The 57,671-nt window shown below is 46.1% G+C and carries 54 protein-coding genes, 1 rRNA gene, 1 riboswitch and 1 other annotated feature (1 of these 57 running past the window's edge); of the genes, 26 read left to right on the top strand and 29 right to left on the bottom strand.

Annotated features, from left to right (window positions below; genetic code table 11):
* The 4 genes from BLS23_RS12475 to BLS23_RS12460 all read left to right on the top strand — a co-directional run.
* Positions 1 to 469, top strand: partial view of an RNA polymerase sigma factor gene (locus BLS23_RS12475; RefSeq protein ID WP_089652882.1) — the 3' portion only. 53 nt of this gene lie to the left of the window's left edge; 469 of the gene's 522 nt are visible here — the last part of the coding sequence; its start codon lies off the left edge, out of view; the stop codon is at positions 467 to 469.
* Positions 470 to 565: 96 nt separating this feature from the next.
* Positions 566 to 949 carry a hypothetical protein gene (locus BLS23_RS12470; RefSeq protein WP_089652881.1) on the top strand — a complete coding sequence of 128 codons (384 nt, stop codon included), beginning with the start codon at positions 566 to 568 and terminating at the stop codon, positions 947 to 949.
* A 24-nt stretch (positions 950 to 973) separates the two neighbouring features.
* On the top strand, positions 974 to 1,726 hold the full coding sequence (locus BLS23_RS12465; protein WP_089652880.1) for a sulfite exporter TauE/SafE family protein: 753 nt from the start codon (positions 974 to 976) through the stop codon (positions 1,724 to 1,726).
* Between the two features lie 132 nt (positions 1,727 to 1,858).
* Positions 1,859 to 2,239 (top strand): VOC family protein, encoded by a 381-nt coding sequence (locus BLS23_RS12460; RefSeq protein WP_089652942.1) that lies wholly within the window; start codon positions 1,859 to 1,861, stop codon positions 2,237 to 2,239.
* Between the two features lie 65 nt (positions 2,240 to 2,304).
* Here BLS23_RS12460 and BLS23_RS12455 read toward each other — a convergent pair whose 3' ends face one another.
* The 6 genes from BLS23_RS12455 to BLS23_RS12430 all read right to left on the bottom strand — a co-directional run bounded on the left by BLS23_RS12455 (position 2,305) and on the right by BLS23_RS12430 (position 10,016).
* Positions 2,305 to 2,778, bottom strand: coding sequence for a PCYCGC motif-containing (lipo)protein (locus tag BLS23_RS12455; protein ID WP_089652879.1), 474 nt, complete (start codon positions 2,776 to 2,778; stop codon positions 2,305 to 2,307).
* 95 nt (positions 2,779 to 2,873) lie between these two features.
* Positions 2,874 to 4,508, bottom strand: a complete 1,635-nt coding sequence (locus BLS23_RS12450) for a thiamine pyrophosphate-binding protein (RefSeq protein ID WP_089652878.1) — start codon at positions 4,506 to 4,508, stop codon at positions 2,874 to 2,876.
* Between the two features lie 4 nt (positions 4,509 to 4,512).
* Entirely contained in the window at positions 4,513 to 7,308 is a 2,796-nt protein-coding gene (locus tag BLS23_RS12445) for an EAL domain-containing protein (RefSeq protein ID WP_089652877.1), read from the bottom strand.
* 129 nt (positions 7,309 to 7,437) lie between these two features.
* Positions 7,438 to 8,616, bottom strand: coding sequence for a chromate efflux transporter (gene chrA / locus BLS23_RS12440; protein WP_089652876.1), 1,179 nt, complete (start codon positions 8,614 to 8,616; stop codon positions 7,438 to 7,440).
* Complete coding sequence (locus tag BLS23_RS12435) at positions 8,609 to 8,932, bottom strand: PadR family transcriptional regulator (protein WP_244157193.1); 324 nt, start codon at positions 8,930 to 8,932, stop codon at positions 8,609 to 8,611. The genes chrA and BLS23_RS12435 overlap by 8 nt, the downstream gene beginning before the upstream one ends.
* A 106-nt stretch (positions 8,933 to 9,038) precedes the next feature.
* Positions 9,039 to 10,016 carry an ABC transporter substrate-binding protein gene (locus BLS23_RS12430; RefSeq protein WP_089652874.1) on the bottom strand — a complete coding sequence of 326 codons (978 nt, stop codon included), beginning with the start codon at positions 10,014 to 10,016 and terminating at the stop codon, positions 9,039 to 9,041.
* A gap of 191 nt (positions 10,017 to 10,207) precedes the next feature.
* Between BLS23_RS12430 and BLS23_RS12425 the strand changes: the two genes are divergently transcribed.
* From BLS23_RS12425 to BLS23_RS12415, 3 genes are read left to right on the top strand one after another with little or no spacing between them, the layout of a single operon-like run.
* Positions 10,208 to 11,167: a FecCD family ABC transporter permease gene (locus BLS23_RS12425; RefSeq protein ID WP_089652941.1), complete on the top strand. Its 960-nt coding sequence runs from the start codon at positions 10,208 to 10,210 to the stop codon at positions 11,165 to 11,167.
* Entirely contained in the window at positions 11,164 to 12,168 is a 1,005-nt protein-coding gene (locus BLS23_RS12420; RefSeq protein WP_089652873.1) for a FecCD family ABC transporter permease, read from the top strand. Before BLS23_RS12425 ends, BLS23_RS12420 begins: the two co-directional genes overlap by 4 nt.
* Positions 12,169 to 12,186: 18 nt before the next feature.
* On the top strand, positions 12,187 to 13,164 hold the full coding sequence (locus tag BLS23_RS12415; RefSeq protein ID WP_089652872.1) for an NAD(P)/FAD-dependent oxidoreductase: 978 nt from the start codon (positions 12,187 to 12,189) through the stop codon (positions 13,162 to 13,164).
* Between the two features lie 251 nt (positions 13,165 to 13,415).
* Here BLS23_RS12415 and metH read toward each other — a convergent pair whose 3' ends face one another.
* The 11 genes from metH to BLS23_RS12360 all read right to left on the bottom strand — a co-directional run bounded on the left by metH (position 13,416) and on the right by BLS23_RS12360 (position 28,275).
* On the bottom strand, positions 13,416 to 16,871 hold the full coding sequence (metH, locus tag BLS23_RS12410) for a methionine synthase (protein ID WP_089652871.1): 3,456 nt from the start codon (positions 16,869 to 16,871) through the stop codon (positions 13,416 to 13,418).
* Positions 16,852 to 18,711, bottom strand: coding sequence for a bifunctional homocysteine S-methyltransferase/methylenetetrahydrofolate reductase (locus BLS23_RS12405; RefSeq protein ID WP_089652870.1), 1,860 nt, complete (start codon positions 18,709 to 18,711; stop codon positions 16,852 to 16,854). The genes metH and BLS23_RS12405 overlap by 20 nt, the downstream gene beginning before the upstream one ends.
* A 3-nt stretch (positions 18,712 to 18,714) precedes the next feature.
* Complete coding sequence (gene metC, locus BLS23_RS12400) at positions 18,715 to 19,893, bottom strand: cystathionine beta-lyase (RefSeq protein ID WP_089652869.1); 1,179 nt, start codon at positions 19,891 to 19,893, stop codon at positions 18,715 to 18,717.
* The gene (locus BLS23_RS12395) at positions 19,890 to 21,008 is read right to left on the bottom strand and encodes a methionine biosynthesis PLP-dependent protein (protein WP_089652868.1); all 1,119 of its coding nucleotides are present in this window, start codon (positions 21,006 to 21,008) and stop codon (positions 19,890 to 19,892) included. Before BLS23_RS12395 ends, metC begins: the two co-directional genes overlap by 4 nt.
* A 690-nt stretch (positions 21,009 to 21,698) precedes the next feature.
* Positions 21,699 to 21,809: riboswitch (SAM riboswitch) on the bottom strand.
* A 126-nt stretch (positions 21,810 to 21,935) separates the two neighbouring features.
* Positions 21,936 to 22,325, bottom strand: coding sequence for a hypothetical protein (locus tag BLS23_RS12390; protein WP_089652867.1), 390 nt, complete (start codon positions 22,323 to 22,325; stop codon positions 21,936 to 21,938).
* Positions 22,326 to 22,380: 55 nt separating this feature from the next.
* Positions 22,381 to 22,713 carry a hypothetical protein gene (locus tag BLS23_RS12385; RefSeq protein ID WP_089652866.1) on the bottom strand — a complete coding sequence of 111 codons (333 nt, stop codon included), beginning with the start codon at positions 22,711 to 22,713 and terminating at the stop codon, positions 22,381 to 22,383.
* 83 nt (positions 22,714 to 22,796) lie between these two features.
* The gene (locus tag BLS23_RS12380; RefSeq protein WP_089652865.1) at positions 22,797 to 23,243 is read right to left on the bottom strand and encodes a DUF4385 domain-containing protein; all 447 of its coding nucleotides are present in this window, start codon (positions 23,241 to 23,243) and stop codon (positions 22,797 to 22,799) included.
* Complete coding sequence (gene glsA / locus BLS23_RS12375) at positions 23,233 to 24,201, bottom strand: glutaminase A (protein ID WP_089652864.1); 969 nt, start codon at positions 24,199 to 24,201, stop codon at positions 23,233 to 23,235. The genes BLS23_RS12380 and glsA overlap by 11 nt, the downstream gene beginning before the upstream one ends.
* A gap of 841 nt (positions 24,202 to 25,042) precedes the next feature.
* A complete protein-coding gene (locus BLS23_RS12370) occupies positions 25,043 to 26,068 on the bottom strand; it encodes a cytochrome d ubiquinol oxidase subunit II (RefSeq protein ID WP_089652863.1) in 1,026 nt (341 codons plus the stop codon).
* Between the two features lie 32 nt (positions 26,069 to 26,100).
* A complete protein-coding gene (locus BLS23_RS12365) occupies positions 26,101 to 27,432 on the bottom strand; it encodes a cytochrome ubiquinol oxidase subunit I (RefSeq protein ID WP_089652862.1) in 1,332 nt (443 codons plus the stop codon).
* A gap of 66 nt (positions 27,433 to 27,498) precedes the next feature.
* The gene (locus tag BLS23_RS12360) at positions 27,499 to 28,275 is read right to left on the bottom strand and encodes a class I SAM-dependent methyltransferase (protein ID WP_089652861.1); all 777 of its coding nucleotides are present in this window, start codon (positions 28,273 to 28,275) and stop codon (positions 27,499 to 27,501) included.
* Between the two features lie 818 nt (positions 28,276 to 29,093).
* Positions 29,094 to 29,321 (top strand) — a binding site (T-box leader).
* A gap of 97 nt (positions 29,322 to 29,418) precedes the next feature.
* On the opposite strand from BLS23_RS12360, the gene ileS reads away from it, so the two are divergent.
* A complete protein-coding gene (gene ileS / locus BLS23_RS12355) occupies positions 29,419 to 32,508 on the top strand; it encodes an isoleucine--tRNA ligase (RefSeq protein ID WP_089652860.1) in 3,090 nt (1,029 codons plus the stop codon).
* Positions 32,509 to 32,633: 125 nt separating this feature from the next.
* The gene (locus tag BLS23_RS12350; protein WP_089652859.1) at positions 32,634 to 33,248 is read left to right on the top strand and encodes a PH domain-containing protein; all 615 of its coding nucleotides are present in this window, start codon (positions 32,634 to 32,636) and stop codon (positions 33,246 to 33,248) included.
* Positions 33,249 to 33,289: 41 nt separating this feature from the next.
* Here the strand turns inward: BLS23_RS12350 and BLS23_RS12345 are convergent, their stop codons facing one another.
* The 5 genes from BLS23_RS12345 to nadB form a co-directional block, all read right to left on the bottom strand.
* Positions 33,290 to 33,769, bottom strand: a complete 480-nt coding sequence (locus tag BLS23_RS12345; protein ID WP_089652858.1) for a hypothetical protein — start codon at positions 33,767 to 33,769, stop codon at positions 33,290 to 33,292.
* Positions 33,770 to 33,888: 119 nt separating this feature from the next.
* The gene (locus BLS23_RS12340; protein WP_089652857.1) at positions 33,889 to 34,071 is read right to left on the bottom strand and encodes an H-type small acid-soluble spore protein; all 183 of its coding nucleotides are present in this window, start codon (positions 34,069 to 34,071) and stop codon (positions 33,889 to 33,891) included.
* A 192-nt stretch (positions 34,072 to 34,263) separates the two neighbouring features.
* The gene (gene nadA / locus BLS23_RS12335; RefSeq protein WP_089652856.1) at positions 34,264 to 35,364 is read right to left on the bottom strand and encodes a quinolinate synthase NadA; all 1,101 of its coding nucleotides are present in this window, start codon (positions 35,362 to 35,364) and stop codon (positions 34,264 to 34,266) included.
* Positions 35,361 to 36,212: a carboxylating nicotinate-nucleotide diphosphorylase gene (nadC, locus tag BLS23_RS12330; RefSeq protein WP_089652855.1), complete on the bottom strand. Its 852-nt coding sequence runs from the start codon at positions 36,210 to 36,212 to the stop codon at positions 35,361 to 35,363. Before nadC ends, nadA begins: the two co-directional genes overlap by 4 nt.
* On the bottom strand, positions 36,193 to 37,758 hold the full coding sequence (nadB, locus tag BLS23_RS12325) for an L-aspartate oxidase (protein ID WP_167356083.1): 1,566 nt from the start codon (positions 37,756 to 37,758) through the stop codon (positions 36,193 to 36,195). The genes nadC and nadB overlap by 20 nt, the downstream gene beginning before the upstream one ends.
* Before the next feature lie 97 nt (positions 37,759 to 37,855).
* Between nadB and BLS23_RS12320 the strand changes: the two genes are divergently transcribed.
* Together BLS23_RS12320 and mscL are read left to right on the top strand one after the other, a co-directional pair.
* Positions 37,856 to 38,971, top strand: coding sequence for an IscS subfamily cysteine desulfurase (locus BLS23_RS12320; RefSeq protein ID WP_089652854.1), 1,116 nt, complete (start codon positions 37,856 to 37,858; stop codon positions 38,969 to 38,971).
* Between the two features lie 213 nt (positions 38,972 to 39,184).
* Positions 39,185 to 39,676: a large conductance mechanosensitive channel protein MscL gene (gene mscL / locus BLS23_RS12315; protein WP_089652853.1), complete on the top strand. Its 492-nt coding sequence runs from the start codon at positions 39,185 to 39,187 to the stop codon at positions 39,674 to 39,676.
* A 43-nt stretch (positions 39,677 to 39,719) separates the two neighbouring features.
* On the opposite strand, the gene BLS23_RS21775 is transcribed toward mscL, so the two are convergent.
* Together BLS23_RS21775 and BLS23_RS12310 are read right to left on the bottom strand one after the other, a co-directional pair.
* Positions 39,720 to 39,866 carry a hypothetical protein gene (locus BLS23_RS21775; protein ID WP_167356082.1) on the bottom strand — a complete coding sequence of 49 codons (147 nt, stop codon included), beginning with the start codon at positions 39,864 to 39,866 and terminating at the stop codon, positions 39,720 to 39,722.
* A 100-nt stretch (positions 39,867 to 39,966) separates the two neighbouring features.
* Complete coding sequence (locus tag BLS23_RS12310) at positions 39,967 to 40,248, bottom strand: hypothetical protein (protein ID WP_089652852.1); 282 nt, start codon at positions 40,246 to 40,248, stop codon at positions 39,967 to 39,969.
* Between the two features lie 109 nt (positions 40,249 to 40,357).
* Here BLS23_RS12310 and BLS23_RS12305 point away from each other — a divergent pair, with 109 nt between their 5' ends.
* The 3 genes from BLS23_RS12305 to BLS23_RS12295 all read left to right on the top strand — a co-directional run bounded on the left by BLS23_RS12305 (position 40,358) and on the right by BLS23_RS12295 (position 42,344).
* Positions 40,358 to 40,591, top strand: a complete 234-nt coding sequence (locus BLS23_RS12305; protein ID WP_089652851.1) for a hypothetical protein — start codon at positions 40,358 to 40,360, stop codon at positions 40,589 to 40,591.
* Positions 40,588 to 41,040: a GNAT family N-acetyltransferase gene (locus tag BLS23_RS12300; protein ID WP_089652850.1), complete on the top strand. Its 453-nt coding sequence runs from the start codon at positions 40,588 to 40,590 to the stop codon at positions 41,038 to 41,040. The genes BLS23_RS12305 and BLS23_RS12300 overlap by 4 nt, the downstream gene beginning before the upstream one ends.
* Positions 41,041 to 41,153: 113 nt before the next feature.
* Positions 41,154 to 42,344 carry an MFS transporter gene (locus BLS23_RS12295; RefSeq protein ID WP_089652939.1) on the top strand — a complete coding sequence of 397 codons (1,191 nt, stop codon included), beginning with the start codon at positions 41,154 to 41,156 and terminating at the stop codon, positions 42,342 to 42,344.
* Between the two features lie 35 nt (positions 42,345 to 42,379).
* Here BLS23_RS12295 and BLS23_RS12290 read toward each other — a convergent pair whose 3' ends face one another.
* A complete protein-coding gene (locus tag BLS23_RS12290; RefSeq protein ID WP_244157196.1) occupies positions 42,380 to 42,811 on the bottom strand; it encodes a BrxA/BrxB family bacilliredoxin in 432 nt (143 codons plus the stop codon).
* Positions 42,812 to 42,820: 9 nt separating this feature from the next.
* The gene (locus tag BLS23_RS12285; protein WP_089652938.1) at positions 42,821 to 43,963 is read right to left on the bottom strand and encodes a conserved virulence factor C family protein; all 1,143 of its coding nucleotides are present in this window, start codon (positions 43,961 to 43,963) and stop codon (positions 42,821 to 42,823) included.
* Positions 43,964 to 44,579: 616 nt separating this feature from the next.
* Between BLS23_RS12285 and BLS23_RS12280 the strand changes: the two genes are divergently transcribed.
* The 4 genes from BLS23_RS12280 (at position 44,580) to BLS23_RS12265 (ending at position 48,603) form a co-directional block, all read left to right on the top strand.
* On the top strand, positions 44,580 to 45,500 hold the full coding sequence (locus BLS23_RS12280; protein ID WP_089652848.1) for an ABC transporter ATP-binding protein: 921 nt from the start codon (positions 44,580 to 44,582) through the stop codon (positions 45,498 to 45,500).
* On the top strand, positions 45,493 to 46,449 hold the full coding sequence (locus BLS23_RS12275; protein ID WP_089652847.1) for an ABC transporter permease: 957 nt from the start codon (positions 45,493 to 45,495) through the stop codon (positions 46,447 to 46,449). Before BLS23_RS12280 ends, BLS23_RS12275 begins: the two co-directional genes overlap by 8 nt.
* 17 nt (positions 46,450 to 46,466) lie before the next feature.
* Complete coding sequence (locus tag BLS23_RS12270; protein WP_089652846.1) at positions 46,467 to 46,919, top strand: DUF4064 domain-containing protein; 453 nt, start codon at positions 46,467 to 46,469, stop codon at positions 46,917 to 46,919.
* Between the two features lie 199 nt (positions 46,920 to 47,118).
* Complete coding sequence (locus BLS23_RS12265) at positions 47,119 to 48,603, top strand: HD-GYP domain-containing protein (protein ID WP_089652845.1); 1,485 nt, start codon at positions 47,119 to 47,121, stop codon at positions 48,601 to 48,603.
* Between the two features lie 37 nt (positions 48,604 to 48,640).
* On the opposite strand, the gene BLS23_RS21770 is transcribed toward BLS23_RS12265, so the two are convergent.
* Positions 48,641 to 48,814, bottom strand: a complete 174-nt coding sequence (locus BLS23_RS21770) for a hypothetical protein (protein ID WP_167356081.1) — start codon at positions 48,812 to 48,814, stop codon at positions 48,641 to 48,643.
* Between the two features lie 112 nt (positions 48,815 to 48,926).
* On the opposite strand from BLS23_RS21770, the gene BLS23_RS12260 reads away from it, so the two are divergent.
* Both BLS23_RS12260 and BLS23_RS12255 read left to right on the top strand, forming a co-directional pair.
* Complete coding sequence (locus tag BLS23_RS12260; RefSeq protein ID WP_089652844.1) at positions 48,927 to 49,835, top strand: formate/nitrite transporter family protein; 909 nt, start codon at positions 48,927 to 48,929, stop codon at positions 49,833 to 49,835.
* On the top strand, positions 49,835 to 50,527 hold the full coding sequence (locus BLS23_RS12255; RefSeq protein ID WP_089652937.1) for a Type 1 glutamine amidotransferase-like domain-containing protein: 693 nt from the start codon (positions 49,835 to 49,837) through the stop codon (positions 50,525 to 50,527). Before BLS23_RS12260 ends, BLS23_RS12255 begins: the two co-directional genes overlap by 1 nt.
* A 120-nt stretch (positions 50,528 to 50,647) precedes the next feature.
* Here the strand turns inward: BLS23_RS12255 and BLS23_RS12250 are convergent, their stop codons facing one another.
* Positions 50,648 to 51,118, bottom strand: a complete 471-nt coding sequence (locus BLS23_RS12250; RefSeq protein WP_089652843.1) for a DinB family protein — start codon at positions 51,116 to 51,118, stop codon at positions 50,648 to 50,650.
* Between the two features lie 227 nt (positions 51,119 to 51,345).
* Here BLS23_RS12250 and BLS23_RS12245 point away from each other — a divergent pair, with 227 nt between their 5' ends.
* Positions 51,346 to 52,113, top strand: a complete 768-nt coding sequence (locus BLS23_RS12245; protein ID WP_089652842.1) for a MerR family transcriptional regulator — start codon at positions 51,346 to 51,348, stop codon at positions 52,111 to 52,113.
* Positions 52,114 to 52,288: 175 nt separating this feature from the next.
* On the opposite strand, the gene BLS23_RS12240 is transcribed toward BLS23_RS12245, so the two are convergent.
* Positions 52,289 to 53,347: a class I SAM-dependent methyltransferase gene (locus BLS23_RS12240; protein ID WP_089652841.1), complete on the bottom strand. Its 1,059-nt coding sequence runs from the start codon at positions 53,345 to 53,347 to the stop codon at positions 52,289 to 52,291.
* A 389-nt stretch (positions 53,348 to 53,736) separates the two neighbouring features.
* Here BLS23_RS12240 and BLS23_RS12235 point away from each other — a divergent pair, with 389 nt between their 5' ends.
* The 5 genes from BLS23_RS12235 to BLS23_RS12220 all read left to right on the top strand — a co-directional run.
* Positions 53,737 to 54,507 (top strand): LysM peptidoglycan-binding and 3D domain-containing protein, encoded by a 771-nt coding sequence (locus BLS23_RS12235; protein WP_089652936.1) that lies wholly within the window; start codon positions 53,737 to 53,739, stop codon positions 54,505 to 54,507.
* Positions 54,508 to 54,844: 337 nt separating this feature from the next.
* On the top strand, positions 54,845 to 55,000 hold the full coding sequence (locus BLS23_RS21765) for a hypothetical protein (RefSeq protein WP_167356080.1): 156 nt from the start codon (positions 54,845 to 54,847) through the stop codon (positions 54,998 to 55,000).
* Positions 55,001 to 55,189: 189 nt separating this feature from the next.
* Entirely contained in the window at positions 55,190 to 55,990 is an 801-nt protein-coding gene (locus tag BLS23_RS12230; RefSeq protein WP_089652840.1) for an SDR family NAD(P)-dependent oxidoreductase, read from the top strand.
* A gap of 21 nt (positions 55,991 to 56,011) precedes the next feature.
* Complete coding sequence (locus tag BLS23_RS12225) at positions 56,012 to 57,031, top strand: thiazole biosynthesis adenylyltransferase ThiF (RefSeq protein WP_089652839.1); 1,020 nt, start codon at positions 56,012 to 56,014, stop codon at positions 57,029 to 57,031.
* A 537-nt stretch (positions 57,032 to 57,568) separates the two neighbouring features.
* Positions 57,569 to 57,671: ribosomal RNA gene (locus BLS23_RS12220) — 16S ribosomal RNA — on the top strand; the annotation flags it as partial.

Genomic DNA, 57,671 nt, shown 5'->3' with positions numbered 1-57,671 from the left:
TTTAAAAGTGACAAAGAACCCTAGTTCAGCCGAGGATATCCTTCAAGAAACCTTTATAAAAGCGTACAATAAACTCGATGAAGTCCGTGAAGAAGGGAAGGTGGGAGCATGGCTTTCCACCATCGCCCACCGGAAAGCGATTGACCTTCTGCGCAAAGAAAAGAAGGCGGTCCTTTTGCCGATAGAGGAAATGCCGGTACCTCAACCTTTCTACGAGAATGCTGCATCTGATGTCGAACATATATGTGAATGCCGTCATCTTGAAGAAGATATCAAGAAGCGGATCAGCACATTGTCCCCTAAGCTTCGTGCGGTGTTTCAATTAAGTTACGATAAACAACTGCAAGAAAAGGAAATCGCCCAAACGCTTCATATCACACAAGCGGCCGTTAAATCACGCCTTCACCGGGCAAGGCAGGCCATGAAAGGGAAACTGGGAGAAGTAATACACCATTACTCTACGGCATAGTTCAAAAGCAGGACCTCAAATCGGAGGTTCTGCTTTTTTTAACGGTGGATGTTATATTTTTTTGTATGAGGAGATAGAAAGAAGGAGGTGAATGATTTGAGAAATACGTATCTTTGGTGTTTGATCATTTTACTGTTCATATTAACGGGGTGTACAAATAAACAACAGTCCCTGCCATTACCTGAGAGGGAAGGGGACATCCACTTTCAGGCCTTTGTGGAGGAAGTGCCGACTGAAGGAGAGTCGGATCCAGAATATGAACGGATGTATGATCTTGTAGCCAAAATGCAAGGGAATGAAGCGATCGATCTTACTCAGGTGGACGTTCAAGTGAAAAAAGAAGCCCCTATACAAGCGCATGGAGAAGAAATTGTTCGTTTCCCGACCTATTTCATTTTAAATCGAGAAGGAATTGTGTTGAAGACGACGAACTTGGATGAAGTAGCAGAATATATAGATCGTGCAGGCGCACCAGATTAAATTAAATAGAAAGGAGGGGAGATCGTGACCATTCTATCTTTTCTCGCTATTTTAGGGGTAGGGATTGGAGCAGGCTTTATTAACGTCATCGCAGGTGGAGGGTCTCTTTTAACACTGCCTATACTCATTTTCTTCGGGCTGCCTTCCGCCGTAGCCAATGGTACCAACCGAATTGCGTTGATGGCACAGAATATTGTCGCTATCGCCTCTTATCGTAAAGACGGCTATTTTGATGGCAAATTCAGTCTCCTATTAGCTATACCGGCTCTCATCGGTTCGATCGTTGGTGCACAAATTGCGGTGAATATCCCGGATGATCTATTCAATCGTATTCTATCCATTGTCATGATTGTGGTTTTAGTGATCATGATATGGAAACCTCACAAAAACCTGTCCGCGGCAAGCGGCCAGAACTCCCGGATGAAAAAGATAGGTTTGGTTCTTATCTTCTTTTTTATAGGCATCTATGGAGGGTTCATCCAAGCAGGTGTAGGCTTTGTGATCATAGCAGCGCTGACCTTAGTGACTGGCATGTCTTTAGTGAAGATTAATAGCATCAAAGTTTTTGTCGTTGCCGTTTATACATTGTCGGCCTTGGTGGTTTTCGTCGTCAATGATCAAATTCATTGGGGGTATGGAATTACGCTGGCCATCGGTACGAGCCTCGGTGCTTTTTTAGGCAGCAAATTTGCGGTCAAGCATGGGGACAAGTGGATCCAAAGGTTCCTTATCGTCGCCGTCATTGCCATGGCGATCAGGCTATTCTTCTTTACATAAAACCGGTCTGCTAAAAGTTTTTCTGCAAAATGGCAAGATTGCGGGAGACATCGTTTAGAGGCTTCTATAATAAGAGGGATTCCCACTCCAACTAGCGAATAGTTAAGTATCACTGTCAGGGAGTGAAGAATGGTGCTTAGTAAAGTAGGTCAAATTATGTTGTATGTGAACGACCAGGATGAAGCCGTAAATTTTTGGACAGAGAAATTAGGGTTCGTAGTAATTTCTGAAGAAAATAACGGGGAAGGAATGAGATGGATTGAGGTTGCTCCAGACGAGGGAGTGGAAACAACCATTGTTCTTCACAATAAAGAAGTGGTTGCAAAAATGTCTCCAGACCTCAACCTTGATCCACCTTCCTTAATGTTTTTCACGGATCATTTTGAGCAGCTTCATCGTGATTTGTTAAACAGAAAAGTGACCGTAGGAGAAATTGTTCATATGCCGACGGGCAGGGTATTTAACTTTGCAGACAATGAAGATCAGTATTTTGCTGTTATGGAAAATAAGTAATATGGGATTTTAAATGAATCATAGAGGAATTGAAAAAAGACCAGAGTATTCTGGTCTTTTTTAGATTATAAAGCTGGTGTTGGTGTTGGTTCAGCGTAGCCGTTTTCGTACGTAGAATCAATCTTTTCGCGAATCTCTTTTATTGATTTACCATCCTGATAATCGATGATCGATTGGGCGGCAATCTCCATACAAACGCCGCATTTTGTGCCGTGATCGTCCCAAACGATGCTGCCATCTTCATTGGTTTTGTTTACAAAGCAGTCATAATTGTCCCGATGCCCTACACTCTCGCCGCATCCGCAGTAGCAAGGGATGTTCTCCAGCAATTCTTTACTCTGGGCGGCAGCCATATAGATGTCGTGCATTTCCTGCGGTTTTTCATCCATGAATGATGGAAGTGTCGTCACAGATGCTGTCTCTTCTCTAATGTCGCCATTGACGTGTTCGATATGGGCTTCCTCTTCGGATTCGGAAGAGCACCCGGCAAGGGCGGTACCGATCAAAAGCGTAAGGATAAGGAATAATGATTTTTTCATAAAAAGGCACACCCTCTTCATATTGATAGTTTTATCATAAAGAGGGTGGCATGAAGTTTCAATGCTTTTCCATAAAGTTCGTTCATCAGTCACATTTATTTTCCGAACGAAGATAGGAATTTCACGCGGTCGCCCATAGGAGGGACGTTATCATCAACGAGAGATACCTCTAAGACAGCTGGACCTTCTGCGTTTAGAATGGCTGATAAGTTCTCATCATTGAGATCTTCCATGGATTCAATACGCGCATTTGGCACGCCGAGGGATGCAGCCATCTGGGAGATATTTACTTCTTCCTGTCCAAAGCGCTCATGTGCGCGTTTGTATTGAAGCGTATGCCCATGATGGACCATGCCGAGTCTGGAGTTATTCATGACGATAAATAAAACAGGGATGTCGTATTCTTTCGCTGTCAGAAGTTCCATGCCGTGCATGAAGAAACAGCCGTCCCCCGTAATGCTTACGGTTGGACGTTCTGGGTCAGCAAGTTTTGCTCCAATGGCACTTCCGATTCCGCTTCCCATCGCTCCGAAGTGGACATTGATATCAAAGGAATCTTCACTTTTCACACCCATGTAGTGGACGACGTAAGCCATAAATTCACCGATGTCGATTGTGAAACGAGTATCGGCAGGAAGCTTTTCCTGCAAGGACCATAAGACGTTTTGTGAGTTGAACTCTTCGGTCACATCTGGAACGGCAGAATCCTTAGCCGGGAAGGGTGCCCGTTTAACACCTAACCCGTTCAATGCTGTGATTAAAGAGGAAACCGTTACATCGATGTCTCCATGAAGCGGATGGTCCACGGGATATTTCCTGTTGAAAACGGTCGCGTCATAATCGACTTGAATAAGTGTCCGGTTCTTCGTAATATTTGGGTTCCAATTGTTTGTGGCTGTTTCCCCAAGACTTGAGCCAAGCACAAGTACGGTTTCTTCACTTCCATGATTGATCAGGTCAGAAGCTTCTTCATGTCCGGCAAAACCGAAGATTCCTCTCTTCAAAGGGTGATGGTCGGGAATGAACCCTTTGGCTTGAGGACTTGTGACAATCGGCCAGTTCAATGTTTCGGCAAGTTCAAGAACATCATCTACTGCCCCACGAATCCCTTGTCCTACGAATAGGAAGCCACTTTCACTTGATGCGAGCATTTTGGCTGTTTCTAAGACCACCTCATCCGTTGGAAGCAATGGCGTTCGTTGGGGGAACGTCGGAATGGCTGGTTCCAGAATGTCTGTCAATTGAACATCAATCGGCATGGCGATGTGGACGGGACCGGGGACTCCTGTCATAGCGATCTCCACGGCTTTGTGAATTTCGGGAAGCAGGTCTTCTGCACGGTCGACTCTCTGACTGTATTTCGTGACAGAGTGGTAGAGCGGGTCGGCATGTAACTCTTGAGAAGCGTTCAAACCGACAGTGTCTACAGGAACCGCTCCTGTTAAAAATAGTACAGGGAGGTGTTCACGCATGGCATTCGCTGCCCCTGTCACAAGGTTTGTTCCTCCAGGGCCGCTGCTTCCAATACATACACCGAGGGAGTCCGAATACTTTGCATAAGCAGCTGCCATATAAGACGCGGCCCCTTCATGTTTGGTAACAATTGGTGTGATCGAAGGAGTATCGTAAAGTTCATCAAAGAAAGCATTCACAGATCCTGCCGGTATTCCGAAAATATAAGATACCTCACCAGCAACCAAGTAATCCAACACAGCACGAACAGATTTCATAGCCTTATCCCCTTTTTATGAATGATTTTAAAAAATGATCTTCAAATGTTTCCGCTTGTAACGGATGACTGTAATAAAACCCCTGGATCCAATGACAACCGTGCTCTGCAAGGAAAGCGGCCTGATCTGCTCGTTCAACCCCTTCTGCGATCACGTTGAGCTGCAGGCTGTCAGCAAGGGTGATGATGGTTTTTGTAATTGCCGCATTGTTCCGATTTGTTGTGACGTCGTTAATAAAGGATTTGTCGATTTTTAAAGTATCGACAGGGAAATCTTTTAAATAGCCAAGGGAAGAATACCCCGTACCAAAATCGTCAATGGAAATTTGGACACCGAGTTCTTTCAATCGCCCGATTGTTTTTAATGTGTGATTCGTATTATGGATGATTAAATTCTCCGTTAGTTCAAGTTCAAGGTGCTTAGCGGGGAGGCCGGTTTCTTCTAATATGTCAGCCACCGTAAGCACAAGGTTCTGTTGATTGAATTGTTGAGGAGATAAATTAGCGGATACGGTCAAGTCTGTATATCCAGAGGACACCCATTTATTCATTTGCTGACACGCTGCTCGTATGACCCATTCTCCAAGGTTTGTAATGAGACCGGTTTCCTCTGCGAGAGGAATGAAATGGCCGGGAGGTAGAGTGCCAAGCTGTGGATGATTCCACCGGATCAGTGATTCCATACCAATGAGCTTTTCTGTACGTACATCGAATTTAGGCTGGTAATACAGTTCAAATTCATCATTTCTTTGTAATGCCTTGAAAAGATCATTCTCAAGCTGGATTTGTTCGAACGTGCGACTCTCAATTTCCGGTGAAAACAGCTGATATTGATTGCCAGACAGGTCTTTCGCTTTGTACATAGCGACATCCGCATGTTTAATCAACGTCTCGACGGTATCCCCGTTTTCTGGGAAAAGACTGATGCCGATACTTGTTTTGATGGAAATCTCCTGATCCCCGATTACAAAAGAATCATTGAAGGCTTCAAGGATCCTTTTCGCACATTTCACGGCTCCTTCTTCCCGGTCAATCGTCGGCAGGAGGATGATGAACTCGTCTCCGCCTTGTCTCGAGACAGTCGCTCCGTTAGGCACAGCTTTTTGCAGGCGCTCTGCCACATTCAGCAAGACCTTGTCTCCAAAACTATGTCCAAAGGTATCATTGATTTTCTTAAATCGATCAAGATCGAGGAAAAGAATAGCTAAAGGTTTATCCGTCAGTTCTGCATATTGAAGGGCCTGGTTCAGTCTGTCTTGGAACAGCACCCGGTTTGGCACGTTTGTAACACTGTCATAATAAGCATGGTATTTTATTTTTTCTTCCATTTGCTTCCTCGAAGTTACATCTTTGAAAGTGACAACATACCCGATGGTGAGATTGTTTTCTAGTTTAGGAGTGATGACATACTCCACGGGGAAGTTCTCCCCGGACTTTTTATAAAAGAAATGATCCTTGTCCGTATGGTCAACTTTTTGCTCGTAATGTTCCAAAAACGTTTGTTGATCATCAAAGATTTGAGAATAAGGAGCACCTATGATCTCCTTTTCATTCTCATAACCTAATAATTGTGTTGCTGAAGGGTTAGCGAAGGTGATATGGCCATCCAAATCGATTCCGAAAATACCTTCTCCTGCTGAATTCAAAATAAGGTCCTTATCACGGCTGATCTGAGTCAGTTCAGAAATGGCTTCTTCAAGCTCGTCATTCTTCTGAATCAGTTCTGAGGTACGGTCTTGAATGATCATTTCCTGTTTCTCCATATACAACAGGTTGAAAAGGACAGGGGCTGTTGTATCCACGATCGATTCAGCCAATTGGCAGGCAGAGTCAGTGTAAACATGTCCGGGTTCTTTAAGGTTCACGACCGCAATCGCACCAAGCACTTCACCGAGGGAGACGAGGGGGATCATATATAAGCCTTTCATCCCGAACCGTTCGCATATTTCCTTATTCGTCCGAGGGTCCTCAAAAACGTCCGGGATCAGAATGGATGTCTTTGTATGGGTGACTTCCTGGAATATCGGATCCTCTCTATGGTTGAACTGAGCTTTCTGATGGGTTTCTTTCCAGTCTTCTTCTGTCCACTCACTTTCTTTACTAAGACTCGCAGGCTTCAGCTTGTGTTCTGCAATGGGGTCTATGAAATGGGCGCCGATATTCGGATTGTCCAGGACTTCTCCAAGATAATAGAAGCATTTGTCCAGCGCTTCTTGTAAAGAGGAACATAAGGAAAGATCACGTGTGACATTGAGCAGCAGTTGTTTTTCGCTGATCAATTTCTCTTTACGTGTCAGGTTGTTTGCATTTCTGATCGCTACAGCGGCCATGTTGACGTAAGCTTTCACGGATTCGATTTCCGATTCTGTCAAATTCATCGGTGTCCCATAATCAAATAAAAACACGAGGCCGTAGAGTTCATCTTCATATGAAATCGGGGCGACGAGCAGAGAATTGATTTTAAACGCCTGAATGGCCCGTTGATCGGGACGGTCATCTTTGGATGTATCCGGTATGTAAATGGTTTTTCTTGTTTCGATGACCTCTTTAGCGAGGAGGTCATATTCCGGGTCCACGATGTGCATATCAAGGGTCATTCCATTGATCAAGGCCGGTTTTCCGACATAGCCTTGATAGGTACCATCCTCACGAGGCAGGTAAATGCCGACAGAATCGCACCGCATGATTTCTTCAGATATGGCTGTGACCACGTGTTCTAATACATCGCGTAAATCATGCTCGGTATTGATGAGCTGTGTGATTTGAGCGAGACGAGAATATCTAGTTTGTTCTTCAGCCATTGAAAAACCTCCATAGTTGTCATATTTTGATAAAGTTCGACTATTATAACGAACTTCCTGCATTTGAAGCGTAACTTTTACAAAAAAACAAAGAAACAGGCACAAAAGGGGACTTTTGCGCCTGTTTTCTTACAATAAATTCAAAATAGCGCCGGCACCGACACCAATCAATACGATCGCCCAGGCTGGGACTTTGAAGAAGTGTAAAAGAGCGAAAAGAATGGCAGCAAGTGCAAAGTCTGCTCCCTCCATAATCGAACTTTTCAGCACAGGGTCATAAAAAGCTGCAAGAAGAATGCCAACAACACTTGCGTTCACTCCTGTAAGGACACCCTGGAAGGCTGGACGCTTTCTCAATTCATTCAAAAATGGGAGAGCCGCCATTAAAAACAAGAAGGATGGCAGGAAGATGCCTGCAGTTGCTACAAGGGCGCCTCCAATGCCTTCAATCATCGTCCCAAGGTAACTAGAGAAGGTGAACAATGGACCCGGAACCGCCTGCGCCATTCCATAACCAGCAAGGAATTCATTCGCCGTCAGCCATCCAGTCGGCACCACTTCACGTTCAAGCATCGGCAAGACGACATGCCCGCCGCCAAATACGAGGGAACCGACACGGAAGAACGTATCGAAGAGTTGAATCAGCATGCTTTCGGTGTTTCTTGCAAGAATCGGTAAAAAGGCAAGCAGGGCAACAAGTACGCCAAGAGATGCGACACCGACCTTTTTGGAAAACGTCACAGGGAATGGCTGGATCTTAGATTCAACCATGCTTGAGAACATTTTCCAACCGAATAATCCAGCAGCGAGAATGATCAATAGCTGCATCCAGGCAGATGGATATAGGAGTAAGATAAGGGCGGACACTAACGCTATGGCAATCCGCGGACGGTCAGGGGTCAGTTTTTTCCCAAGGCCAATCAAGGCGTGCAGAACGACAGCAGCTGCTACGACCTTCAAGCTGTGAATGAAGTTCGCATCTGCGAGGTCAAACGATTGGTATAACAGTGCAAAAAGAACGAGAACAATGATCGATGGTACTGTAAAACCGATCCATGAGATGATGCCGCCGAGCAATCCGCCACGAAGCATACCAATCGCAATTCCGACTTGACTGCTTGCAGGTCCGGGTAGAAATTGACAGAGGGCGATGATGTCCGCATACGTTTTGTCATCGAGCCATTTTCTTCTGTCGATGTACTCATCCTTAAAGTAAGCGAGGTGGGCAACTGGACCACCGAACGATGTTAATCCAAGCTTCGTTGATGCTTTGAAAATTTCCAAGAGAGAACCTTTTGGCTTACTCATTATCGATATTCCTCCAATCTTTTCCTAAAATTTCTTCCGCCAGTTCACGGACTTGTTCTCTTCCTTCAGCAAGCACTTGCCTGCCTTTATCCGTAATGACGTAATATTTTCTGATCTTTCCTTCCACTTTTTCTTCGTATTTCTCAAGCAATTCGTCTTTGTGGAGCTGTTTCAGTGTAGGATAAAGGGTCCCTGGACTGATGTCATAGCCGTGGGAAGCCAGCTCTTCCATGAGGAACGCTCCATAGATTGGTTCAATGCTTGCGTGATAGAGAATGTGGATTTTAATCGATCCTAAGAAAAAGTCTCTCAGCACGGGAAGCACCTCCTTTATCGAATTTCGATATCAATATACGATATTGTAGAAAGAAAAACAATAAAAAACGCGCAAACTTTACGAAGTTTGCGCGAATCTTTACGTTCTATTTACTTAACGTGTCTACCATTTGATCGATACTCATTTCATGGGCGATGACACCGTCAATCGTCCAGTGACTCGGGTCGTTCACCTCGTACACCTGGCCGTTTTGAGCAGCAGGAGTGTTCTGCCATACGGAGCTGTTTTCAAGGATTTCGAATCCCGGCTCGCCTTCGTTTCCGATGAGGAATACGTGATCAGCATCCAATTCCCCAAGTTTTTCAAGGGCAACAGGGTTCCATTGTTCGCCTTCTTCCGGAAGACTTTGCAGGAATTCCGGTTTAGCAATTCCCATCTCATTGTAGAAAATGTCTGCGCCATAACGGTTTTCATCAAACACATAGAACTGCTCGCCCATCGTCCAGACGAACGCGACGGATTCATCGCCGATGTTTTCTTTGATTGTCGCAGATGCTTCTTCTACTTTTTGGTTAAAATCAGACAGCACTTGTTCCGCTTTGTCCTGTTTGTTCAGGATTTCGCCCATCGTTGTCAGCTGTTTCCGCCAATCGGCACCTGTTTCTTCATCAAAGACATACGTTTTGGCGATGCTGGAATAGTCTTCATAGCTTCCGTTTTGCAAAGCGGTAGGAGCACTGAAGATAATGAGGTCAGGGTTTTGTTCAATGGCTTGTTCAATTGGCAGATCCCAGCCAATTTTCGGTACGCCTTCAAGCTGTGGCTGCAAATAATTCAGGACCGTCTCACCAATGGACCACTGAGCAACAGGCTTTTCACCTAAAGCCACGAGTGAATCTTCTAGATAAGGAGCAAGAATGCGCTCAGGCTTTTCTTTTAGTGTAATCTCACCCATCGCATGTGTAAGTTTACGTTCGCTTGTTTCCTCGCTGTTTTCTTCGCTCGTGGCTTCATCAGACTCGCCATTTGCGGATGATGTATCTTCACCGTCACTGCTGCACCCTGTCGCTAATAGGACGAGAAGCAGTAAACCGGTTATGTAAAGGGTTACTTTTTTCGACATTTGTTTGTTCCTCCTAAGAAATATGTGATAAGATAATGATAATCATTATCATTGAATGTGTCAATTCATTATAGTAGATACATAGGTAGAGAGGGTCGCTGGCAGTGGAAGAACGAACGAGAGAAGCAAACAAAGAGTTGAATGAAGTAACGAGAAAAGTACGGCGTGCGGCCGTTCTTTTTACAGGCGGCATGATCTTATTAGCTGTCGCGATGGCCTTATCGATTTCTGTCGGGGTAACTGAAATCTCCATCTACACGGTTTGGAATTCGCTTGTCGCTTTTTCCCCAGAGTCTACGAACCATGCCGTCATTCGTGAGCTACGCATGCCACGGGCTTTAGCGGGTGCCCTTGTCGGTGCGTTTTTAGCTGTTTCCGGTGCGGTCATGCAGGGGCTGACGAGAAACCCTCTTGCTTCCCCGTCCATTATGGGGGTTACGCATGGGGCGGCGTTTGCCTTAATTTTGACGATCGTCTTTTTCCCTGCCGTCAGTAACATCGGAATGACAGCAGCTGCTTTTATTGGGGCAGGACTCGGGGTGATCCTCGTTTTTGCGGTAGGGTCCTTTTCTAAAGGTGGTCTCACACCGGCAAAGTTAGCTCTTGCTGGTGTCGCCATTGGCGGCATGCTGAGTTCACTGTCCTCGGCCATTTCTTTACACTTTCAGGTGGCAAAACAAATGAGCTTCTGGTATGCCGGTGGACTAGCTGCAACGGACTGGATATCTGTGCAGATCTTGCTCGTTGCGGGAGCGATTGGATTGACCCTGGCTGCTTTGATTTCTAAATCCGTCACGATTCTGAGTCTCGGTGATGAGGTTTCCAAAGGCCTTGGTCAAAACACATTCCTTGTTAAAGCCCTCGGCGTCATCGTTGTTTTCGTTTTAACTGGAGCGGCTGTTTCTGTAGCGGGAACGGTTGGATTTATCGGCCTTGTTATCCCTCACGTGTCGCGTTTTTTCGTAGGGTCCGATTACCGGCTGATCATCCCCGTCTCTGCGGTGCTCGGCAGTTTGCTGCTTGTGCTGTCAGATATAGGAGCGAGGCTCGTCAACGCTCCTTACGAAACACCGGTCGGAGCGATTACGGCTTGCATTGGTGTCCCATTCTTTCTTTACCTTGCTCGTGGTGAAGGGAGGGGGGCCTTATGAAAAAGACACGTTTTTCTTTCGTGATGGCTGTGCTGTTTCTTTTCCTAAGCTTCATGGTCCTCATCAGTTTGAATATGGGTGTCGTTAAAATTGCTCCTCTGGATGTTCTGAAAACATTCATCGGACAAGGGACCGACCGCCAGGAATTGGTGCTTTTCAATTTCAGGCTTCCATCCATGGTCCTTGCCTTATTTGTAGGCGCAGGCCTTGCCGTGTCTGGAGCGATTCTTCAAGGAGTGACGCAAAACGACCTTGCCGACCCGGGCATTCTCGGAATTAATACAGGTGCAGGATTTGCTGTCATTTTATATATTTTCTTTTTCCAACAGTCGATGTCGATGGTGACCGGTTTCGGCATTTACATTTTGCCATTGTTTGCCCTCATCGGTGCGTTCATTGCGGCTTTTCTTGTGTATGCGCTGGCTTGGAAAAAAGGAGTCAACCCAATTCGCCTCATCCTTGTCGGAATCGGTGTGAATGCTGGTTTCAGCGCCATACTTATCATTTTTCAAGTGAAAATGAACCCACAGGATTTCAATCAGGCGCTCGTCTGGTTAGCAGGGGATTTGTGGATGGGCAATTGGAATCTTGTGTTTGTCATTGTGCCGCCCATCCTCTTGATGATCGGTTGGACAATCTATAAATCTCGAACGCTGAACGTCATGAATTTAGGAGATGCGATGTCGATGGGACTCGGCATTCCAGTGGAAAAAGCGCGTCGGACGTTTTTACTGCTTGCTGTCGGTCTTGCTGGTTTATCTGTGGCTGCAGGGGGAGGAATCGCTTTTCTTGGCCTTGTTGCCCCGCATATCGCCCGCAGAATTGTCGGGCCCGGACATCAACGGATGATTCCCGCCGCTGCACTGATCGGAGCCATATTTTTAGTCGTAGCGGATACGATTGGAAAAAATATCATCGCTCCTGCAGAGATTCCTGTGGGGATCGTCGTGTCGATTGTCAGTACCCCGTATTTTGTCTATTTGCTTATGAAAACCCAATAGAAAAAGGAGTTCACGTCCATGGAAGAGTTGTACGATATAACAGTAATTGGTGGAGGTACGACAGGTTTATATGCTGCTTTTTATAGTGGAATGAGAGATTTTAAGACAAAAGTGATCGAGTACCAGCCACAGGTCGGGGGCAAGGTTTCCTTTTTCTATCCGGAAAAGAAAATCTATGACGTTGGCGGATTCCCGGGCATTACGGGTGAAGACCTGGTCACGAATGTCAAAGAACAGGCGGAGATGGTCGATCCTGATTTTGTGACGGGTGTGAAAGTGACATCTTTTGAAGAAAAGGAAGATGGAACCATATTGTTGGAAACAGATGATGGTCAAACGCATCATACGAAGACGGTGATTGTAGCTTCTGGCCTCGGCACGTTCGACATGCAGCCGCTTGATGTGAAAGGCAGCGAGCATTATGACGGAAAGCAGATTCACTACACCATCCAAAACCTTGAACAGTATCGCGGGCAGAACGTTGCGGTCGTTTCGCAAAACCGTGTCGGCATTGACTGGTCGCTCGCTCTTGAAGGGGTTGCAGACGAGGTCCACCTTTTGAATCGTGGCGATGAATTCAAAGCGGTGTATGAACAGGACGTCGAGAAGGTGGAGGCCTCTTCCGTTCACATCCATAAAAATAAGAAGATTGAAGAGCTGCGAGGCGGAGAAGAGTTGAAAGAAGCGCTTCTTCAAGACGGATCAGTGCTCGAGGTCGATCATATCCTCGTGTATGAAGGCTTGCAGATTGATAAGAGCTTATATGACGAATGGGGACTGGAAACGGACAAAGGAAGAATCCCTGTTTCGACAGATATGTGTGCGAGCATGGAAGGGGTTTTTGTTGCTGGTGACGCCGCTGTATATCCAGCGAAAACGATGCTTATTGCTTCTGGGTTCAATGAAGCGATGGCAGCGGTGAACAGTGCCGCCAAGCATCTGGATCCGAAAGCGAAATCACAAGTGTACAGCACCGTCATTTATAAGCATAAATAAGAAAAACGCCGAACGCAGCTGATGCTGTCGTTGGGCGTTTTTCTATAGATGGGGGCGGCGAAATGTTCAGATGCTAATAAAATGCGCGAAGTCGCTAGTAAGTTTCCAAGGGGATACTGATAAAAGCATCCAACCCGCCGATAAATGACTAAAAGCCACCGATAAAAGCAGCCAACCCACTGATAAATGACCAAAACCCATTGATAAATGCTCATAAGTCACTGATAACCCTAGAGCCCCACGCTGAACCCTCACATTACATTAAAATAACGCGCTTCCGGATGAGCGAAAACCATCGCTGTAACCGACGCTTCCGGCTCCATCATGCATTCTTCCGTCAGCTCGATACCGATTTCTTCCGGACGGATGAGCTGGAACAATTTCTTCTGATCCTCAAGCTCAGGGCAGGCCGGGTAACCGAAGGAGTAGCGCTGGCCTTGATACTTAGCAGAAAAGCGTTCCTGCATCGTGAAGTCCGTCGGGTCAGGGAAGCCCCATTTGTCGCGGATCTTCTGGTGGACCTGTTCGGCGAGACCTTCCGCTGTCTCGAGAGCAAGGGCCTGCAGCGCATGGCTTTCTAAGTATTGTCCCTGCTCCTTCAGTTCCACCGCCCGTTTCCGGATGCCTTTTCCGGCTGTAACCGCAAAGAACCCGACATAATCCATTTCGCCACTTTCGACAGAACGCAAGTAGTCCGCAAGACATAGAAACGGCTCTTTGTTTTGGCGGGGGAAGGTGAACCGCTCAACTACTGTCTGATGATCTCGTGGATCATAAATGAGCACATCATCGCCGTCGGACTGGGCAGGGAAGAAACGGTACATGGCGGAAGGCTGAATCCATCCTTCCATTTTCGCGTGTGTGAGCAAGCCATCCACGACGTTTTTTAGGTGAACCGCTTTCTCGTTTCCTTCCGCGAGCAGTTTATCGAATTTTCCTTTCAAACCGAGGTGGTGCCCGATCAGCATCTGCATATTGATATACGGTTCTATATGGGCGACCGGGTGATTCCGGATGATGTGCTTATCGAAATCATGCGGTTTGAATACGGGCACCATTGTGGACACCGTAGATTTCGGTTTCACAGCCACCGCCGTCCCGCCACGGTCCCTGGGAGCGGCGCTCGCCGCACGGGTAAGGGCAGCTGCTTTCTTTTCTTCCTGTTCTTGTAAAAATTGACCCCGCTGCTCATCGTTGCTGAGCTGGTTGGAAATCGAAAGGCCATCCATCGCATCTTTCGCATACAGGACAGGGCCATCATACTCTGGTGAGATCTTCGTATGAGTAAACTTCCGTGACAACGCAGCTCCACCGACGAGGATCGGCAGCGAAATGTCCTGCTGTTTCAAGTCCTGGGCGGTCAGCACCATCTGTTGGGCGGATTTTACGAGCAATCCGGATAGTCCAACAATTGTCGGCTGTTCTTTTTTAATCTGCTGGATCAGTTCAGCAGGCGTCACTTTGATGCCCAAGTCGACGACTTCAAAGCCGTTGTTGCTTAAAATGATCTCCACGAGGTTTTTGCCTATGTCGTGAACATCGCCTTTTACAGTAGCGAGTAGGACTTTCCCTTTTTTGTTCGAGGAATCGTCTGCTTCCATATGAGGTTCCAAGTAAGCGACGGATGCCTTCATGACCTCCGCGCTCTGTAAAACTTCTGCTACGATCAGCTGGTTGTCGTTGAAAAGGCGGCCGACTTCGGCCATGCCGTCCATCAAGGGCCCGTTAATGATGGCGAGTGGAGCATCGTATTCTGACAGTGCCTGCTCCAAGTCAGGCAGCAAGCCTTCTTTCGTTCCTTCTACCACGTAATGAGCGAGGCGCTCAGCGAGAGTCATCGTCGATGTCGGCACTTTGGTTTCTTTTTTCTTACCCCTGTAAAAAGCAGTGAAAGAAGCGAGTGTTTTATCATCCGTTTTGAAAAGCAGCTCATCCGCCAAGTCGATTTCTTCCTGATCGATGGAGGCATAGCGCTCAAGCTTTTCGGTGTTGACGATAGCGTAGTCGAGCCCCGCTTTTGTGCAATGGTACAAATAAACCGCGTTCAACACTTCGCGGCCGACCGGCGGGAGGCCGAAAGAAACATTGCTGACTCCAAGCACCGTTTGGCAGAGCGGCAGGTGCTCCTTGATGAGCCGGATTCCATCAATGGTAGCTTCTGCTGAACCGATGTATTGCTCATCACCCGTGCCGACAGGGAAGACGAGCGGGTCGAAAATAATATCCTGTGAGTTGATGTTGTACTCTTTTACGAGAATATCGTGAGACCGCTTGGCGATTTCAAGTTTTCTTTCCGCCGTTACGGCCATCCCTTCTTCATCGATTGTTCCGACGACAAGAGCGGCTCCATATTGTTTGGCAAGAGGTAGAACTTCTTTAAAGCGTTCTTCGCCGTCTTCTAAATTGATGGAGTTGATGATGACTTTTCCTTGAGAGTAGGTGAGTGCTTTTTCAATGACATCCACGTCGGTCGAGTCGATGACGAGTGGTACTTTGACTTTGTTGACGACCTGCTTCATAAAAGCTTCCATGTCTTCAATCTCATCCCGGTCCGGGTCGGCGAGGCAGATGTCGATGACCTGCGCTCCTTTTTTTACTTGGGCACGCGCGATTTCAGAAGCTTCTTCAAAGCTGCCTTCTGCAATCAAGCGCTTGAATTTCCGTGAACCGATGACATTCGTACGCTCCCCGACGAGAATCGGGCGATCGCCGGGGTCATCGTAAATCAATGGTTCGATACCGGAAACGGCGTGGGCATGGCCGGAAGGTGCTTCTCTCGGCTTGAAACCTTCTACCGCTTCTGCAATGGCACGGATATGATCCGGTGTTGTACCACAGCAGCCACCGACGACATTCAGCCAGCCTTTTTCAGCAAAACCAGCTACTTTGGCAGCCAGTGATTCTGGTGTTTCGTGATAATTACCTTCTTCATCTGGAAGGCCTGCGTTTGGGTAACAGCTGACAGCGGATGTCGCGAGATCAGATAACGAACGTAAGTGATCACGCATGAACTCAGGTCCTGTCGCACAATTGAGGCCGACAACGATTGGTTTCATATGTTCAAGCGAAAGATAAAAAGCTTCGATGCTTTGACCGGCGAGTGTCGTCCCCATCGGTTCAATCGTACCGGAAACAATGAGGGGCAGATCTTTTCCCAGTTCTTCTTTGGCACGTGTAATACCGAGAAAAGCGGCTTTTACGTTGAGCATATCCTGGGATGTCTCTAATAAAAGGAGGTCGACACCGCCTTTGATGAGCCCTCGTGCTTGTTCTTCATAGGCATGAGCTAATGCTTCAAATGTCGTCCCGCCGGTTACAGAAAGAGTTTTCGTTGTCGGACCCATGGCACCAGCGACGAAGCGTGGGCGGTCCGATGTATGGAAGCGGGCAGCGGCTTTTTTAGCAATTTTTGCGGCTTCGATATTGATTTCTTCAGCCAGGTGTCCAAGATCATATTCGTCAAGGACGAGGTCGGTCGCCCCGAAGGTGTTCGTTTCAATAATGTCCGCACCTGCTTCAAGATAGCGGGAATGGATCCGGTCTAAGAGGTCAGGGTAGGTCAGATTCAAGTATTCGTTACAGCCGTCGTATTCTTCTCCACCGAAATCGTCGGGGGAGAGGTCGGCTTCCTGCAGCATCGTCCCCATGGCGCCATCGAGAATGAGAATGCGTTGGTTGAGCTGTTCGTTAAACAATGTGGATGCCATTGGAAATCTTCCTTTCTCGTTCTGCCGTTTGCTGTTTAATATAGTTCGTTAATTCAACGGTCATTTCATAGCGTAAAAATGGTGTGATTAAGTAGATGCCGTTGAACAGGTCGAGGGCTGTATCAATGAGAGATTTCGAGATGCTGAGACCTTCTGCCTGTGCTTGTTCTTTGTCTGAACCGGCAAGCTCCATTTTTTCAAGAACCTCAGGAGCAAGCGTGATTCCAGGTACTTCGTTGTGTAAAAATTCAGCGTTCCGCGCGCTTGTCAGCGGCATGATTCCGATATAAATTGGTGCATCGATATGTTTGGTCGCTTCATAGACTTCGATGATCTGCTCTTCATTGAACACGGGCTGACTGATGAAGTAGTCGGCTCCGTATTTCATTTTCTTTTCCAGTCGTCCAACCGCGCGGTTCAAGTTGCGTACATTCGGGTTGAATGCAGCGGCTACTGAGAAGGAGGTGCTTTCTCCTAAATTCTTTCCGGAAAACGAAATTCCCTTGTTCATTTGCTTGATGTAATGGATTAAATCAAAAGAGTTCAAGTCATACACCGATGTGGCACCAGGGAAATCCCCGATTTTCGTCGGATCGCCTGTTACGGCAAGCAGCTGACGGATGCCGAGGGCGTGAAGCCCCATTAGGTGGGATTGCAACCCTAGTAAGTTACGATCACGGCAAGCGATGTGAACGAGGGGGTCGACACCGTATTGTTGTTTGATGATCGAGGCCATCGCCGTGTTGCTGATTCTCGGGGAAGCAAGGGAATTATCTGCAAGGGTGACCGAATCCACACCTGCTTCGTGCAAGGCTTTGGCACCTTCTAAAAAGCGCTCCGTCTTCAGCTTTTTCGGCGGATCAAGTTCAACGATGATGGAACGCCCCTTTTTGGCTTTCTCGTGTAGATGGGGGCGATCATCTTTCGTCTCGGAAACACGCACTTCGGTTCTTGCTTTGATCGGGACGACTTTATCTTGAATCGGCTGCTTGCCTTTCACTCGAGCGGCAATCGCTTCTATGTGCTCAGGGGTAGTGCCGCAACAGCCACCGATCAGGCGTGCCCCTTGATCAAAGAGCGACTGGGCACTTTTTTGAAAATACGCCGGATCTGTCGGATAGACGAGTCTACCATCCTGGTAGGCTGGTAAACTGGCATTCGGATAAGCTGACAAGACCGCTTGTTCAGGAAGTGGAACGTCCTCTAATGATTGTATCGTGTGATAAGGTCCCAACCGGCAATTGACACCGACAACATCAGCTCCTAACCCCTCCAACTGTTTCAACGCGTCCGGAAGAGGGGTGCCGTCTTGCAATACGCCTGCCTCATGCATGGATACTTGAGCAATGATTGGCAGGTCTGTTTCTTTTCTCGCAATCTTCAAAACGGTCGTCAGCTCTTCTAAATCATAAAAGGTTTCAAGCAGGAGGCCGTCGACTTTTTCAAAAAGAAGACAGTACAATTGCTCCCTGAAGCTGCGTTTGATCTCTTCTGTTGATATCGCTTGTTTACGGGCTCCGCGGACGCCTCCGATTGTTCCGACGACATATTGATTCTCTCCCGCCGCTTGTTTGGCAAGCTTTACGGCAGCTGTATTGATTTCTTTCACCTGGTCCTGAAGGCCGTAGCGTTCCAGTTTTATATAATTCGCGCCATAGGTGTTCGTTTGAATGACATCGGCACCGGCGTTCACGTAAGCGCGGTGGACGTTCAATACCTCTTCGGAGTGGGAGAGGTTCAGTTCTTCAAAACATCGATCGATGCCATAGGAGTAGAGGAGGGTTCCCATAGCTCCGTCCCCGATCAGTGTCCGGTTTTGTAAAGCTTCGCGTAAATCCATCGTTCAACCTCCTGTTTGTAAGAATGCTTCGGATTCGGTTTTTCCTAATGCCTGATGAAAATCTTTGATTAAGTCGTCCGGATTTTCAAGGCCGACCGATAAGCGTAGCAATCCATCTGTGATGCCGCGCTTTTCGCGCTCTTCTTTTGGCATGGAGGCATGAGACATGCGGGCGGGGTAGGACAGGATCGATTCTACTGCTCCGAGACTCACGGCATACACAGGGAGTTCCACATGTTTCGTAAACTGTCTTACCGCTTCTTCATCTCGTAAACGGAAGGACAATACCGCTCCGGATCCCTGTGCCTGGTACGTTTGCGTCGAGCTTCCCGGATGAAAACGGAAGCCCGGATAGTAGACCTGCTCCACGAGTGGATGAGCGCTTAAATTTTCTGCGATCTTGACCGCAGAAGCTGAAGATTGCGTCATTCGGCAATGCAGGGTTTTCAAGCCGCGAAGCACGAGCCAACAATCGTGTGCGCCGAGAATGGATCCGAATGAATTTTGTAAAAATCCCAGCTGCTCTGCGAGTTTTTCATCTTTGGTAGCGGCAAGACCTGCGACCACATCGCTGTGACCGGCGATAAATTTCGTCGCACTGTGCAGGACAAGGTCCGCACCAAGTTCGAGCGGACGCTGAAGGGCAGGTGTCATGAACGTGTTATCGACAAAAGTCCAACAATCGTTCGCTTTCGCTAACTTTGCTACAGCACGAATATCTGTAATTTCAAGCGTCGGATTGGAAGGTGTCTCGATATATAAAAGTTTCGTATTCGGCTGGATCGCAGTTGCTACCGCATGGAGGTCCGTCATATCAACAAATGTGTGATCGATTCCAAATCTGACGAGAACATCGTGAATCATACGAAAAGTCCCCCCGTAAACATCCTGGGTGATAACCACATGGTCGCCTTTGGATAAAAGCATGAAGGCCGTAGAAATCGCAGCCATTCCAGAGGCGAAAGCAAAGCCGTGAGTTCCACTCTCCAGTCCCGCAATGGTATCTTCCAGTGCTTTTCGGGTGGGGTTACCGGAGCGGCTGTAATCATAGACCCCTGGATTGTCGAAATCCTGTTGATGGAAGGTGGATGCCTGTTGGATCGGAACACTAACGGCTCCTGTGTGCGGATCGAATTTATAGTCACTGTGCAACAACCGGGTCTGCAAAGAATGATCGGTCATCGTATAGATTCCTCCTTTGGTAGTTGGGTGAGGGTATAGTCAAGATCTTGAATCAAGTCATCGATATGTTCGACACCGACAGAGAAACGGAGCAGGCGGTTACAGACCCCGTAGCTGATCCTGGTTTCTTCAGGAATATCGGCGTGAGTCTGGGTCGCGGGGTAGGTGATAAAGCTCTCCACACCCCCGAGGCTCTCGGCAAAACTGATCAAGTTCAAGTTCCGCAAGAATGGATCGACCCAATCTTCGGATTGTAGTCTGAACGAAACCATGCCGCCTTTGCCCGGGTAAAATATATCCGCCACGTGCGGGTGGTCCTCCAAGAAGGCAACCACAGATTTTGCATTCGCTTCATGCTGGCGCATCCGAAGGGGGAGGGTCTTCATCCCGCGCATCACAAGCCATGAATCGAAAGGAGAGAGAACAGCTCCGGATGTATTTTGATGAAAAGCAAGCTTCTCACTTACGGCTTTTCCTTTACTCACAAGGATGCCGGCAAGAACATCATTATGTCCGGCCAAATATTTCGTAGCACTATGGATGACTACATCTGCGCCCTCGGCAATCGGCTGTTGCAACACCGGAGTGTACAGCGTGTTATCGACAAGCAGCAGAAGGTCGTGTGCTTTCGCGATCGTTGAAATTTGTTTGATGTCTGCCGTATGCATCAGTGGATTCGTAGGCGTTTCCACATAGATGGCTTTCGTCCGTTCGTTGATGTAGTCATGGATTCGATCAAGGTTGTTGCTGTCACAGTAATGAAAGCGGAGGTCGTAGCGCTCTTCCATGTGTTCAAACAAGCGGAACGTCCCGCCGTATAAGTCTTCAGAGACGATGATTTCATCGCCTTTTTTAAAAAGGGATAGGGCGGTTTGGATAGCAGCCATCCCGGAGCTGAACGCAAATCCTGCATCACCACCTTCGATATCAGCGATCGATGACTCCAAAATCTGACGTGTGGGGTTACCGGTTCGCGTATAATCGAACCCAGTTGACTCCCCTAAACCAGGGTGGCGGTATGGGGTGGAAAAATAAACAGGAGGGTTGATCGCCCCTGTAGGTTCACTCCGCTGGTTTCCGGTCTGAACGAATTTCGTATCCGTATGCGGACACATAACAACACATCCTTTGTAAATTAATGGTTTAAATAAAATCCTTTACCAATCCCGCATAAGCGCCCTTTTCTTTAAAACTTAGTTTCGAAATGTTTGTTGGAATTTAGGGGCTCCGGGAAAAGATTCGCTTTCCATGGGGCGGGCGGTGAGCCTCCTCGAGCTTCGCTCTTTGGTGTCTGTACCTGTCCCACACGTCCCATAGGAGTCTCACCGTTTCCCTCCGCCCCTTTACAATATAAGTGTCTCGAAACTACTGCCGGAATAAGAAGCTATAGCGTAAAGAAAGTTGGTGGATTCAACTTTCAACATTGGCAGTTATTTGTTTTTTCACTGTTATAGAGCACTTTTCAACAATAGAGCAATGTTTACGGAGAACGCTCCACTCGGGCTTGTGGGTTCGTTTATCCCATGTATCGAATGGGGTTGTTGGGAAGCTGCGAGACTCCCGTGGGAGAAGGAGACAGGCGAGATCCCGCAGGACGTAGTCCGAGGAAGCTCGGCGCTCCCCCACAGGAAAGCGAGTTGCTTCCCAGCCACCCCTGACGCTCAACAAAGCAACGAACCCGTGCACATCTCGAAATCAAGTCTTCAAGAATCCTGCCATATTCTTTAATAACGAATCAGCAACATCTAAAATGAAAATAAAAAAAGCCTTCTTGAAGAAGAAGACTTTTGTGGGTACGGTTCTTCTTCTTATCTTCCAAGTTGGTAAAACAACTTGCTGGAGTTAGCACCTTTCTGGTCAAACCAGTGGTTGCTGAGGCTTCGTCGGGCCAGTCCCTCTGCCTCTCTTGATAAGAGATTCAATTGTATTTTTTTCTAATTGCTGATTACTCTACACTACTCAGAATGTTTTGACAATATGCTGGAAGAATTTTGTGGAAATTTTTTTGGATTGAGAAAAAAGCCTCCTTTTGAAAAGCAGGCTTAGATGGATGGATTCTGTACTCCAGCTTCGATGTAGCAGCGGACAAGCTGCCATTCTCCATCCCGTTTTTCGAACGTATCAAAAAAGAGGTTGGATGTCCCCAGGATTTCTCCGTTTAACCGGATCGAAACCCAGAAGGCGGCAAGCTGTGTGTTTTCATTGAGTTGGGTCACAGAATGGTCGGTGTAGATCCAGTCCATATTTTGATCTTTGAAATGTTCGAAAGCTTGATGCCATCCTTCAATCGACTCTTCATAAGAATAATCGACCAATTCGCCGTGGCGGATCTCTCTTGCTTCGAGGTTTCGAGATGTCACTTTTTTTAAGTAAACCAAATCATGTTGGCTGGCTCTACGTTTGTACTCTTCATAAAAGGTTTGAAAATCCAAGTCTATTCCTCCTCTATACAGAATGGTTCAACAGAGAAGGTGGAAATCCTGTCAATTAATGACAGATTCCTAAATTGTAGAGAACCGTTTTGACTTGTAGAGCCAGCGTACCGATCCAGAGCAAATGTGTGACTGCATTCATCCCGTACCAGGTTGTCTTTTTCTTCATTTGCCCGCGTTTTATATATAGGAAGGCCACCAAGGGAATGGTCAGGACGGTAAAAATAGCCGTCAAGCCGAGAAGTCCTTGGTAGTCGCGAATCCAGATGAAGTCATTGAAGAGGGGGATGATAATCGTTGGGGTGTAAATGACAGATAGGAAATAAACCCCGAAGGACCAAGAGATCATCATGAACAGCAGGTTAATTAGAAGTGGGTATGTTTTCACGCGTACACCTCTCGTATTATTAATCCGATTTGTTTACTCGGGTTAATGATATCCTACGTTCAACCAACAAAATTGTCAACGTTTTATCCGTATTCTTTTTGATGGGCTTTCTTTTTCTTCAAATATTCTTCGTCTTCCCTAGCCAGAATCCATTTCTTTTCGAAAATCTTTGCGGATTCTGCTTTCTCCTGGTTGATGTCACGATCATTCACCTCACCGTTATCGTCGTACTTCTCCCCACCCTTATAATTAGCGTATCTTCGCGAACGGGTGTAGCCCATCTGCAGGAACTTCCGCGCCATATCCATACCCACAAAGTCATCCGCGTCTTTATAGTCGAGGAACATTTGATAGATTTTTTCTGATGATTCCCTAGCGATCTCAGGTGTCTTGAAGCGCCAGTGGGGCAGGATTTCACTTTTGTAAGGTTCTACGAGCAATACGCCTTGTTCTCCGCGTCCAACCCGGTACTTCTCGGGATTTTTGCGAAAATCAGTGTTATCAAAATCGAGGTCATAATCAAACGCCATCTTCATACTTCCTTTCTGTGTTCTCAACACCGAACATGTTGAGTTCAAGATCCTGGGAGAGCTTTTTGATCAAGGCGCCTCCGGCCGTACTGTTCCCTTTTTCATCGATGGCTGGGCCTACGACGCCGATCCCCATCCGACCAGGTGATGAACCGATGATGCTTCCAGATACCCCGCTTTTACAAGGGAAACCGGCTTCTACTGCATAATGACCGGATGAATTATACATCCCTGAGGTCATCATGATCGCTTTCACCGTGCGTAAGTGGTGGGAGGGGATGAGCTTTTCTCCTGTTTCAAGGTCCAGCCCTCCTTTGGCTAAAAACAGACCAACACGGGCGAAATCGTGGCAGCACATCATGACGGAATTCATCCGGAAGTAAAGATCGAGCGCTTCTTCCACATCAGTAACCAATGTCCCGGTACTTTGCATGAAGTAGGCGAGGGATCGGTTCCGTGCACCGTTCGCCTTTTCAGCTTCGTACACTTCCTCACTCATTTCAAGCTGTTCATTATTCGTCACCTTACGTAAAAAATCCATATAGCGGTTGAAGCGTTTATCGACGGTTTGTCCTTTGATCAAAGCAGAAACAGCGATGGCTCCAGCATTGATCATTGGGTTGAAAGGTTTACTCGTATCGTAAGACTCCAACTGGCTGATTGAATTGAAAAAGTCCCCCATCGGTTCCATGCCAACCGTTTGGAACACACGCTCTTTTCCGAAATCCTGTAAAGCGAGCATAAGGCCGATGATTTTCGAGGTGCTCTGCATCGGAATATATTTGTCATTATCACCGGCTGAAAAGCACTCCCCGTCTGTGGTGATAATGGTCACTCCGAGGTAATCTTTGATCGTTTCGTCGTATTCAGGAAGGCTCATGTTCACATTCCCGGATGAAGCGAATGGACGGCTGTCTTGTATGGCTTCTTCGAGATAATCGTTCGTCAATTCCTGCATAGCTGATCTCCTTTCTTCATATAAGCTCCCTATTATCACTCAGTTTCGAGACTTTTGTGCGCGTTAAGGGCTGCGGGAAAAGGTTCGCTTTCCATGGGGCGGGCGCTGAGCTTCCTCAGGCTACGCCTTCCGGGGTCTCAGCTGTCCCGCACACCCTCTTAGTTATCCGGTTCCTGCGTCTAGCGGCTAGTGAGACTTCCCTCGCTTCTGTATGATAAGTCAACATCGAATCGCTACGCTCTTCGTGTTTCCTTTATCTCCGCCAGCTCAGTCCAGTCCATACGCCGCTGACCAAGGCGCCTCCACACTTAAAAATAGGAGTCTCACCGTTTCCCTCCGCCCTTTTCCCTAATTAGTGTCTCGAAACCACTTCTTGAATAAGTAGCAATTCAGCTTGATGGGAGCATAAGAATAAAACTTCCGCCCAGGTGTTTGAATCCTGAAAGCTTGATACAGAGCGCTTTATACCTCTAACGGTGGGATAGTGGAAGTCAATCCAACTTGGTAAAGGGGGTCGTTTCTCACATACATCGAATGGGGTGGTTGGGAAGCTGCGAGACTCCCGCGGGAATGGATTGACTGGCGAGACCCCGCAGAGCTTTAGCTCGAGGAGGCTTGCCGTCATCCCCGCAGGAAAGCGAGTGGCTTCCCAACCACCCCTGACGCTCAACATGGCAAACGAATCCCGAAACATCTCGAAACTGATTCTTCCACAATCCTGACATATTGTTGTATATAGAGAGCCTTGTAATATGTACCTTTTTTTAAAACAGGATAAACAATAGGTGTGCTCGAATTAAAAGCATAAAAAACGGCACCCATGAGAGGGTGCCGTTATGTGTTATTCCTGTTTCAAGTAGCGGCGGTCTTTGAGGAAGAGGCGCCAGAAAAGGAAGAAGGCTGGGATAAGAATACCGAATCCGACAGCGTAGACGATCAGCATCTGATAGAACGTATCAGGATTTGTAAACCCTTCTGCAATGGTGATATCCGGATAAATCAAGTAAGGTAAGTGCGCGGCTCCGTAGGCATAAATCGCGACAGCATATTGTAAGCCAACCATGATAACAGCAGGACGTGCCAGTCCGCGTCGGCCGTCTTTTTTTCTGATGAAGAGAAATGCATAACCGATGATAAAGAACAGAAGGGACAAACCGAATGCTACCCAGTGTTCCTGGATGTTATCGACGATCCACGAAGCCTCTCCAGGGAATGTGCCGATTGTCAGCATTGCAATAGCGATACTTACAGGTCCAAGCCACAGGGAATGTTTGCGGAATGTGTCATAGGCGTTCCAGTCTTCCGCTTCCTTAGCATAGTCCATCAGGAAAATGGCGGAGATGAAAAGTTCGGTCGATAAACCGAATAAGATGTGCATGTACAAGGTCGGGTGGGTGAGCAATTCTCCGTACTGCAGGCGCGGATAGTCATTTTCAAAACTGACGAAACCGCCTAAAGTAATCGGTAGAATACTGACGAGAAGTGCCGGAATGATCAATCCTGTAAAACCGGAAGTCAACCGGAGCAAGTCTTTGTATCGATCGGCGTGATGCTGGAAAACCATGAACGTTGTCCGAATCGTCAAAAGGAGAACCCCGAGTCCGACAGGGACGAGCAGTACATTACTTAGCAGGGTCGTAGCGAACGGAAAAAAGGTGACGACAGATACGACGAAAATGACGAGAAAGACGTTGGTCACTTCCCATGTGGGAGAAAGAAAACGGTTGGCGATTTGGGAGGCGCTTTTCTCTTCATTCTTTCCGTAAATCATGCCCCAGAAGCCGGCGCCGAAGTCGAGAGACCCGAGGATGGAATAGACGAAAAGCAAGCTCCACAAAATCGTTATCGCTAATGTTGATGCTTCCATAGGTTGTACGTCCTTTCTGGGATGATGTTTTCTTATGCTTCCCGTGCATCCAAATCTTTACGGACCGGGTTCCGCTTGAAGTAGTATCGCATGACAAAACCGGTTACAAAGAGCAACGTGATGTAAAGAGTCATGAACAAGTAGAAAAGAAAACCGACACTGTTGGATTTGGTTGCCGCCTCATCTGTACGCAGTACTTCATTGATCGTCCATGGCTGGCGTCCGATACAGCTGAAACACCAGCCTGCTTCAATGGCAAGCATCGCGAGTGGTCCACTGACAACAAGCGTAGCGAGGAGCCAGCTTGGAAATTCTTTTTTCAGGACGTGTTTCCAGAACAAAGCGATGAACGCAATCAGAATGAGAACCGTGCCGATTCCGACCATGACATTGAAGAGGATGTGGACATAGAGCGGCGGCCATAATTCTTCGGGCCATTCATTGAGTCCCATCACTTCTGTATCCAATCGATCACCAGCAAGAAAGCTGAGTCCGTAGGGGATTTCTACCGCATATTTCACCCGTTGATCTTCAAGAGAAGTATAACCGCCGACGGATAATGGAGCGTAGCGCTGAGTTTCAAACAACCCTTCCGCAGCTGCCAATTTACGCGGGTTGTATTCATGAAGCATCTGAGCTGTTTCATGCCCGTTGATCGCTGTGGCAAGAGACATGAGAGCACCAAAGTAAAGGGCAATTGTTAGAGCCTTTTTATGGTAAGCACGTTCAGCTTTCGTAATTTTCCTTCTCATGAGCCTGAGAGCGGCAATCGATGCGACAAGAAAGGCAACCGTCATGTAAGCAGACAAAGTCACGTGAATGGCGGTGACTCCGAAACTTGGATTGAAAAAGGCGGCCCACGTATTTACATCTGTGACCTCACCATCTGGTGTGATGTTGAAACCTGCCGGCGTGTTCATCCATGCGTGAACATCAGTAATTAAGATTGCCGAGGCTGTCGCTCCAAGCGCGACGGAAATGATGCTGACAAGTCTCAATGTCGGCGGCAGACGGTCGGCCGCATACAAATAAATCGACATGAACACCGCTTCGATAAGAAAAGCGAAGATCTCCATTTGGAATGGGAGCGCGATGACTTGTCCGACGATTTCCATGAAGTCAGGGAATAAGAGTGAGATCATGACGCCGACAATTGTTCCCGAGGCAATCGAAACGGCCAATAAAATAGCGAAACCTTTCGTCCATCGTTTCGCCATCAATGCATAATCCGGGTCTTTTTTTATAAAGTGCAGGACTTCCGCGATGATGATCATGACAGGAAGTCCTACACCGATCGTTGCATAAATAATATGAAACCCAAGCGATGTTCCGAACAAAGCCCGGGCCATTACGACGATATCCATTGATCTCCACCTCACATGCAAATTCAATACCTCGCTTATTTTTCCAATGCCATGGTGGATTATTCGTCAGGAGGAATGTTTTTCTACGACTACCATATACTCATCAATCGCGAAAGATTGCACGCGCCCGTTTTCTTCTGTGATGGAAAAGTGGTGTTTAGCTTCAGCGGGAGCTTGTTTGAAAAATTCTTCTACAGCTTTTTGGTCTGCTTCATGGTCTAATGTACGTCGTACCCAGTCTGGAAAAGGCATGGCCTTTTTCCGGATCATTTGTTTCTTGATGGTCAAACGATTGTTGCGGAAAAGCTTCTCCCACTCACTGATTTTCAGAGCGCGGACGTGACTGTAATCTCTCATTTTTTCGAAGCGATTATAAAATTTATCCAGTTCGTCCTCTTCAGGTGCCACGTTATCAATCATTAGAAATTTGCCCCGTTCTTTTAATACACGTCCCACTTCCTCTATGAAATGGTGCGGGGAAGGGAAGTGGTGGGGAGCGATACGGCAAGTGACGAGATCGAAACTGTCGTCAAGAAAAGGGAGTTGCTCGGCATCAGCGACCACGTATTCAATATTTTGTTGAGAATTCAAGTGACGGGCGGTGTTTTGCAGCATGTCTTTTGTAAGGTCTGTGGCAAAAATAGTACCGCAATGAAGACTTAAGGCTTTCGCAACATGACCACCTCCCGTAGCGATATCCAGTGCTTTATCGGATGGGGAAGGTTTCAACCACTCGATAATTGCATCAAGGTCGGATTGTTTCTTATGTGTCGAGCTATCGACATAAGCCTGTTTGTTCTTCGAAAAAACTTCCTGTACGTGACGCTTCGCTTCATCTGACATCCATAACCCCTTCTTTCCTAATATTCCGCTTCTGTTAAATGTTGTTTGTGTTTTGCAGTTATTTAAGAATATGGCAGGATTCTTGAAGACTCGACTTCGAGACTTTTCGGGGTTCGTTTACCGTGTTGAGCGTTAGGGGTGGCTGGGAAGCTACTCGCTTTCCTGTGGGGGAGTGGCAAGCTTCCTCGGACTTCGTCCTGTGGGATCTCGCCTATCTCCTTTCTCCCACGGGAGTCTCGCAGCTTTCCAACCACCCCATTCCATGAAGGTGAGAAACGAACCCCTTTCCTGTGGGAGGGTGCCTTCCACTATCCTGGTGTTATAAGCATAAAGCACTCTATAACAAGCTTTTCGTATGCAGAATAGCGTGTTTAGGAGTTTATTCCCCTCCGATTACCATGGGTATAAAAGCAGCTTATTCCGGAAGTGGTTAAAGTGGTTTCGTGATACTTTTATGGCAAAAGGGCGGAGGGGAATGGGGAGACTCCTGCGGGAAAAAAGTGCTTGGTGAGACCCCACAGGACGCAGTCCGAGGAGGCTCACCGCGCTCCCGCGGAAAGCGAGCCATTCCCCGCAGCCCCGATCCACTCAACAAAAGTCTCGAAACTGAGTCTTCCACAATCGGGAGCTTATCTTCGATATTTAACAGGGCTTATGTTTATTTTAAGCAAAAGGGGTGATTTGTGATAATATGAGATTTTTATAGAAAGCGATAAGATAAAGTGAATACGTATAAGCTTTTGAAAAATGGGCGAGGATGAGGGTAAGAAAGCTTTGACATACAAAAGATTACATTGTAGGATATGGAGAAGATACGTATAGTTTCGTTGACGAGAAGAGTAGGCTTTTATTCCGATCTCAAGAGAGTCGCTGGCAGGTGTGAAGCGATGACGGGTGATAGCTGAAGATCATCTCTGAGAAGTTCTGCTGAAATGATACAGAGTAAGTGGAACCGGTGGACGGCCGTTATCCGTTATGTGAACCGAGAGCCGTGCACATCGTGTGCGGAATATGGGTGGTACCGCGGAATCAAATCCGTCCCTGTTTTTACAGCAGGGGCGGATTTTTATTTTGTTCCTGCCGTCATTGGAAGTTCGTAATCATTTTTCTATACAAAAAATCAGAGGGTAAGAGGTGGAAGAAATGCGCAGTGTCAATACGAAAGAAGCGGCTTTAGACCGCGAAAATCGTGTCAAAGATTACTGGAATAAAGAGAATGTCTTCCGTCGCTCTATGAACGAGCGCGAAGGTGCAGAAACATTTGTTTTTTATGAAGGACCGCCGACAGCCAATGGCCTTCCTCACGCTGGTCACGTGCTTGGCCGTGTCATCAAGGACTTTGTCGGACGTTACAAAACGATGCAGGGCTACCAAGTTCTCCGTAAGGGCGGCTGGGATACACACGGTTTGCCGGTAGAGCTTGAAGTCGAGAAGCAGCTTGGCATCTCCGGAAAACAGCAGATTGAAGAGTACGGAGTAGAGAAGTTCATCGAGAAATGTAAAGAAAGTGTCTTCAACTATGAAAAAGAATGGCGCGAATTTACGGAATCGATCGGTTACTGGCTGGATATGGATGATCCGTATGTGACGCTTCAGGACCGTTATATCGAAAGTGTCTGGTATATCTTGAGTGACCTTCATAAGCGTAACCTGCTTTCCAAAGGTCACCGTGTTACGCCATACTGCCCGAGTTGTCAGACGACACTAAGCTCACACGAAGTGGCGCAGGGATATGAAGACGTCAAAGATCTTTCTGCAACAGCGAAGTTCAAAGTGAAGGGTTCTGAAAATGAATTTTTCCTAGGCTGGACGACGACGCCTTGGACATTGCCTGCCAACGTAACACTAGCCGTTCATCCGGACCTTGACTACATCAAGGCGAAGAAAGATGGCGAAGTATATATCGTTGCGGAAGCTCTTGCTGAGAAGAACCTTGGAGAAGAGTACGAAGTCGTTTCCAAGCATAAAGGGAGCGAATTCAAAGATGTCGAATATCAACCACCGTTCCCGTTCGTGAAGCCTGAGCGTGGTCACTTTGTTGTCGAAGCAGACTTCGTCAATGCAGAGAGCGGTACAGGTGTCGTTCACATCGCACCGGCTTATGGTGAAGATGACTACAACCTGGTGAAGGAAAACAACTTGTCCTTCTTCAACGTCGTAGATGGTCAAGGCCGTTATACAGAGGATATCCCTCCATTTGAAGGTCGTTTTGTCAAAGATTGTGACGTCGACATCGTGAAATATCTTGCGAACGAAGGATTGCTTTTCCATAAAGAAAAATACGAGCACAGCTACCCGCATTGCTGGCGTTGTGATTCTCCGTTGCTTTACTACGCGATCGAGAGCTGGTTCATCAAGACAACAGAACTGAAAGATCAGTTCATCAAGAATAACCAGGAAGTCACATGGCACCCGAACCACATCAAAGATGGCCGTTTCGGTAATTTCCTTGAGAACATGGTTGACTGGAACATCGGTCGTAACCGTTTCTGGGGAACACCGCTCCCAATCTGGATGTGTGATTCTTGTGACCATCAGTACGCACCTCACAGCAAAGCGGATCTTCAAGAAAAAGCGATCGGCGATATTGGTGATGTCGAGCTTCACAAGCCTTATGTCGACCGTGTCCAGGTGACGTGTGAGAAGTGTAATGGCACGATGAACCGTGTACCAGAAGTCATCGACGTATGGTTCGACTCTGGTTCCATGCCGTTTGCCCAGCAGCACTATCCGTTTGAAAACAAAGATCAGTTCGAGAAGCAGTTCCCTGCGGACGTTATCTGTGAAGGAATTGACCAGACGCGTGGCTGGTTCTACAGCTTGCTGGCTGTTTCTACATTGTTCACGGGTAAAGCGCCATACAAGCGTGTCCTTTCCACAGGTCACATCCTTGATGAAGAAGGACGCAAAATGTCCAAGAGTAAAGGGAACGCCTTGAACCCGACAGACCTTGTAACGAAATTCGGTGCCGACGCCTTCCGTTGGGCGCTGCTTGCTGACAGTGCACCATGGAACAACAAGCGTTTCTCCGAACGTGTCGTTATCGAAGCGAAATCAAAAGTGATCGACACCCTTGTGAACACCCACGGTTTCTATACGTTGTATGCCAATATCGATGGCTACACATTCGATAAGAATGAAGAAGGCGAAAAGACACTGCTTGACCGCTGGGTTCTTTCCCGCCTGAACAGTGTGACCGGGGTCGTAGAAGAAGCGTTGAACGATTATGACTTCACGAAAGCTGCGAAAGCTCTTGAGAAGTATGTCGATGAAGTGAGTAACTGGTACATCCGTCGTTCCCGTGACCGTTTCTGGGAAGAAGGCATGACAGAGTCCAAGAAAGCGGCTTACCACACGCTTCATGAAGTGTTGGCACAGCTCAGTCAGCTGATGGCTCCTTACACACCGTTCCTAGCTGATGACATCTATCAAAACTTGACGGGTGAAAGTGTGCACTTGGCGTACTTCCCGAAAGTGGACGATACGGTTGTAAATACACAGCTTGAAAAAGATATGGATGCCGTACTGCAAGTCGTTGAGCTTGCTCGTGGTGTCCGTAATACGGAAACCATCAAGACGAAACAGCCACTATCAGAGCTTGTCGTCATCCCAGTCAACCCTGATCAAGGGAAAGCACTCGAAGAGTACAGCAGCATCATCCGTGATGAGATCAATGTTAAAGAAGTTGTCGTGAAGCAATCTTCTGATGATCTTGTCCGCTATGAAGTGAAGCTGAACTTCCGTGCGGCAGGACCTGTCCTAGGGAAAAACGTCGGCGTCGTGAAAGGGTACCTCGAGAAGCTTTCAGACGAAGAAGCAGCGAAAATCGTCCAGGACGAAAAAGTCGTTGTACCGACAGGAGACGGAGAAGTCGAAGTGACGATGGATCTGTTGAACGTAGAACGCGTCGCGGATGCTGGACTTTCTATGGGATCCAACCAGGACTTCCACGTTGTGCTTGATACGAACATTACTGAAGAGCTTCGTCTTGAAGGCCTCGCGCGTGAAGTGATCCGTGTCATCCAGGATGAACGTAAACAGCAGGATCTTCCAATCGATCTTCGTGTCGACATTGCTCTTGATGGAGACGCAGACGTAAAAGAAGCAATCCAGCAAAATGAACAGCTGATCCGTGAGAATGTTCTTGTGAATGATTTGACGGTCGGTGAAAAAGAAGCGATGAAAGAGTACACAGTCGGTGACCACCAGCTGAAACTAGCGCTTCAAAAATAAAGAAGAAAAGCCTGAGCATCTTGTGCTCAGGCTTTTCTTAGTTTATTGAGACTTCATAAAGAAGAAGGATTTGTAGTTGTTGTATAGAAATTAACAACGAATAGAATCATACAGGAGGTATAACCATGTTCAAGAAAATGGCAAGTGATGCATTAGGATTAAGTGACATTGGAAAGATCATCAGAAAAGAAGACTTTGATAAAGCCCAGTCCGATGATTTTGTATTGACGGAAGACGGGGAGAAAATTCATTTTCTAATTAAATCAAAAAGTGATGAATACTGCTTTACGAACCGTGCGCTCATCCACCTGGATGGTGAAAAAGCGACAAGCAGTAAACGCAACATCCACCGCTATGACTATTATCAGCATCCCATCCGAAAGGTCTCGGTGGAAACGGCGGGGACGATTGATTTGGACTTAGAAATCAAGTTCTACATCGGCGATCAGTATTTGAGCATCGACATCGCCAAGGATGAAGGGGAAGCGATTGCGGACTTGTATAAATCCCTAGTATCCATCTCTCAAATTCAGGAGGAAAATCAGCGGCAGGCGGCTTTTGCGAAAGACAGCATTGGAATGGCCCAGGATCTCATACATGACAACAGGTTTCATGAGAATGATATTTCGAAAGAGTTCAGTGAAGCGGCTGCTTTTGCTTATGATTGGTTTACACAAAAATACAAAGAGAATACCCGCAAAGACTTTGATGATGTGTTTGAGAAGTATATCCAGAATTAAAGAAAACCCGGATCATGCTAATGAGATGATCCGGGTTTTCTTTAATTCCCAGTTTCTCGGAACGCTTTTTCGGTAGCGACAAAGCTCAGCAAAGTGGAAAAATCTTTCCCTTGCTCTGATTGGCAGTTGCTCACATACACCATAGGCCCGCGTCGAGTCATGTATTCACAACTGAATGTGCCAGCAGGGGAGGACGGATAGGCACCATAATTATTGACGAACCGGATGGCCTCTCCATCGTAGGAAAAGGAGTTTTGATAATGGGAACCGTCAGGATTGAAGATGGAGACGTCAAGATCGTCCTCCGCTCCTTGTTCTACATTTTTAATGAAAGCGGTCATCTCTTTAATATTTTCGACCCCCAGTGCCCCATTTTTTATTTGATCAAATTGCTCCGATTGATGTTCAACAATAACATGTCCATCTTCTCTTGCATCTTCAACCGTGTAAGGTTCTTCTGTTTCCCCTTCAGAACAAGCGGCTACAATTAGTAAGCACAACAACCACAATAATTTCTTCATATAATCCTCCTGCCTATTATGTGATTTCACTCCCTTATATTTCCATTATCGTGCAAGTGAAGAAGGATGTACATACCTTAAAAAGAAAAGCCGCCTCAGTTTTGAGTGCGGCTTCTAACTTATTCGTGCTCTTTCAATTCGTATAACGGAACTTTTTGCACGATATTCGGCTGATCCGTCGGGTGAATACGCGCCATTTCGTTACGTTCAATAACCTCTTCGATGTAAATTTCACGATCTTCGTGCATAACCGGGATCATGTCTTCAGATTTGAATATTTCTTTTGCGCGTTCTTTGTTCATCTCAGCAACCCCTCCTTTTAAACGTAATATTCTCAAGAAAGGGGTGCAGTATTCTCCGTAAAAAACGTTAAGTCACTTTCACCAGGAGTCAGGGCACTATACCTGCGCGTTAAGTCACTTTTGAGAAAGATAGGGTACTTTCCCTCACCGTTAAGTCACTTTTCCAGTCCCTTAGGGCACTTTCATCCCTTATTACGCCCGCACCAACATCCGGTCCAATGCTTTTCGCGCATCAGAAGCAACGGAAGATTCCACTCGTATCACGTTCTGTGGCCGACCTTCTGCTAATGATTCAAGCGACCAGGCTAAGTGTGGAAGGTCGATCCGGTTCATCGTCAGACACGGACACATCCTTGGGTTCAACGAAATGATGTGCTGCTCTGGATGTTCCTGGATGATTCGGTTCACGAGGTTCATTTCGGTTCCAATGGCCCATTCACTTCCAGGCGGAGCGTTTTCGATCGCCTGGATGATGGCATTCGTTGATCCTGAGAGATCGGAAAGCTCCACGACTTCACGGCTGCATTCCGGGTGGACAATGATTTTCATGTTCGGGTGGTCCGTACGAACTTGTTCAACATTGGCGACCCTGAAGTTTTCATGAACGGAGCAGTGTCCTTTCCATAGAATCACTTTGACAGCTTCCAGAGGACCGTCATATAGGAGTTCTTCTACAATCGGGTCCCAGACCGCCATTTGATTGAGCGGGATGCCGAGGTCGTACGCGGTATTCCGTCCTAAATGCTGATCGGGAAGGAAAAGAATCCGTTCTTTTTGGGAAAACGCCCACTTCAGCATATCTGCGGCATTCGAAGAAGTGACGGTTGCTCCGCCATTCTTTCCTACGAAAGCTTTGATTGCCGCTGTGGAATTCACATAGGTGAGAGGCAGGATGGTATCATCGAAAAGCTCCATGAGGCGATCCCATGATTTCTCCGTCTGTTGGATATTCGCCATATCTGCCATCGAACATCCTGCACGCATGTCAGGAAGGTAGACATGCTGGTCCTCGCGCGTCAGTATGTCTGCTGTCTCTGCCATGAAATGGACGCCGCAAAAAACGATGGCTTCCGCTTCATGCTGGGACGCGGACAGCTGAGCGAGTTTCAAAGAATCTCCACGTGCATCGGCAAATTGGATGACTTCATCTTTTTGGTAATGGTGACCAGGTAAGAAGAGTTTCTCTCCCATTTCCCTCTTTACCTGAAGTACTTTCTGCTCAAGTTCTGTCGTTTCCATCGTCTTATACTGATCAGGCAGCGTATTCTTTTCAATTGTTTCAAAAAGGTTCATCGTACTTCCTCCTTTGTTGTGGCTACACGGGCGCTTATATCAAGGGCTCTGGCGGAATGGGTCAAAAATCCGAGGGAAATATAGTCAATTTCAAGACCGCGGTAATCAGGTAAGGTTTCGAGCGTGATTCCTCCGGATGCCTCTGTTGTGATCGAAGAAGGAACCAATGTGGCGAGGTGTTTGATTTCTGCGGGGGTCCGGTTATCGAACATAATGATATCGGCACCCGCTTCTACAGCCTCCACGACCTGGCTTTCCGTTTCTGTTTCCACTTCAATTTTGACGGTATGACCAATCGCTGCTTTCGCTCGGGCGATTGCTTCATAGACTGAACCAAAGAAAGCGATATGGTTATCCTTCAGCATGACGGCATCGTAAAGTCCGTAACGATGGTTGTAGCCGCCTCCAGTCCGAACAGCATACTTTTCAAAAGAGCGTAATCCAGGGGTGGTTTTACGTGTGTCACAAATTCTAATGTTTTTATCATTTAAGGCTTCAACGGCTTTTTTCGTCAGCGTTGCAATTCCGCTCATGCGTTGAATAAGGTTGAGGATGACGCGTTCTCCTTTTAATAGCTCACCTACAGGGCCATCGATGGTGGCGATCATTTCTCCTTCACTCATCCAATCACCGTCATGAATATAGAGTTCAACCTTAATGGTAGAGTCCAGCAGCTGGTAGCCATCAGTGATGACGTCTTCTCCGCAAAAAACACCCTCTGCTTTAGATGTGAAGGTCAGTCTGCCATGGTGATCTTTCGGGAATAAAAAGTCGGTACTGTAATCATGCTCACCAATATCCTCCGTGAAAAAGGCCTCTAACTGTTGTTTACGTCTCCACTGATTCATGGGGTTCCCTCATTTCTAATATTCTTTGTCTGATGATTTGTTTGTTTTGCCAGTCTAACTGTTCTTCAGGAAAATCGCTGCGGTAATGACCGCCGCGGCTTTCTTCGCGCTCCAGGGCGGATCGGGTGATCAACCAGCACGTTTGCAGCATGAACATTTTCTCCATTTGCTCGAATGTGAGCATACTTAAGTCATACTCTCTCCATTCAGAAGGTTGCACGAACGATTCCAACCACTGCAGATGGTTAACCAAATTTTGTTCATCCCTCACAATACCGACGTTTTCCATCATTCGCTCCTGGATGTCGGTTTTAGCGGGGAGGTGGAAAGGGAGGGAATTCCTTTTCTCGCTCGTTTCCTTTGATTGAAAGGAAAGGGCCGAACCATTTTGTAAATGTTTGGCCAGCCTTTTTCCATACACGAGTCCTTCAAGGAGTGAGTTGCTTGCCAGCCGGTTGGCTCCGTGCACACCCGTACAAGCGACTTCTCCGATCGCATACAAACCTTCAACCGTTGACCTTCCGACCATATCCGTCTTCACTCCACCCATAGAAAAATGGCAGCCAGGCGCTACTGGAATCCGTCCTTTATTCATATCCACACCGTACTCCAGGCATAGATTTGTGATATGAGGGAATCTATTTTGAAATCCGTCTACGCCTCTTATATCCAAATAGACGTTTTCACCGTTTTTCCTTTTTTGATAAATCGTTTGAGAAACCACATGCCTCGGGGCGAGGTCTCTCAGAGGATGGACGTTTTCCATGATTGGCGTTCCGTTTTTATCAACAAGAACCGCACCTTCACCGCGCACCGCTTCAGAGATCAACCCGACCGGTCTTTCTTGTATGTACAATAGGGTGGGATGGAACTGGATGAATTCCATGTCTGTAAGTTCCGCGCCTGCCTGATAGGCGAGTGCCATTCCATCGCCGGTTACAGAAGAATCGTTGGATGTGGATGCAAACAATTGTCCACATCCTCCTGTCGCAAGGACGGTATGGGGAGCATGGAATTCATGAATACCCGAGGCATCCTTGCTTTTTGCTCCAAAACAGCGACCTTCCTCATTTGTCATCAATTCAAATACATAATGGTTCTCAAAAATTTCAACATGCGGGGGGAGGGATTGCGTCAAGTAATCCATAAGAACTTTTCCTGTTTGATCTCCACCCCCGTGGATGATGCGGTTCTGTGTATGGGCGCCTTCTTTTCCAAGAGCAAGTTTTCCTTTTTCATCATAATCAAAGGCGCAACCATCCGTTTCCAGTTCCCTGATAATTTGAGGGGCTTCCTTAGTCATCATGAGCGTGGCTTGATGATTATTCATCGAACGCCCAGCGATGACTGAATCGACAAAGTGATAAAAGGGATGATCGCTGTCACCGATGGCTGCAGCAATTCCACCTTGAGCTAAACGAGAATTCCCGTGACCAAGCGAGGACTTTGTGATAAGAATCACATTTTTGCCCGAAGCAAGTTGTCGGGCGAGTTGTAAGGCCGCTACACCACTACCGATGATGATGATATCTGCGGTGCGTATCATGAATTCACTCTCCATAACTATACATGTGTATTTACACTTATATTTACATACTGTTAAACTATTGACAAGAGATTTGGTTTAAAAAGGAGAGAGAAATGTGGGGGGATATTTTGATTATGCGGCGACATGCCCAGTGGATGAGGATGTGATAGAGGCATACATCCATGCGACTCGTAACTATTTTGCCAACACGAAAAGCTTACATGATCCTGGAACAAAGGCTCATCAATTGCTTGAACATTGCCGTAATACAATGGCAGGACTGATGGGGGTCGAACAGGAAGGGGTTTATTTTACAAGCGGAGGCACGGAAAGTAATGAACTTGCGATCGATGGTCTTTTGAGAGCGGGGAAAGGGGAGCACATCATTACTACGGAGGCTGAGCATTCTTCTGTGCGGAACCTTATTCGCAGATACGAGAAAGAAGGTTATAAGGTGACAAGGGTGCCTCTGAATGAAGCAGGAATCATCAATGTGGAAGATATTGAAAGAGCAATTCAAGAAGATACTGTCCTCATGGCAATCCAGCACGTGAACCCCGATATCGGATCAGTACAGCCAATTCGGCATCTCTCTGAACTTTGCCACGCGCACGGCATTCTTTTTCACAGTGATTGTGTCCAGTCCTTTGGGAAAATGCCAGTGGAGGAAGTGGCTACTTACGTCGATAGTCTCTCGGTCAGTGCACACAAACTTTACGGACCGAAGGGAGTAGGAGCGGTTTATATTCGGCCGTCACTTTCGTTTCCACCAAAAACTCCGGGAGGCACGCATGAAGGGGGAGTCAGAGCGGGGACCGTCAACACACCGGGTATTGCGGGATTTACGGTTGCCGCTGAGAAAATGGTGAAAGAAAGGAAAAGTGTCGAGTCGAAGATTCTGGAACTGAAACAAACGTTTCTGAAAGCCGGAGAGTGGAATCTGATCGGAGACAAAGCGAGTGCTGTGCCGATTATTGGTCTGCTTTTACCTGAAATAGAAGGACAATGGGCCATGCTTGAAGGAAATCGACGAGGGTTTCATTTTTCCACGGGCAGTGCCTGCAGTACAGGTAATCACGAGCCGCCGGGTACATTGCTCGCGATGGGCTATGATGCTGAAGAGGCCAAGTCCTTCATCCGTCTTTCTTTCAGTCATCATCAGACCAGTGAACAGGTGGAGAAACTTGCCCTGTTTTTGAGTGGATTACGCAAGCCAACCGTGGTTCGGTAAATGCATTTAAGGACCTTCATGTACCTGGCACCGAGCTTTTGAATAAACGTCCCCGGTACACAATGTTTCCCATCCGTACCGGGTACCATCAGGAAGAAAACTGTACCTGGTACCAAAGAAAGGAAAAGTAGTGCCAGGTATGGAGGTCATTGTTCTGAATCATAGTTTGTCCTTTTCGCTCATAGGATGATGGGTGAGAGGAGGAGCTTGGTTTTGGGATTGTTGCATGAATTCAAACAGTTCACCGTCCGTGGAAGTGCTGTCGATATGGGAGTCGGGATGGTCCTGGGTGCCGCTTTCAGTGGATTTATTGATTCACTTGTGACTGATATTTTACTTCCGCCCGTGGGTGTTTTGTATACAAGAATGAACTTTGAGAATATGTTTCTAAGTCTGGATGGATCGGTTTACCCTTCGCTTGCAGCCGCTAAAGAAGCGGGAGCGGCTACCATCAATTATGGTCTTTTCGTTACAGCTTCTGTCCGTTTTATCATCATCTTGTTTGCGGTTTTTCTCGTCGTCCGCCAAATCAACCGCTGGAAAAAGCCTCATCAGCACCCTTTGCATGGGATGACGAAAAAGGAGTGCCCTTATTGCTGTATGCCGATTCCGACTCAGGCGATCATCTGCCCGAATTGTTCATCTTCACTTGAAACCAATCCCTCTCCGCGCCAGCAAGTGAAGACGAAATGGCGAATCAAATAAAAAAGGCGAATCCTAAAGAGGACCCGCCTTTTGCTTTCATGTATTATTCTGCGCTGTCTTCGCTCTCTGTGTCACTTTGTTCCTGCTCTTCTGTCTGTTCTTCTTCCATTTCACCGTCTTCTTCTCCACCACAAGCAGCAAGGGTCAAAACAGATACCAAACCTAACGCTAACACCCATTTCTTCAACATATAAAAGTCCCCTTTCCAAAGTGAGTTACGTATAAAAGATACCCGTCCTTTGTTAAGGGGAAGTGAATCTAGTGTAATTTTATGGTAATGAAATCAGCTGTTATTGTTCTTCATCATCCATGGCATCATCATCTTGACCATTGCCTTCGGTATCTGTGGAACTATCTCCTTCTGTACCTCCATCTTCTTCACCCATGTTATCCTCGGATTCTGTACCATCTTCACTCATATCACTCTCTGTATCATTCGAATTCTCCTCTGTGTCTTCCATTTCTTCCTGGTTTTCGTTCTGATCTTCTTCCATGTCCCCGCCGTCCTCTCCACCACAGCCGGCTAAAGTGAATACAGTGGCCATACCCAGTACCATTAACCAATTTTTCATTTTTCCAACTCCTTCCTATTTGTAACCCTTATCCCCGGGGATGACATCTATGAAACGAAAGTTTGAAACTTGAGACTATTGTCTTCGTATAAAAGACAGAGGTGATTTTGTGAAGAAATCTATCGTGTTCATTTTTACGTTGATTCTAAGCTATGGGCTCGTTTCTTGGGGAACAGGTTTGGTTCTGACCTCTCTTCATGACGCTGATCCGTGGATCGTAAATGGCGGGGAAGACCCTTCATTTTTTGTAAAAGCCATGCCTGCGCTTACGGTGGTTCTGCCTATCATTATGGCTATTTTCCTAACAGATAAATTTGGTCAAAGGAGGGGGATAAAGGAATGAAAATCATACGCTTGCAAGAGAGGTCCGATTTGATTGACCTTGCCATCGACGTTTTTTGGGAACAGTGGGGGAGTGAGGATAACTTCAAGCTGTATGAAGACTGCATCCGTCAATCATTGAAAAACGAAGAGGAGCTCCCATTGTTTTATATCCTGTTGAATGAGGACGAAATCATCGGCACGTATGCTCTGCTCAGAAATGATATGAACAGTCGCCAGGATCTTTGCCCATGGCTTGCGTGCCTTTATGTTCATCCGGATCATCGAGGGCGAAAGATTGGGAAACAGTTGCTCAGCCATGCGATTGAGGAAGCGAGCAGGATAGGTTACGATGATCTGCATCTGGCTACAGACCTTGAAGGATACTATGAAAAGTATGGATGGAAACAGGAAGGGGAAGCCTTTGGCATATCTGGTGAGTCCATAAAAGTTTACATAAAAGCGACGTGAGTATATCCATATTTTTCTCATCGTGAATCCAGTGAAAAAGGGCATCCTACGTTTATGAATACGTAGGAGGAATTGCATTGGAAAACAAAGTAAGCCGTTGGTGCCTGGTTAGTATGGCTTCGATTCCCCTTGTGATGACGCTCGGAAATTCAATGCTGATTCCAGTATTGCCGATTTTCGAAAAAAAGGTAGGCATCACATCTTTTCAATCAAGCACAATCATCACCAGCTACTCCATAGCGGCCATTATCCTTATTCCTGTTGCCGGCTACTTATCCGATCGTTTCGGCAGAAAGTTAATCATCCTTCCGAGTTTAGTCCTGGCTTTCATTGGAGGGCTGGTAGCCGGTTTTTCTTCATGGAAATTAGAAGACCCCTTTCTCTGGATTACAATTGGACGAATCCTGCAGGGGATGGGCGCAGCCGGGGCGACCCCGATCATTCTACCTCTCGTCGGAGATTTATATAAAGACGATGATGAAAAAGCGAGCTCATGCCTTGGCATCATTGAAACATCAAATACATTCGGAAAAGTACTCAGTCCAATCCTGGGTTCTCTCTTTGCTGTGTTCTTATGGTTTTTGCCGTTTTTTTCTATCTCTTTTTTTAGTTTGATCTCCATTGTTCTCGTTTTCTTTTTTATAAAAGTTCCTAAAGGTAAAAAGGAAGAACCGCAGCCGTTCAAGCAATTTCTGAAAAAGACGAAAAAGATTTTCAAACAAGAAGGGAAATGGCTGTATACGGTTTTTCTATTAGGGGCTTATGCGATGCTGGTTTTGTTTGCGGTGTTGTTCTTTATGTCCGACATCTTAGAGAAGACTCATAACATCGAAGGGGTGAAAAAAGGATTCGTTCTTGCCATCCCGCTGTTCACGTTATGTGTGGCGGCCTTTGTGACCGGTAAGAAAATCAAAGGAGATACGACCGTCATGAAATGGGTACTTGTCATTGCATTGATCATGATGTCGGCAAGCGTTATTTTTGTCGGTTATGTCAATGAGAAGTTGTTTCTGCTTCTAGTCGTGACGAGCATATTAGGGACGGCAATCGGTGGAATGCTCCCGACCCTTGATGCGCTCATTACAGAAGGGATTGAAAAAGAAGAGCGTGGAACGATTACATCGTTTTACAGCTCCTCAAGATTCATAGGTGTAGCCGCAGGTCCTCCGTTGATGTCGCTGCTTATGAAAGAATATTTGAATATCAGTTATATCGCTAGCGGTGCCTTAGGTGGACTTCTCCTATTGATTGTTCTCATATTGATTAAGCCGGAAAAAAGCGGGGATCAAACCAAGACCGCATGAAAAAAGCGCCTTCCATCAGATGGAAGGCGCTTTTGTTAACAGTATTGGTTGTAAGCGTTCGTGAGATTGGCTACAATTTCTTCTACTTCATAATCCTCGATCTCTTCGCGAGGGATGAAGTGGAGAACCTGGCCATCTTTCAAAAGAGCCATGGAAGGGGAGGATGGCTCGTAGCCTTCCAAATAGTCACGCATGCGTGATGTTGCTTCGCGATCCTGGCCAGCAAAAACAGTTACAATATTATCGGGACGTTTTTCGTTGTTGAGCGATTCGCGGGCAGAAGGACGTGCCAGTCCAGCAGCACATCCACAGACGGAGTTAATGACCACAAGTGACGTGCCTTTCGCTTCGCTGATGAACGTGTCCACTTCCTCCGGGGTCGTCAATTCTGTGAAGCCGGCGTTCGTCAATTCATCACGCATCGGCTGAGAAATTTCTTTCATATATGCTTCATATGGGTTCATAATCGTAGCCTCCTATTGTTGTTTTTTCTTCGTCGCTTGAGTCATTTGATGCCACACAGATCCTTTCGCTTCCTCGCCGCCTTCAATTCTTTCGATTGCCATATTGATTTGCAGACGAACTTCGAATTCCGGATCATCAGCGGCTTCCTTCAATGCAGGAAGGGCTGTTTCATCGCCAAGCTCATACAAGTACATCGCTGCACGCCAGCGAACGAGTTTGTTGGAATCAGAAAGCGACTCGATCATTCTCGGCATCGCTTCTTTGAAACCGAGATCCGAAATGCAATCGCCGGCTGTCCGACGTACGGTAACTGATTTGTCATTGAGCGCCTTGTAGAGATACGGCAGTGTTTCAATTTCTTCAATCATACCAAGATAGGCCGTTGCCAGACGTCGGATCGATGCCTTCTCATCATCCAGAGCTTTGTCAAGCAGGCGATAATCCTCTGCCGTCGGATCCATGCGGTCTAAAGCCGCATAGCGAACTTTCCAATCGTCATGATCCAACGTTTCCAAGCTGATTTTCGTCTTTTCTTCCTTCGGTTCGACATCAACCGATTCTTGGTCAAACGCTTGTTTAACAAGGGATTCCAGTCGTTCTTCGTCATAACTTGCCGAAAGTTCCTCTTTTACTTGTTCCCCGATTTCAGCGACGTCACCATAGCGTGGGTTCTGCTCCATCCACTTACGCTCCATGATCATGTTCGGAGATGCGGGAGCTGCTTTCATTGCCGCTTCCATGAAACGTTCAGGAAGCCCTACGCGTGTTTCCTCTTCGCCTTCCTCAAGCTTTACTTGCATCGGAAGGCCACGGAACATCTGCACGAACACACGGACTTCCCCGAAGTGTTCATCCGGTTCTTCCTTTTTGTGTGAAGGTGCTTCTTCGGCTGCTTCCGATCCGAAAACCTTCCTTACTTCAGGAAGAATCGCTTCCCAGGAGACACGTGCATTTCTTTCCAAAGCAATGAAATCAGTCACGTGGTAAAGTCCTTTGACACCTTCGATTTCGAAGAGGTGTTGGACAAAGTCAGGTGCGTCCTTAAGCTCATCATCTTTTTTATAATTGTGAGTTTCGCCGTCCGGCAAAGTCTCGTTCACATTGATTTTCATTGAATTCGGACTTGGCGTCGGTTCAATGGATACGATTTTCACTGAGTATAACCCCCTAACGGTCTGATCATCTTTCCATCCGGTTCCGAGGGATCTACCCTCATTCCATGCTTCCATCTTATCAAAAATTCCCAAGCTCATCCACGTATCCGCCCCCGCCTTCCATTGTTCTACTAAAGCTCCCTATTCTTGAAGACTCAGTTCCGAGACTTTATGAGTGGATGGGGCTGCGGGGAATAGCTCGCTTTCCGCGGGAGCGCGGTGAGCCTCCTCGGACTGCGTCCTGTGGGGTCTCACCATGCACTTTTTTCCCGCAGGAGTCTCGTCATTCCCCTCCGCCCACTTGCCGGAAGAGATTCTCGAAACTACCTTCCAGTAATAAGAGCTTTTATGGTTAAGAACCCTATATCGACGCGGCTTAAGCAGGAATTTACAACAGAACTAGGCAGGGTACTTTAAGAGGGATTTCGATAATCTCATATGGCAAAGGGGTGGAGCGAACCTTTTCCCGTAGCCCCTAGAATCACACAAACATCTCGAAATAAAGTCTTCCACAATCCTTCCATATACTTTAATATTGTAAAAATTTTCATAAATAATGAAACCAGATTGGTTTTGTGTCGTAGAGTAGGTGTGTTGATAAAAAGGAGGGGGAAGAATGTCGGAACCTGTTATGCAGTTGAAGGATGTCAAAAAGACAATTGGCAATAAATCGATCATTAAAGGTTTGAATTTCGATATTTACGGCGGGGAAGTGTTTGGTTTTCTTGGGCCTAACGGAGCTGGGAAAACGACAACCATCCGGATGATGGTCGGGTTGATGGAGATGACGGATGGGGATGTGATCATCCAGGGGCAAAGTGTGCAGAACAACTTTAAAGGAGCGATTCGTCATGTAGGCGGAATCGTAGAGAACCCGGAAATGTACCCATTCATGAGCGGATGGAAAAATCTCGTCCATTATGCCCGTATGATGCCTGGGATTACAGAGGAACGGATAAAAGAAGTCGTCAAGCTTGTTGGGTTGGAAAAACGGATGAAGGAAAAAGTGGGCAAATATTCACTTGGGATGCGTCAGCGTCTTGGAATTGCTCAAGCCCTTTTACATAAACCATCCGTCCTTATTCTTGATGAACCAACGAACGGGTTGGATCCATCCGGAATCAGGGAAATACGTGCTTACATCCGGAGGCTGGCGGAAGAGGAAGGGGTAGCTGTGATTGTGTCGAGTCATATTCTTTCTGAAATGGAGATGATGTGTGATCGGATTGGCATTATCAAAAATGGAGATTTGATTTCCATTCAGACGGTTCACGATGCGCTTCAGCAAACAGATGAAAAAGAAGTGTCCATTGAAGCGACACCTGTAGATCAAACAATGGTCGCTCTTCAAGAGATGACAGGCAAGGAAGTCAGCCGAAAGGAAGAGCTTCTGACCTTCACAGTAGAAAAAGAAAAGATTCCATCCGTTGTTGCAGATCTCGTGCAAAAAGGAATCCAAATTTACAGTGTGAACGTCAACCGCTCAACGCTTGAAGATAAATTCTTGGATTTGATTGGAGAGGGAGCCATTGAGTAACTTTTTTCAACTGATCAAAAATGAACATATGAAGCTCTATAATCAAAAGGCGACGTGGATCATGGCTATTCTGTTAGTGGTTTCAATTGTAGGCATAGGGGCTCTGCTTAAAGTCGATGCAGCCATTACGGGTGGAGAACCTCCGACGGGTGACAATTGGAAACAGGAACTTCAGAAGCAGAATGAGCAATTGATGGCCGCGGGAGAACAGCCGCCAGAGATCGAGTACCCGGCATACACAAATGTTGAGATGAATCAATATCGCATTGAGAATGACTTGAAACCAACGGCCTATAATAGTTGGGATTTTGTCCGTGACAACCGGACATTTGTCGCGCTGGTGAGTTTATTCACAATTATAGTTGCAGCAGGTATTACAGCTAATGAATTTCGCTGGGGCACAATCAAGCTCTTATTGATTCGCCCGATATCAAGGTCGAAAATCTTGCTTGCGAAATATGTCTCCGTTGTGATGTATGCGTTAACTATGCTTCTTGCCTTATACATCCTGTCCTTTTTAGTGGGATCTTTATTGTTTGGAATGGGCAGCTTTTCGCAGACGTATGTATATACTCAGGCTGGTGAAATCAAAGATGCCGGTATCTTTTCATTTACTGTTTCACAATACTTATTGAGTTTTGTAGAATTAATTATGATGGCTACGTTCGCGTTCATGATCGCTGCTGTATTCAGGAATACATCCCTTGCTATCGGGTTGGCGATCTTCCTCATGATGACTGGAAGCTCAATCATCGTTTTCTTCATGGAAAAAGAGTGGGCGAAATATATCTTGTTTGCGAATACGGACTTGAGCCAATACATGTCCGGGACACCATTCGTATCAGGAACTTCTCTTGGGTTTTCCATCGCAGTTTTAGCGGTATATTATGTACTATTCATGGCTTTAGCATGGGGCTTTTTTACAAAACGTGACGTAGCAGGAGCATAAAAAAGGAGGAGAAGGAAATGAAACGTACGGTAGAAATCGTTCTTACCATTATTGGAATTGTTCTTTTTGGACTTCCCGTTCTGTTGAGTGGTGTGTTGTTAAACTCTGCAGACAATCCGCAAATACAACAAGAAATTGAAAACTTCATGAACTCGCCGGAAGTGCAGATGGAAGGGGAAATGAGTTCCACAGATATGACCCAGATGTTCGAAATGATGGGGTCATTCGCGATGTTCGTCTTGATCGCCTCATTGATTGCGATCGGGTTAGGTATTCTGGCAGCTGTCTTCCTTAAAGGGAATAAGAAGCCGAAAGCAGCAGGAATCATTTTGATCATATCCGCCATTATCTTTACGTTTGCTACGGTCTTTATTGGGCTGTTCGGAGGTGTGGCGTATTTGATTGCCGGAATCGTTGCGCTCGTCCGTAAACCGAAGAAGACCGCAACCGATGAAGCAATCAGTTATTAGATGGGAAAAGGCGTGGCTCTAAAGCCGCGTCTTTTTTTTGTCATCCACCAAAAGTGTAGACACGCTTTTAAACGACATGTGACTAACAATCTTCTGTAACGAAAAGTTCATAAAATAGAGGCTGCTCATGTAGGAATTCGTCGGAGTTTGTTGAATAATTAAGAATAAAAGAAACGAATGATTTGAAGGAGTTTAACGGATGGAACCATTCACCTTTTTCCAAAGACGGATGCTGATGAATTATATATGGGGATCGGCTGTGGCTGTTTGCGGTGTTGGCAGCTTGTTTATTTTCTACACACTGCAGCTTGAACCGACAGAAATCATGTATTTAATTTTTATCATGATAAGCTCTGTTGGGGTCATGTTAACCGGTGAGATCATGATGTACAAGCACCATGTCCGTCCCATTCAACAACTGTTCACTAAAGAACCGCATTCTACCAAGCAAGTGAAGGAAGCTTTGTTGAGAGCGCATCAATTCCCACAGTTAACTGTAAAGCGAATTCTAGGCCCGCATTTATTAGGCCTTTCGATTCCTGCTTCTCTCTTTGCTTGGTGGGCGATCGAACGCGGACTTGTAAACCTTCCGCTGTATTACATAGGCTTTGCATGGATGGGCGCTGTCTTGATCGCTGTCATGCATGCATTGATTGAATTCTTTTTAACAGACCGGGCGGTTCAATTATTGCTGCCTTCGATCTATGAGAAAGGCGGTTTCATCGATTACAAAAGGGACACATCAATCAGTATTAAGACGAAGTTGTTCGTGACCTCTATGTTTACGGCGGTTTTCCCTGTCGTTCTCTTTTTGTTGGCGTCCCAAATACGCTTGATCGAAGGGAGAGGGGTGGATGGTTATTGGAGCTGGGCATCTATTATCGGTGCGGTTGTCATGGGAATCGGAGCGCTCGCCGCGCTTTTACTATACAGAAGTATCCAAAAGCCGATGGAGCAGCTGAGCGAGCGTTTCCTTGATGTGCGTCAAGGGCAGACGGAGCCGATGGAAAACTTGTATGTGGATGAGTTTTCGCAATTGGTCGCAGGATTCAACCATATGGTCACAGGCATCGAAGAAAGAGATGAAGAAAACAAACGACTTCTCGAAAGCTTTTTCACCGTTTTTGCTGCGACGCTTGATGCACGGGATCCATATACCGCTGGTCATTCCAAGCGTGTGGCTGAATACTCGGATCTTATTGCACGGAAAGCAGGTTTTGATGAGAAACAATTGGACTTGTTGAAAAAATCAGCGCTTCTTCATGATATCGGTAAAATCGGGATTGGTGATGATGTACTGCTGAAAGATGGACGCCTGAGCGAGGAAGAATTCGCGAAGATTAAGGAGCACCCGGTCATTGGTGCTCAGATCCTTGGACAAGTTCAGTTGCCGGAATCCCTCGCCCCTGTTTTGACTGGAGTGCGTCATCATCATGAGCGTTACGACGGAAACGGTTACCCCGATGGCCTTGCAAGAGAAGACATCCCCGTGTTTGGTCGACTGATGGCCGTGGCGGACGCCTTTGATGCGATGACATCAGACCGCCCTTATCGTCAGGGGATGCCGTTTTCAAAAGCGCTGGCAATTATTGAAGAAGGAAAAGGAACACAGTGGGATCCGTATTTTTCGGATTTGTTTTTAGAGGAAATGAGAGAGGACACACGTAAAAAAGCGCTCGGCTGAAGCTGAGCGCTTTTTAGTGGAGATAAAACTCCGACGGTTAATCCAAGTATCGATTCATTGCATCCACATCCGCACTCTGACGGTCATAGACACTTCCTTCCTGTGGGCGGAGACCACTGCCGCCGCAAACCTTACAAGTATAGCGCCACTCTTCATCATCCATCAACAGACCTTCTCCATCGCAAGCGAGGCAGAATTCATCTCTAGCCATCTTCATTCCTCTTTTCCTTGTTTTTCTTACCATTTCTCAAACGCTTCAGGATATACAGGGGAGATTATAATTTTAAAGAATCGGGAATGTGAGAATCATTGGAGGGATAACCGTGGCAAACGAGGAAAATCATCAGGAAACAGATGTAAATGAAAACAATGATTCAAATCAGAAAATAGATCGGCCTGGACGGCAGTTTTATATTCCGTCCCAAATCGTAGATGAATTTGGTGAAAAGGGAAGGGATCACTTAAACAAACCATTCCGCGCTCAATTCTTACTTGCGCTCACGGCAGGCTCCTTCATGACTTTCGGAGCTGTTTTTTCAGTACTGCTTGCTGTCGGAGTCGAGACGAAAGGGATCTATCACCTTTTATCAGGCCTTGGGTTCGCAGCAGGTTACTCGATGGTCTTCATATCAGGGGCGGTCCTGTTTACGGAAATCAATGTACTTTTACCATCCTACTTGTTTAACAAAGCAGGATTGATGAAGAAGAATATTTATAAATTCTGGCTGTCCTCATACGTTGGGAATATCATTGGAGCCTTTCTTGTCGCAGTATTGATTCAGTGGTCAGGCTCATTTGCAAGTACATTCTATCCTGAGCTTGAAATGTATTTGGACCATAAAATGAAATTCATGGACCATGGAGTCAAAGGATGGTTTCAGGTTCTGGTATCCGGTGTACTTGCAAACTGGCTTATCGGAATGGCGGCCTTTCTGACGACCTCAGCCCGTGATTTAACAGGTAAAATTCTCGGAACAACCTTACCTGTTGTGCTTTTTGTAGCAGGGAATTTCCAGCACAGTGCTGCAAATATGGGGTACTTCAGTATGGGCATTTTAGCTTCTGATAAATACACGTGGTATGAATATATCTTTTTCAACCTTGTACCTGCTAGTATTGGAAACCTGATTGGAGGAGCAATTTTAGTATCCTTGTTGTTCTCTTATGCTTACAAAGAGGACATTCAAACCTCCCTGGGAAGGAAAAAGAATAAGAAGGGGGCTGAACGATGATGAAACAAATCATAGCTATGGGGGGAGGAGGCTTCTCGATGGAGCCTGAAAACCCTCTGTTGGATGATTACGTGTTGGATCAAGTGGAGAAGGAGAGACCAAAAATCTGTTTTGTTCCCACGGCTAGTGGGGATGCGGACAGTTACATCGAACGTTTTTATGAAGCGTTCAAAGAGAAAGCGGAAGCGACCCATTTATCCCTGTTCAAGCCCCCAACGAGAGATTTAAGAAAATTTTTGCTCGAACAGGACATCATTTACGTAGGTGGAGGGTCGACGAAAAACCTACTCGCTCTTTGGCGGGAATGGGGTTTGGATGAAATCATGAAAGAAGCATGGGAGCAAGGAGTCGTCCTTGCCGGCATCAGTGCAGGGGCCATTTGCTGGTTTGATGAAGGGGTGACGGATTCCTACGGTGACCAGTTGGAACCACTGGAATGCCTAGGATTTCTCCCGGGAAGCTGCTGCCCTCATTATGATGGGGAGGAAAAGCGGAAGCCTGCGTACACATCTTTTATAAAGGATGGATCGATTCGTCCAGGTTATGCGCTCGATGACGGAGCGGCCGTTCACTTTGTGAACACGGACCCAGTGATACACGTGAGCTCGCGCAAAGGAGCGAAAGGCTACTATGTAAGAGTGGAAGCTGAGGAAGTTGAAGAGAATGATCTTGAAATGAAATACCTAGGCTAACGGAACACCCTCGAGCTGAAAATTCAGCCCGAGGGTGTTTTTAGTCAGTGAAAAACATGGAAGAAAAAGGTGTACCAGGTCATCCATAATATGGATGACCTGGTACGGTGATTTTTGAAGCTATTCGAACAACAGGATTTCTGGATCTTTTTTATAGGTGTGCACTAACATGGCATGCAGCTGACCGCGGTGGTGATACATGTGGGCGACCGTTTGGACGAGCCATTCAAAACGTGTATTCGTCACCCCCCACCAGGACGTGGTTTCTGTGTATAAGTGCTCTTCGGTGTAGTTTTCAAATTGAGCCTTTAATTGCGCAAAGTTGTCAAATAGACGTTCTAAGATTTCATCTTTTGTTTTCATTGATACCGTTTCATAGAAGTGCTCCATCTCTGCTTTAGAAGCCCCTTCTGTGATGTGCCCATCAGCCGCAGGGATTGCTGCAATGTGTTCGAGTAATTCCCCGATGGAGTACTTTCCCTCCGTCGGTCTCAGGGTCAAATCTTCTTCTGATAACTGACCGACCATTTCGGAAATGGATGCAATAACGATTTCTAATTGATGAAAAGCGCTCTGACAGTACATATTCATAGGAACACAACCTTATTAAAATTGTTATTCCTCCTCTTATTCTCCGACGTTCGACTAAATCCCTTTCCCAAGCGAAAAACTACATGAAACGACGAAAATCGCCCTAAGGTTTGGTTTGACTCCTGTATAAAAAGACCTACATTCAAAGATGCTTAGTGAATTTTTCAGACGATGAGTTGACTCTGACGTTACGTCATAGATTATCTTTAATTGTGAGGTGATCACCGATGTATAAGGTGAAAGAAATGGCGGAGATGACAGGGGTCAGTGTGCGCACACTGCACCATTATGATCATATCGATCTGTTGTCACCGAGCTATGTAAGTGAAAAAGGCTACCGTTTATATAGTGAAAAAGAGTTGGCCCGTCTGCAGCAGATTCTTTTCTTTAAAGAGATGGATTTCTCTTTGAAGAAGATCAAGGAGATTCTGGATGACCCTGATTTTGATGAAGCCGATGCATTGCAACGCCACCGTGAGATATTAAGAGAAAAGAAAAAACGGTTGGAGCGATTAATTCGTTCGGTGGATCAGACGCTCCAAACGTTGGAAGGAGAAGATCGTATGAAAAATGAAGACCGTTTCCGTCCGTTTGATAAAAGCGAGATTGAAGCCCATCAGAAAAAGTATGAGAAAGAGGTGGAAGAACGCTGGGGAAATACGGACGCTTACAAACAATCCAAACAGAAAACATCCCAATATACGAAGGAAGATTGGAAGAAGATTCAACAAGAGGGGGACAAAATTGACCGCGCGCTTGTAAAATTAATGGATCGTGACCCTTCTGATCCAGATGTTCAGCAGTTGATTGATAAAAAACGTCAGCACATCACGGGTCACTTTTATGAGTGCAACCTGCAAATTTTCAGAGGGTTGGCGGACATGTATGTTAACGACCCTCGCTTTACGAAAAACATCGACAAATGGAAAGAAGGATACGCCGAGTTCCTAAAAAGAGCCATGCACATTTACTGCAATCAACAAGAAGAAAGTTAAAACTCTTTTAGAGGAAGGGAATAATTGTATGACCAGGTCATACAATTATTTCCATCAAGCGAAAAACCAGCCTCCACACTCAAAAGACTGTGGAGGCTGGTTTTATTTAGAGGTGTGTGTCTTAAAACCTTTTGTTCCTTTTTCTTCCTTACCAGGTCATACAGTTTTTTCCATATTAACGTGGCTGGCAAATGAGTCCATTGTGTACTTTGATGTAACCGTGTCTCAGGATGTCGAATCCTGCTTCATACATATAGAGTCCCATTTGTTCAACAGTCATGAGTTCCCGGTAGGTATGGTTCATCACATCGGCCATGACATGATAGTAGAGGCGGGATCGGAGCTGGTTCCGTGGGGTGGTCAGAATCGCAAAGCCCCCTTCTTTTAAAAAGCGTCGGTGCCAGTCAGCGACTTCCGTCTTGTATTCATCAGGAAAATGTTCCAACAGGCCGACGGAGAGGACAATATCGAATTCTTTTCCGAAATCAAGGTTGCGAATATCCTCAACCACATATTCAATGTTCAAGTCATCTTTATAGATGACTTTCCACTGTCCTGTTTTAGGATTTTCACCTAAGAATGGATAATGTTCTGGGAATTCACCGAACCGTGTTGTCTTGCAAAATTCATCATAATCGACCATGACAATCTCTGCTCCTGTATACATGGCTCCAAGCTGCATGGCTTCATAACCTTCCGCAGCTCCTAAAAAGAGAATACGGGGGCGGTCTACGTGCAACCCTTCAAAAAGGGCTCTCTTTCCGCGAGGGTCCCAAATTCCATCTTGGATTCTATGAACATAATTCCATAACTGCAATTGAACAAGATGACCAATCGCTTGTTTTACTTGTCCAGGATTCAATGCAGCGAGGCTTCGCATGAACTGTTTTTTACTCTGGTTCTTTTCCTGAGGAACATCTTTGATGAACCACTCATGAAAGGATTTGTTGAAATAGGTCCATGAAGTGTGCGGATCCATCATTTGATCATTCTCTCGCTCCCATTCAGTTCGTTCTTTCGAATAATTCGTGACCTCAAAAGGTTTACCTACATCCTTCCATGACAAATGGGACCAATCAGAAACCGTGTTTAAACGAACAAACTTGTTATACTCTTTCTCTGAATAACGTCTAAGGTCGACACGGTATTGCGGATGGGAAAACGTTTCGCCCATATGCTCTTCACTATAGGGCTTAGGTATCCTTGAATCCTTGACCACAGCTTCTCCTAACATGGATCGATCACCTCTCCATATCATTTAGTACAACTATAACCGTTAATGTAAACGTTTACAATGTTAGTCATTCTTTAGAAATACCCTTTTTTGTATGACCAGGTCTTACATCATCTGGTGTACCAGGTCATACAAATATTCCCAAAAGGCTATGTGTGGTCTGTACATATAACCCCAACAAAACAGATTTTATGATTACTTAGGTACATTTATCCATTACAACCGGATTATTACACTGAAGTAAAGATGATGTAATGTTTGAAAAGTTATTGTTGTGTTCCTGTTATTGGCATATGAGCTGTACGTGTTACAGTAGGAATTGTGATTTTGAGACAGCGCTTAGCCGAGGGCTGAGCGAGAGCTGTTTACCAAGGAGGAAATTAAACATGATGAAAAAAACAATTGTTTCTTTGGCGGCGGTCGCATCGGTTTCGGCAGTAACAGCAACAGCAGTAAGTGCAGATGAAATTAAAGTAAAAAAAGGAGATACTCTTTGGAGCATTGCTCAAAACAATGGAGTATCTGTGAATGATATAAAAGATGAGAACGGTTTGAACTCTAATTTGATTTTCCCTAATCAAGTACTTTCTATTAACGAAGGACAGAACGGACAAGCTCAGGCGCAAACGTCTAGCAGTGTTCACACGGTTCAATCCGGGGACACGCTTTACAGCATTGGACAAGCAAATAACGTAAGCGTGCAAGAACTGAAGGCTTGGAACAACCTTAACTCCAACCTGATCTATCCTGGAGAGAAATTAACCCTTGATGGAGCAGCAGTTGCTGAACAGTCCACATCTGAAAAGAGCTCAAGCAATGAAGAAGCAGAAGCAGAGCAAACATCCAGCCAACCAGCAGAAGATGGTGTCGTAAAAACATTGAATATGGAAGCGACAGCGTATACAGCATTCTGTGAAGGTTGCTCCGGTACAACTTATACAGGTATTGATTTGAGAGCAAATCCAGATCAAAAAGTTATTGCCGTAGACCCGAACGTGATTCCACTAGGTTCTGAAGTTTATGTAGAAGGATATGGTAAAGCGATCGCCGGCGATATCGGCGGTGCCATCCAAGGCAACCGCATCGATGTATTCATGGCAGATCGTTCTGATGCTCTTGACTTCGGACGTAAAAGTGTAGAAGTAAAAGTTTATGAATAATATAGATCGAGACGATCCTTTGAGGGGTCGTCTCTTTTTGTTTTTCCGCTGGTATGCAATTTAAAACTATCCTTTTTAAAAAGGATATCTATTAAAAAGTTTCATCTTTTGTATTGGTTGCCCATCGTGGGAAAAGTATAGAAAGCGACATTTTTCTACATAAATAGGTTTGAAAATCAACCCGCGCGGATATTGTTCAGAAACGATGATCCTTTAAATAAGCTCTATCGTTAGAAAAAAACGTATAAAACATAATTTTTTCTTGCGTTTACGAAGTTTTACTAATAATATCAAAGGGAATCGTATTATATACTAAAAAAGAAGGGAGGACACCACGATGACTCTGCTATACTCAAAAGCTCGTGAGCTGTTCGATCAGGATTACAAAAACAGTCCGGAAGCCCAAGTCCAATCAAAGGGTAAAGGCGTGAAGCGCACACGGAGTGGAAAGGTTCTATTCTCTTTCCGTAAGCAGACCAACAAACGGAAATAGCATTAGAAGTCGTGGAGGTAGCTATGAGAAGTAACAAAAAAAGAATCAACATGGTCGACTATTTAAAACAAGTTGTCCCGTGGATCAGCGTTTCATTGACAAGATCAGTCATGAAGCGCTGATTTTTTATATCCAGAAGGTTTACATACAGAAGGGTTCGGTTATCGTATTCGCTAAGGAGGCGAAAACATGAACATTTTTTCAGATGAAGCATTAAAAGGCGAACACATCCTCGTTACGGGGGCGACAGGCGGGATTGGATATGAAACGGCCAAGGAAATCGTCCGTGCCGGAGGTCATGTGACCATCACAGGCAGGAACGAAGAGAAACTTGCCTTGTTAAAAGAGGAATGTGCTACGATAAACGGAGAGATGAAAGTTTTCATAAGTGCTGCTGATTTGAACGATGAATCGGATCGTGTAAAAGTAGTACAGGACGCCAGGAAGGCGATAGGTTCTGTGACAGGACTCGTCAATTCGGCTGGCATCATCGGTGGAGGTCCCCTTGAAGATCTAAAAGAAGAAGACTTGCGTAAAGTGATGGAGCTCAACTATTTTTCTACCGTCCTTTTCACTCAGGAAGTCTATAAAGATATGAAAGCAAATGGGCGGGGAAGCATTGTCAATTTATCTTCCCTCTCTGGATTGCGAGGTACGCATTCTGGTACGGCTTACAGCGCTTCAAAGTTTGCGATTACAGGATTCACGCAGTCTTTCGCTCATGAAGCTATTGAGCATGGTGTCCGTGTCAACGCCGTATGTCCAGGCTATGTAGACACAGCTATGGGGCAGGAAGCCATTCGTTCAAAAGGGAAGCGTGAAGGTAGAAGTTATGAAGAACAAAGAAAAGCAGCTGAAGAAGGGATTCCTTCTGGAAAACTGAGTGAACCTGATGAAGTGGCCAGGTCCATTGTCTACCTTTTATCGGAGGGATCGACCAATATTGTCGGGGAATCTTTGAAAATATCCGGAGGAAGCGTCATGCGTTAAGGAAAAAAGGAGGTAGGCCCTTTGACAGGAGAACGATATTCAAGACAACAGCTCTTCCAACCAATAGGAGAAAAAGGGCAGCGCCGTCTGAAAGAATCGCACGTGCTCATCATAGGGGCTGGTGCGCTAGGGACAAGCAGTTCAGAGCAGCTTGTGCGGGCAGGAATCGGAAGAATAACTGTTATTGACCGGGATTATGTGGAATTCAGTAACTTGCAGAGACAGCAACTATTCACAGAAAAAGATGCTGAAAACCGTATGCCTAAGGCGGTGGCTGCCAAAGAACGTTTGGAAAAAGTAAATAGTGAGGTGCGCATTCATGCAATAGTGGATGATGTACAAGTAGAAGAACTTGAAAAATATTCACAAGGCATCGATTTGATCATAGATGGAACGGATAATTTCGAAACACGTATGCTCATCAACGATTTCACACAAAAACACCAAATCCCCTGGATTTATGGTGGTTGCGTAGGAAGTCATGGGATGAGTTATACGATTATACCGGGCACGAGCCCTTGTTTGTCATGTTTGATGAGAAGCATTCCCCTCGGTGCGGCCACTTGTGATACGGTAGGCGTGATCAGTCCGGCTGTTCAAATGGTCGCCGCCCATCAGGTGACGGAGGCGTTGAAAGTCCTTGTAGGAGATGTTCATTCTATACGCAAAGGACTGGTTACCTTCGATCTTTGGACGAACGACTATACTTCGATTAAAACCGGACGCATTCAAAGAAAAGACTGTCCATCTTGCGGGGAAGAACCATCTTATCCTTTTCTATCTGGAAATGAAATGACAAAGGTTGCTGTTCTATGCGGAAGGGACACCGTGCAGATACGTCCAAGTAATAAGGAACAAAGAGATTTGGAAGAGTTGAAAAATCGACTTCCAAATGGAGAGATTCAGGAGAATCCTTTCTTGTTATCCTATAAAAATTCGCTGCACCGTATGGTTTTCTTTCGGGATGGTCGCGTGTTGATTCACGGGACAAAAGATATAAAGGAAGCAAAAACGTTGTATCATAAAATCGTAGGTGGTTAATGTAGTTTGTATAGGAAGAGAAAAGGGAATACATAAACCAACAACCAATAAGGAGAGTGCAACATGGGACGACTACTAAAACGAGTGTTCAAATATGGACCGATGGTATATCCGATCATAAGAAAATTCATGAGGAAACGAAAAGGACGGTACTAAAAGTGAGCAGAGATCTGCTCGCTTTTTATTTCTCGTCTATATAATAAGGAAGAAAAAGATCAATCCTATTCTAGTGTTCTGGAAAACTAAAAAAAGTATTGAAAAACCTATTGCGTCATTCGAAATGCCATGATATATTATTACTTGTCGCGTTAACAGAGCGGCCAGCCGCAAACGGCTTAACAAAATAAATCATAAAAAGTTGTTGACGAAAACAACTGCACATGATATATTAATTAAGTCGCTTTTTTGAAGCGGCAAACAAAAATTTGATCTTTGAAAACTGAACGAACCAACCAGTACGTCAAAACATTTCTTCTTTATAGAAGAGATTTGAAACAAAGCACATTCGGTGTGCAAATGAGCAAGTCAAACTTAACTTTTATGGAGAGTTTGATCCTGGCTCAGGACGAACGCTGGCGGCGTGCCTAATACATGCAAGTCGAGCGCGGGAAGCGAGTGGATCCTCATCTGAGGTGAAGCT

The organism is Halobacillus aidingensis (assembly GCF_900104185.1).
GTDB classification, from domain to species: Bacteria; Bacillota; Bacilli; order Bacillales; family Halobacillaceae; genus Halobacillus; species Halobacillus aidingensis.
Note: the sequence above shows the minus strand (reverse complement) of the source record. Positions and strands in the feature narration are given on the sequence as shown.

Excerpts from the sequence above, each read along its gene's own strand:
- BLS23_RS12250 (WP_089652843.1), bottom strand. The coding sequence starts at position 51,118 with ATGAATATGTACTGTCAGAGCGCTTTTCATCAATTAGAAATCGTTATT.
- BLS23_RS21770 (WP_167356081.1), bottom strand. The coding sequence starts at position 48,814 with ATGGCTAGAGATGAATTCTGCCTCGCTTGCGATGGAGAAGGTCTGTTG.
- BLS23_RS12425 (WP_089652941.1), top strand. The coding sequence starts at position 10,208 with ATGATCTTATTAGCTGTCGCGATGGCCTTATCGATTTCTGTCGGGGTA.
- metH (WP_089652871.1), bottom strand. The coding sequence starts at position 16,871 with ATGGCATCCACATTGTTTAACGAACAGCTCAACCAACGCATTCTCATT.
- BLS23_RS21775 (WP_167356082.1), bottom strand. The coding sequence starts at position 39,866 with ATGTTGAAGAAATGGGTGTTAGCGTTAGGTTTGGTATCTGTTTTGACC.
- BLS23_RS12395 (WP_089652868.1), bottom strand. The coding sequence starts at position 21,008 with ATGTGTCCGCATACGGATACGAAATTCGTTCAGACCGGAAACCAGCGG.
- nadA (WP_089652856.1), bottom strand. The coding sequence starts at position 35,364 with ATGAACCTTTTTGAAACAATTGAAAAGAATACGCTGCCTGATCAGTAT.
- BLS23_RS12365 (WP_089652862.1), bottom strand. The coding sequence starts at position 27,432 with ATGGATATCGTCGTAATGGCCCGGGCTTTGTTCGGAACATCGCTTGGG.
- BLS23_RS12445 (WP_089652877.1), bottom strand. The coding sequence starts at position 7,308 with ATGGCTGAAGAACAAACTAGATATTCTCGTCTCGCTCAAATCACACAG.
- BLS23_RS12300 (WP_089652850.1), top strand. The coding sequence starts at position 40,588 with ATGAAAATCATACGCTTGCAAGAGAGGTCCGATTTGATTGACCTTGCC.
- nadC (WP_089652855.1), bottom strand. The coding sequence starts at position 36,212 with ATGAATCAGTGGAGACGTAAACAACAGTTAGAGGCCTTTTTCACGGAG.
- glsA (WP_089652864.1), bottom strand. The coding sequence starts at position 24,201 with ATGCAGGAATTGACGAACGATTATCTCGAAGAAGCCATACAAGACAGC.
- BLS23_RS12430 (WP_089652874.1), bottom strand. The coding sequence starts at position 10,016 with ATGTCGAAAAAAGTAACCCTTTACATAACCGGTTTACTGCTTCTCGTC.
- BLS23_RS12350 (WP_089652859.1), top strand. The coding sequence starts at position 32,634 with ATGTTCAAGAAAATGGCAAGTGATGCATTAGGATTAAGTGACATTGGA.
- metC (WP_089652869.1), bottom strand. The coding sequence starts at position 19,893 with ATGACCGATCATTCTTTGCAGACCCGGTTGTTGCACAGTGACTATAAA.
- BLS23_RS12340 (WP_089652857.1), bottom strand. The coding sequence starts at position 34,071 with ATGAACAAAGAACGCGCAAAAGAAATATTCAAATCTGAAGACATGATC.
- BLS23_RS12345 (WP_089652858.1), bottom strand. The coding sequence starts at position 33,769 with ATGAAGAAATTATTGTGGTTGTTGTGCTTACTAATTGTAGCCGCTTGT.
- BLS23_RS12415 (WP_089652872.1), top strand. The coding sequence starts at position 12,187 with ATGGAAGAGTTGTACGATATAACAGTAATTGGTGGAGGTACGACAGGT.
- chrA (WP_089652876.1), bottom strand. The coding sequence starts at position 8,616 with ATGAGTAAGCCAAAAGGTTCTCTCTTGGAAATTTTCAAAGCATCAACG.
- ileS (WP_089652860.1), top strand. The coding sequence starts at position 29,419 with ATGCGCAGTGTCAATACGAAAGAAGCGGCTTTAGACCGCGAAAATCGT.
- BLS23_RS12240 (WP_089652841.1), bottom strand. The coding sequence starts at position 53,347 with ATGTTAGGAGAAGCTGTGGTCAAGGATTCAAGGATACCTAAGCCCTAT.
- BLS23_RS12265 (WP_089652845.1), top strand. The coding sequence starts at position 47,119 with ATGGAACCATTCACCTTTTTCCAAAGACGGATGCTGATGAATTATATA.
- BLS23_RS12360 (WP_089652861.1), bottom strand. The coding sequence starts at position 28,275 with ATGTCAGATGAAGCGAAGCGTCACGTACAGGAAGTTTTTTCGAAGAAC.
- BLS23_RS12280 (WP_089652848.1), top strand. The coding sequence starts at position 44,580 with ATGTCGGAACCTGTTATGCAGTTGAAGGATGTCAAAAAGACAATTGGC.
- BLS23_RS12230 (WP_089652840.1), top strand. The coding sequence starts at position 55,190 with ATGAACATTTTTTCAGATGAAGCATTAAAAGGCGAACACATCCTCGTT.
- BLS23_RS12455 (WP_089652879.1), bottom strand. The coding sequence starts at position 2,778 with ATGAAAAAATCATTATTCCTTATCCTTACGCTTTTGATCGGTACCGCC.
- BLS23_RS12310 (WP_089652852.1), bottom strand. The coding sequence starts at position 40,248 with ATGAAAAATTGGTTAATGGTACTGGGTATGGCCACTGTATTCACTTTA.
- BLS23_RS12245 (WP_089652842.1), top strand. The coding sequence starts at position 51,346 with ATGTATAAGGTGAAAGAAATGGCGGAGATGACAGGGGTCAGTGTGCGC.
- BLS23_RS12370 (WP_089652863.1), bottom strand. The coding sequence starts at position 26,068 with ATGGAAGCATCAACATTAGCGATAACGATTTTGTGGAGCTTGCTTTTC.
- BLS23_RS21765 (WP_167356080.1), top strand. The coding sequence starts at position 54,845 with ATGACTCTGCTATACTCAAAAGCTCGTGAGCTGTTCGATCAGGATTAC.
- BLS23_RS12255 (WP_089652937.1), top strand. The coding sequence starts at position 49,835 with ATGAAACAAATCATAGCTATGGGGGGAGGAGGCTTCTCGATGGAGCCT.
- BLS23_RS12295 (WP_089652939.1), top strand. The coding sequence starts at position 41,154 with ATGGCTTCGATTCCCCTTGTGATGACGCTCGGAAATTCAATGCTGATT.
- BLS23_RS12270 (WP_089652846.1), top strand. The coding sequence starts at position 46,467 with ATGAAACGTACGGTAGAAATCGTTCTTACCATTATTGGAATTGTTCTT.
- BLS23_RS12235 (WP_089652936.1), top strand. The coding sequence starts at position 53,737 with ATGAAAAAAACAATTGTTTCTTTGGCGGCGGTCGCATCGGTTTCGGCA.
- BLS23_RS12380 (WP_089652865.1), bottom strand. The coding sequence starts at position 23,243 with ATGGCGTTTGATTATGACCTCGATTTTGATAACACTGATTTTCGCAAA.
- BLS23_RS12420 (WP_089652873.1), top strand. The coding sequence starts at position 11,164 with ATGAAAAAGACACGTTTTTCTTTCGTGATGGCTGTGCTGTTTCTTTTC.
- BLS23_RS12450 (WP_089652878.1), bottom strand. The coding sequence starts at position 4,508 with ATGAAATCTGTTCGTGCTGTGTTGGATTACTTGGTTGCTGGTGAGGTA.
- BLS23_RS12405 (WP_089652870.1), bottom strand. The coding sequence starts at position 18,711 with ATGGATTTACGCGAAGCTTTACAAAACCGGACACTGATCGGGGACGGA.
- nadB (WP_167356083.1), bottom strand. The coding sequence starts at position 37,758 with ATGATACGCACCGCAGATATCATCATCATCGGTAGTGGTGTAGCGGCC.